Source organism: Chloroflexus sp. MS-G (genome assembly GCF_000735195.1).
In the GTDB taxonomy this organism is placed as follows: domain Bacteria; phylum Chloroflexota; class Chloroflexia; order Chloroflexales; family Chloroflexaceae; genus Chloroflexus.
In genome coordinates this window covers 1-46,793 of record NZ_JPIM01000025.1, presented here as the reverse complement: position 1 = coordinate 46,793, position 46,793 = coordinate 1, and the positions used below count along the sequence as shown (strand labels likewise).

At 53.0% G+C, this 46,793-nt stretch carries 41 protein-coding genes; 25 read left to right on the top strand and 16 right to left on the bottom strand.

Features of this window, described 5'->3' with window-relative positions; translation table 11 throughout:
* Positions 1–233 precede the first annotated feature (233 nt).
* Positions 234–2,168 (top strand): acetate--CoA ligase, encoded by a 1,935-nt coding sequence (gene acs, locus JE47_RS0106690; protein WP_031459014.1) that lies wholly within the window; start codon positions 234–236, stop codon positions 2,166–2,168.
* Between the two features lie 310 nt (positions 2,169–2,478).
* Here acs and JE47_RS0106685 read toward each other — a convergent pair whose 3' ends face one another.
* From JE47_RS0106685 to minC, 6 genes are all read right to left on the bottom strand, one after another.
* On the bottom strand, positions 2,479–3,924 hold the full coding sequence (locus JE47_RS0106685) for a serine/threonine-protein kinase (RefSeq protein ID WP_031459013.1): 1,446 nt from the start codon (positions 3,922–3,924) through the stop codon (positions 2,479–2,481).
* A gap of 243 nt (positions 3,925–4,167) precedes the next feature.
* Entirely contained in the window at positions 4,168–5,577 is a 1,410-nt protein-coding gene (gene era / locus JE47_RS0106680) for a GTPase Era (protein WP_031459012.1), read from the bottom strand.
* Between the two features lie 2 nt (positions 5,578–5,579).
* A complete protein-coding gene (locus tag JE47_RS0106675) occupies positions 5,580–6,740 on the bottom strand; it encodes an AI-2E family transporter (RefSeq protein WP_031459011.1) in 1,161 nt (386 codons plus the stop codon).
* Between the two features lie 101 nt (positions 6,741–6,841).
* Positions 6,842–7,117 (bottom strand): cell division topological specificity factor MinE, encoded by a 276-nt coding sequence (minE, locus tag JE47_RS0106670; protein WP_031459010.1) that lies wholly within the window; start codon positions 7,115–7,117, stop codon positions 6,842–6,844.
* Between the two features lie 15 nt (positions 7,118–7,132).
* Positions 7,133–7,933 (bottom strand): septum site-determining protein MinD, encoded by an 801-nt coding sequence (gene minD, locus JE47_RS0106665; protein WP_031459009.1) that lies wholly within the window; start codon positions 7,931–7,933, stop codon positions 7,133–7,135.
* Positions 7,934–7,943: 10 nt separating this feature from the next.
* Entirely contained in the window at positions 7,944–8,606 is a 663-nt protein-coding gene (minC, locus tag JE47_RS0106660) for a septum site-determining protein MinC (protein WP_031459008.1), read from the bottom strand.
* Between the two features lie 351 nt (positions 8,607–8,957).
* Between minC and JE47_RS0106655 the strand changes: the two genes are divergently transcribed.
* Positions 8,958–9,965, top strand: a complete 1,008-nt coding sequence (locus JE47_RS0106655) for an ArsJ-associated glyceraldehyde-3-phosphate dehydrogenase (RefSeq protein ID WP_031459007.1) — start codon at positions 8,958–8,960, stop codon at positions 9,963–9,965.
* Entirely contained in the window at positions 9,962–11,263 is a 1,302-nt protein-coding gene (arsJ, locus tag JE47_RS0106650) for an organoarsenical effux MFS transporter ArsJ (RefSeq protein ID WP_051871084.1), read from the top strand. The genes JE47_RS0106655 and arsJ overlap by 4 nt, the downstream gene beginning before the upstream one ends.
* A gap of 125 nt (positions 11,264–11,388) precedes the next feature.
* On the opposite strand, the gene JE47_RS0106645 is transcribed toward arsJ, so the two are convergent.
* Positions 11,389–11,802: a heavy metal-responsive transcriptional regulator gene (locus JE47_RS0106645; RefSeq protein WP_051871083.1), complete on the bottom strand. Its 414-nt coding sequence runs from the start codon at positions 11,800–11,802 to the stop codon at positions 11,389–11,391.
* Between the two features lie 212 nt (positions 11,803–12,014).
* Here JE47_RS0106645 and JE47_RS21275 point away from each other — a divergent pair, with 212 nt between their 5' ends.
* The 3 genes from JE47_RS21275 to JE47_RS0106635 all read left to right on the top strand — a co-directional run bounded on the left by JE47_RS21275 (position 12,015) and on the right by JE47_RS0106635 (position 13,764).
* A complete protein-coding gene (locus tag JE47_RS21275) occupies positions 12,015–12,431 on the top strand; it encodes an ArsR/SmtB family transcription factor (RefSeq protein WP_330216971.1) in 417 nt (138 codons plus the stop codon).
* Entirely contained in the window at positions 12,385–12,618 is a 234-nt protein-coding gene (locus JE47_RS0106640; protein WP_031459004.1) for a thioredoxin family protein, read from the top strand. Before JE47_RS21275 ends, JE47_RS0106640 begins: the two co-directional genes overlap by 47 nt.
* Before the next feature lie 90 nt (positions 12,619–12,708).
* On the top strand, positions 12,709–13,764 hold the full coding sequence (locus JE47_RS0106635) for a permease (protein ID WP_031459003.1): 1,056 nt from the start codon (positions 12,709–12,711) through the stop codon (positions 13,762–13,764).
* 327 nt (positions 13,765–14,091) lie between these two features.
* Here the strand turns inward: JE47_RS0106635 and JE47_RS0106630 are convergent, their stop codons facing one another.
* From JE47_RS0106630 to JE47_RS0106615, 4 genes are all read right to left on the bottom strand, one after another.
* The gene (locus JE47_RS0106630) at positions 14,092–15,855 is read right to left on the bottom strand and encodes a heme o synthase (protein WP_031459002.1); all 1,764 of its coding nucleotides are present in this window, start codon (positions 15,853–15,855) and stop codon (positions 14,092–14,094) included.
* A 27-nt stretch (positions 15,856–15,882) separates the two neighbouring features.
* Positions 15,883–16,095 (bottom strand): hypothetical protein, encoded by a 213-nt coding sequence (locus tag JE47_RS0106625; protein ID WP_031459001.1) that lies wholly within the window; start codon positions 16,093–16,095, stop codon positions 15,883–15,885.
* Positions 16,096–16,348: 253 nt separating this feature from the next.
* Complete coding sequence (locus JE47_RS0106620; protein ID WP_031459000.1) at positions 16,349–17,290, bottom strand: GGDEF domain-containing response regulator; 942 nt, start codon at positions 17,288–17,290, stop codon at positions 16,349–16,351.
* A complete protein-coding gene (locus tag JE47_RS0106615; RefSeq protein WP_031458999.1) occupies positions 17,283–18,227 on the bottom strand; it encodes an MDR/zinc-dependent alcohol dehydrogenase-like family protein in 945 nt (314 codons plus the stop codon). Before JE47_RS0106615 ends, JE47_RS0106620 begins: the two co-directional genes overlap by 8 nt.
* A 95-nt stretch (positions 18,228–18,322) precedes the next feature.
* On the opposite strand from JE47_RS0106615, the gene fmt reads away from it, so the two are divergent.
* From fmt to JE47_RS0106600, 3 genes are all read left to right on the top strand, one after another.
* On the top strand, positions 18,323–19,258 hold the full coding sequence (gene fmt, locus JE47_RS0106610; protein ID WP_031458998.1) for a methionyl-tRNA formyltransferase: 936 nt from the start codon (positions 18,323–18,325) through the stop codon (positions 19,256–19,258).
* A 137-nt stretch (positions 19,259–19,395) separates the two neighbouring features.
* Positions 19,396–19,830, top strand: a complete 435-nt coding sequence (locus JE47_RS0106605) for a hypothetical protein (RefSeq protein WP_031458997.1) — start codon at positions 19,396–19,398, stop codon at positions 19,828–19,830.
* Positions 19,831–19,852: 22 nt separating this feature from the next.
* Complete coding sequence (locus JE47_RS0106600; protein ID WP_236631151.1) at positions 19,853–20,449, top strand: SH3 domain-containing protein; 597 nt, start codon at positions 19,853–19,855, stop codon at positions 20,447–20,449.
* A 314-nt stretch (positions 20,450–20,763) separates the two neighbouring features.
* Here JE47_RS0106600 and JE47_RS0106595 read toward each other — a convergent pair whose 3' ends face one another.
* Genes JE47_RS0106595 through JE47_RS0106580 form a run of 4 tightly spaced genes read right to left on the bottom strand, consistent with a single transcriptional unit; the run spans position 20,764 to position 23,399 of the window.
* Positions 20,764–21,444, bottom strand: coding sequence for a lysophospholipid acyltransferase family protein (locus JE47_RS0106595; protein ID WP_031458995.1), 681 nt, complete (start codon positions 21,442–21,444; stop codon positions 20,764–20,766).
* Between the two features lie 10 nt (positions 21,445–21,454).
* Positions 21,455–21,892: a DUF2231 domain-containing protein gene (locus tag JE47_RS0106590; RefSeq protein ID WP_031458994.1), complete on the bottom strand. Its 438-nt coding sequence runs from the start codon at positions 21,890–21,892 to the stop codon at positions 21,455–21,457.
* 11 nt (positions 21,893–21,903) lie between these two features.
* Positions 21,904–22,527: a YigZ family protein gene (locus JE47_RS0106585; RefSeq protein WP_031458993.1), complete on the bottom strand. Its 624-nt coding sequence runs from the start codon at positions 22,525–22,527 to the stop codon at positions 21,904–21,906.
* Positions 22,524–23,399, bottom strand: a complete 876-nt coding sequence (locus JE47_RS0106580; protein ID WP_031458992.1) for a hypothetical protein — start codon at positions 23,397–23,399, stop codon at positions 22,524–22,526. Before JE47_RS0106580 ends, JE47_RS0106585 begins: the two co-directional genes overlap by 4 nt.
* A 135-nt stretch (positions 23,400–23,534) precedes the next feature.
* On the opposite strand from JE47_RS0106580, the gene JE47_RS0106575 reads away from it, so the two are divergent.
* Positions 23,535–27,008 carry a BTAD domain-containing putative transcriptional regulator gene (locus tag JE47_RS0106575; RefSeq protein WP_031458991.1) on the top strand — a complete coding sequence of 1,158 codons (3,474 nt, stop codon included), beginning with the start codon at positions 23,535–23,537 and terminating at the stop codon, positions 27,006–27,008.
* A 67-nt stretch (positions 27,009–27,075) separates the two neighbouring features.
* On the opposite strand, the gene JE47_RS20400 is transcribed toward JE47_RS0106575, so the two are convergent.
* Complete coding sequence (locus tag JE47_RS20400; RefSeq protein ID WP_035419126.1) at positions 27,076–27,315, bottom strand: hypothetical protein; 240 nt, start codon at positions 27,313–27,315, stop codon at positions 27,076–27,078.
* Between the two features lie 100 nt (positions 27,316–27,415).
* On the opposite strand from JE47_RS20400, the gene leuB reads away from it, so the two are divergent.
* The 15 genes from leuB (at position 27,416) to JE47_RS0106490 (ending at position 46,719) form a co-directional block, all read left to right on the top strand.
* Positions 27,416–28,492: a 3-isopropylmalate dehydrogenase gene (leuB, locus tag JE47_RS0106565; protein ID WP_031458990.1), complete on the top strand. Its 1,077-nt coding sequence runs from the start codon at positions 27,416–27,418 to the stop codon at positions 28,490–28,492.
* Positions 28,493–28,562: 70 nt separating this feature from the next.
* On the top strand, positions 28,563–28,970 hold the full coding sequence (locus tag JE47_RS0106560) for a cobalamin B12-binding domain-containing protein (RefSeq protein WP_012255952.1): 408 nt from the start codon (positions 28,563–28,565) through the stop codon (positions 28,968–28,970).
* Between the two features lie 4 nt (positions 28,971–28,974).
* Positions 28,975–29,925 carry a methylmalonyl Co-A mutase-associated GTPase MeaB gene (gene meaB / locus JE47_RS0106555; protein ID WP_031458989.1) on the top strand — a complete coding sequence of 317 codons (951 nt, stop codon included), beginning with the start codon at positions 28,975–28,977 and terminating at the stop codon, positions 29,923–29,925.
* 197 nt (positions 29,926–30,122) lie between these two features.
* Positions 30,123–31,466, top strand: a complete 1,344-nt coding sequence (locus JE47_RS0106545; protein ID WP_031458988.1) for a phosphomannomutase/phosphoglucomutase — start codon at positions 30,123–30,125, stop codon at positions 31,464–31,466.
* A gap of 98 nt (positions 31,467–31,564) precedes the next feature.
* The gene (locus tag JE47_RS0106540; RefSeq protein ID WP_031458987.1) at positions 31,565–32,632 is read left to right on the top strand and encodes an ATP-grasp domain-containing protein; all 1,068 of its coding nucleotides are present in this window, start codon (positions 31,565–31,567) and stop codon (positions 32,630–32,632) included.
* Between the two features lie 63 nt (positions 32,633–32,695).
* Positions 32,696–34,111 (top strand): circularly permuted type 2 ATP-grasp protein, encoded by a 1,416-nt coding sequence (locus tag JE47_RS0106535; protein ID WP_035419123.1) that lies wholly within the window; start codon positions 32,696–32,698, stop codon positions 34,109–34,111.
* Complete coding sequence (locus JE47_RS0106530) at positions 34,098–34,901, top strand: helical backbone metal receptor (RefSeq protein ID WP_051871082.1); 804 nt, start codon at positions 34,098–34,100, stop codon at positions 34,899–34,901. The genes JE47_RS0106535 and JE47_RS0106530 overlap by 14 nt, the downstream gene beginning before the upstream one ends.
* On the top strand, positions 34,876–35,748 hold the full coding sequence (locus JE47_RS0106525) for a DUF547 domain-containing protein (RefSeq protein ID WP_031458984.1): 873 nt from the start codon (positions 34,876–34,878) through the stop codon (positions 35,746–35,748). The genes JE47_RS0106530 and JE47_RS0106525 overlap by 26 nt, the downstream gene beginning before the upstream one ends.
* 10 nt (positions 35,749–35,758) lie before the next feature.
* Positions 35,759–36,289: a glycine/sarcosine/betaine reductase selenoprotein B family protein gene (locus JE47_RS20395; protein WP_035419120.1), complete on the top strand. Its 531-nt coding sequence runs from the start codon at positions 35,759–35,761 to the stop codon at positions 36,287–36,289.
* 18 nt (positions 36,290–36,307) lie between these two features.
* A complete protein-coding gene (locus JE47_RS0106515) occupies positions 36,308–36,583 on the top strand; it encodes a proline reductase (RefSeq protein WP_031458982.1) in 276 nt (91 codons plus the stop codon).
* Between the two features lie 114 nt (positions 36,584–36,697).
* Entirely contained in the window at positions 36,698–39,142 is a 2,445-nt protein-coding gene (locus JE47_RS0106510; protein ID WP_031458981.1) for a hypothetical protein, read from the top strand.
* Positions 39,139–40,536: a winged helix-turn-helix domain-containing protein gene (locus JE47_RS0106505; protein WP_236631150.1), complete on the top strand. Its 1,398-nt coding sequence runs from the start codon at positions 39,139–39,141 to the stop codon at positions 40,534–40,536. Before JE47_RS0106510 ends, JE47_RS0106505 begins: the two co-directional genes overlap by 4 nt.
* Positions 40,537–40,842: 306 nt before the next feature.
* A complete protein-coding gene (locus tag JE47_RS0106500) occupies positions 40,843–42,048 on the top strand; it encodes a hypothetical protein (RefSeq protein WP_031458979.1) in 1,206 nt (401 codons plus the stop codon).
* 58 nt (positions 42,049–42,106) lie between these two features.
* On the top strand, positions 42,107–43,573 hold the full coding sequence (locus tag JE47_RS0106495) for an ATP-binding protein (RefSeq protein ID WP_236631149.1): 1,467 nt from the start codon (positions 42,107–42,109) through the stop codon (positions 43,571–43,573).
* Positions 43,574–43,593: 20 nt separating this feature from the next.
* Complete coding sequence (locus JE47_RS0106490) at positions 43,594–46,719, top strand: tetratricopeptide repeat protein (RefSeq protein ID WP_031458977.1); 3,126 nt, start codon at positions 43,594–43,596, stop codon at positions 46,717–46,719.
* Positions 46,720–46,793 lie beyond the last annotated feature (74 nt).

Genomic DNA, 46,793 nt, shown 5'->3' with positions numbered 1-46,793 from the left:
CCCCCCCGTCCTCTCCCGCAGCGTGGGAGAGGACGGGGGCCAGGGGGGAAGGTGAGGGCATGAATGATTTGGCAAAACTTTACCGTATCTTTAATCTCCGATCACAATCATTCGCTATCGTGAAAATATCCACAGAAGACTGGTTGACATGAGTGCGCGGCACAGCCTATAATCGGCATATCCACAACGATATGTAGACTGCCGTGCAAACACGTAACAAGGAGGTTCGACTCATGACCGAGACTCGCGAAGTGGCGCTGCCCGACACAAGTGAAATGTATTACCCTGACCCGGCGCTGGTTGAGCAATCGAATGTAATGGCTTATGCCCGCAAAAAAGGCTTCAACTCCTACGACGAACTCTACCAATGGACGATCACCCACCGCGAAGAGTTTTGGGCCGATATGGCTGGTGAACTGGAGTGGTATCAACCCTGGGAAAAGGTGATTGACGACAGTAACAAACCTTTCTACAAATGGTTTGTCGGCGGTAAAACCAATATCGTCGCCAATGCCATTGACCGCCACCTCAAGACGTGGCGCAAGAACAAGCTGGCCCTGATTTGGGAGGGCGAAGACGGGAGTCAGCGCACCTACTCTTACTACCAGCTCAATTATGAAGTATCGCGGATTGCTAACGTCTTGAAGAGCATGGGGGTCAAGAAGGGTGATATTGTAACCATCTACATGCCCCGCATCCCAGAGTTGATGTTTAGCATGCTGGCCTGCGCCAAGATTGGCGCTGCTCACAGTGTGGTCTACGGTGGGTTCTCAGAAGCGGCGCTGGCCGACCGCCTGGCTGACGCTAAAAGCAAGGTCCTGATTACCGCCGACGGTGGCTACATGCGCGGCAAGATCGTTGAGCTGAAGAAGATCGTCAACGAGGCGTTGTCGCGTACCCCCACCGTACAAACCTGCCTTGTCTTCCGGCACACAAACCACGGCGTACCCATGGAGCAGGGGCGTGACTTCTGGATGCATGATCTACTCGGCTTGCCAATCGCGAACGGTCATTGCCCAACCGAGGAGATGGACGCTGAGGATATGCTCTTTATCCTCTATACGTCAGGAACGACGGGAAAGCCCAAAGGGGTCGTCCATACGCACGGCGGTTACATGGTCGGGACGTACACGACCCTGAAGTTTGTCTTTGACATCAAAGACGAAGATCGGTACTGGTGTGCTGCTGATCCGGGATGGATTACCGGTCACTCGTACATCGTGTATGCGCCATTGATTAACGGTGCAACCTCATTTATGTACGAGGGCGCGCCGAACTATCCCTATCCCGACCGCTGGTGGAGCATGGTTGATAAGCACGGTATTACTATTCTTTACACCGCACCCACTGCAATTCGTGGTCTGATGCGGTTTGGCGAACTCTGGCCGTCTCGCCACAACTTGAGTACGCTCCGCCTGCTCGGTTCGGTTGGTGAACCAATTAACCCCGAAGCGTGGAAGTGGTTCTACGAAAAGATCGGTCACAACCGTTGCCCGATCATGGATACCTGGTGGCAAACCGAAACCGGACATTTCATGATTACGCCAACACCAGTGGTACCGCTGAAACCAGGCTCGGCGACACGGCCATTCCTTGGGATTGAAGTGGATGTCGTGCACGAAGATGGCACACCATGCGCGCCAGATGAGGATGGTCTGCTCGTTATTAAGTCTCCATGGCCCGGCATGATGCGGACGATTCTCAACGATCCGCAGCGCTACGTCGAAGGGTACTGGCAGAAGGTGCCGCCGTATTACGCCGCAGGTGACAGCGCACGCAAAGATAAAGATGGCTATATCTGGGTCATCGGTCGGCTTGACGACGTCATTAAGGTATCGGGCTACCGGCTTGGTACTGCCGAAGTTGAGAGTGCATTGGTCAGCCATCCAGCAGTGGCCGAGGCTGCGGCCATTGGTCTGCCCCACGAGGTAAAGGGCAACGCGATACACGCATTCGTCATCCTGCGTGCCGGTTACGAGCCGAGCCACGATCTGGAAGAAAAGCTGCGTGCACACGTTGGCCATGAATTAGGCCCCATTGCCCGCCCTGACTCGATCACGTTTGTAACTTCACTACCGAAGACTCGGTCGGGTAAGATTATGCGTCGTGTCTTGCGGGCACGGGCTTTAGGTCTGCCCGAAGGTGATATTTCAACGCTTGAAGAGTAGTCCGTTCAACAACGAACACGAAGCAGGGGCGCACTGCGGTGCGCCCCTGTCATTTTTAGAGCGCGGTTAGCAGTACGGCTGACTACCTCCTCACTTCCCCCCGCCAGGTGAGGATGTGGCTAGCTCATCACCTTGTCCCCCTCCAACCCACATACGGAGAGAAAGGGCAAACAATTCATTCTGGCCGCTTCTCATTGCTGCTGAGTCGGCTGGGAACATTGACCAGTCTTCGCTGGCGACAGCATACCCAGTTCAGAATGAAGGGGGAAGTTAGCGCAGAAACAACCACAAGACACAGCCTCGCTAATCCTCACTTCCTGACCCAGATTGTACCGATCAAACGTGCTCGATAGGTAATCTGGTCATTACTCTCTTCTATCTGCTCTGGTTTTCCAAAGTAGCTAATGGGGATATTTTGGTTGATCTGCGCCCGTCCACTGTACTCTTGCTGAACTCGTGCACGAAAAGCCTCTCGGAAAGCGGCAAGAATTTCTTCGTCAGTAGCATCAGACGGAACGGTTATCTCTAGCTCATACGTAACTTGAAGGGGTTCACCGACGCCCGAATTGGCATTGTCACCTGATACCAGATCGATGATTGGTGTGAGCAAATCTGGCCGGGTCACCGTCGCAAATGTAGCCAACAGGATCAACCCAATCAACCCTAGCACGAAAAACCAACCGATAAACCGTGCCGGTGATCGACGCGGTGGTACCTTCGGCGATTGAATTGTCGTGCCGCTTGCCGATGCTGGTGGTGATTGAGGTATAGCAGGAGAGACTGTTGTCGCCGGTGCAGCTTGCGATGGAGAGACTGCCGGACGAGCGGCTGATGCAGCCGGTGCCGGTTTGGGGACAACGCGCACCTGTACCGGTTGTAGTTTCGTAGAGGGGATCAGTGCTGCTCGAAACTCATCCATCGTAGCAAAGCGATCGGTGGGCGCCTTCTGTAGTGCCCGTTCTAACGCAGCACTCGTTCGTTCCGAGATGGTTGGAACCAGTGTCCGGGCCGGTGGAAACGAAAACGGTAACTCTTGGGTTGGATCACGCCCTGTAAGCAGGTGGTGCAACGTGGCCGCTAACGCATAGACATCAGATTGTGGGGTGGCCAGACCCTGATACTGTTCGGGTGGAGCATAGCCCGGTGTCCCGATTTGCGTCCCGCGCTCGGTGGGCTTAAAGAGTTTTGCGATGCCAAAGTCGATTAACTTCACATCGCCGCTTGGCTCAATCATCACGTTAGAAGGCTTCATATCGCGATAGATAAAGCCCTTCCCGTGCAGATAACTGAGCACATCGCAAATCTCATCAGCCCAGCGCAAGACCCGCTGCTCGTCAATTCGCCCCTCTCGTTCGAGGATTTGTTCGAGGTCCTCACCACGAATAAAATCCATGGTCAGGTAATGCCGGCCTTCGTCGGTGAAGTGACTGTAAACACGTGGAATACGCGGGTGGCGCAATTGTTGTAACAGCTCGGCTTCGGCGTTAAAACGTGCAACCGCCTCGGCCCGCTCTTTCGGATCGGCGAAACGGTCAAGCATTTCTTTGATCGCATATACTCGACCGTGCTGATCGATCCCTTCATACACCGCACCCTGACCACCGCGTTTGATGATCCGCGTAATGACGTAACGACGATCATCACTCGGCTGATCGTTATTCAGCACAACGTCATGACCGCAATGCTGACAAAATTTCGCTCGCCGTAAATTCGGCCTATGACAAATCGGGCAGAGGATCTCGGTTACCTCAGCCATAGTGTTTCCTGTTGTAGAGATTGGCGAGCGTTGCACGTTTCCCTCAACCTTATGCAGAGCAACTGTATCATTTCGTTGGTCACCACACCACATTCGGCTAGAAAGGAAGATGAATACTCATCCTGCCCGATTATCGGTGGCAAGTCATGATACGTTCATCTGCCACCAATAGAGAGCCCTTTCTAGCCCTGGGCACGTGATGATCTATCGAATAATACGCAAGCAGCGGCGGGGAAGTTGCAACTAAAGAAAATTCTTTGCCCGATACCCCAACCAACTGAGCGCACTCGGATCATCTCGCCAATCAGGACGTACCTTCACCCACAGATCAAGATACACCGGACGGCCTAGCATCCGCTCAATTGAAGCGCGGGCCGCACTGCCGATCTTCTTCAGCATACTCCCACCGGCGCCGATCAAGATACCTTTTTGACTCTCTTTTTCGACATTGATCGTCATACGGATGTACGTAATCTTCTCTTTTTCCTGCCACTCTTCTACTTCAACGGCAATCGCGTGGGGTACCTCTTGTTGCAGGTAAAAGAGGGCTTTTTCGCGCACAAATTCGGCTGCCAGTTGTTGCTCGCTCTGATCGGTAATCTGATCGAGCGGATAGAGCGGTGGTCCCTCTGGTAAGCGCGCACTAATTTCGGTAAGTAACGCAGCCAAACCCAATTGGCGCTGAGCGGAGATCGCAATCTCCATCTCCCACGGTCCCAATTCGCGATAGGCAGCGAGGTAACTCTCGCCAGGACGCTTTGGTTTCTTGTCTACCTTGTTTAAGACCAACAACTTATGACCACGCGCACGCTGTACCTGTTGCGCAATCATGCGATCCAGGCGAGTAGGTGGCTGACTTATATCGACCATAAAGCAGATGACATCGGCGTTGGGCAGAGTACGTTCGGCCAGTTCAACCATCAACTGCCCCAACCGATGATTAGGCTGGTGAATACCGGGTGTGTCGATGAAAATGATCTGCTCACCCGGTCGCGAGAGGATTCCGCGCACCGGCACTCGAGTTGTCTGCGGCCGAGGCGATACGATCGCCACTTTTTCACCCAACAACGCATTGAGCAAAGTGCTCTTGCCAACATTCGGCTTTCCTACCAGCGCAACGAACCCCACACGCCACCGATCTAACGGGATGCTCTCCCCTGTGGTTGAATCAGATGCGGTCGATGGTTCAACAGCGATCGCATTCGGTGGTGGCGTCAACACCACCGGTCCTTCACCGGCAACCGGTTCATCGTCGAATGACACCATAAGCGGCATCAGACGCTGTAACCGTTCGGGAGTACGCCACTCTGGAGGTAGCGCTAGCTCGATCCCCAGTACCAGATCATCATCATCGAGATCGAGGATCGCCGTCTCGCTGAGTGGAACCACTTCAGTCGGGTCTTCATCAGCCAGGCGAATATAAAGATGACCGTATTCGCCGTCGAGCCAATTGTACGGCGCGTCGAGGATCAATTCCAGTTGACTGAGAATTACCTCATCATCAAGATCAACCCGACAACCGAAGATGGCCCCTTGCGCATCGAGGAGCAGGCTTACCGGATATTCCATTGTTGCCGTCGCCTGACCTTCCTCAAGATCGGTAAAGTAGAGGTAGAGCGTACCGGCATTCGTATCAAGCGAACAATATTTCATAACTATCCTTTTGAACCGAGCGCCATCTCACCGGTCACCGTCTCGGTAGTAGCATCGACTTGCGGTTGGTCGGTATCAGATGGCATTTCGGGCTGATCGGTCAACTTACGGTAGAGATAACTGAGTACAATCCGGATCACGGCTGCAATGGGGATTGAGATAAAGAGACCGAAAGCGCCTGCTAGTGCGCCACCGGCCAGAATTGCAAAGATGACCACACCCGGATGCAACCGTACCAGCGGCCCCATCACATTGGGAATAATAAAATGGTCTTCAATCTGGCGCAACACAAAGTAGATGATCCCCAGTAATATTGCCACCGCTACATTAGAGAGACCAAACGGCGTCACCGGCTGAAAAAGCGCTACCGTCATCGCAATGCCGGCAGCCGACCATGGACCAATAATTGGTAAAATTTCGAGCACGCCGGAGGCTACTGCAATAACCAGCGCATAAGGCACTTGTAGAATAGAAAGCGGGATGTAGAGCAACACCGACATAATCACGATCAGGATCAATTGACCGCGAATATACGCACTGAACACCTGATCAATCTGTGAACCGAGGTGACCAATCTCACGTCGGTACGGAGCCGGTATGAGATGACGGATCCATGCTTTCAACTGCGGCGCCTGTAATAGTAGATAAAAAGTGATAATCAAATAGACTAAGAGATAGATCACGCTTTCCAGGGCTGAGAATACGATCTTTGGAACATTACCACTGAGCCAACCGGCTCCATCTCGAATCAGCCCAATAACTTGCGCTTCGAGAGGGGCAAGACTAATTACAAACTCCCCAATCTCAATCGTCTGGTTTTGCTCAAAAAAGATGGTCAGCTCTCGGATAATGATTGGCGCATTCGCAGCTAAATCCCGACTTTGTTGGACAATTCGCGGCCAAAGAGCGGTAAAAAGACTGTATAGTACAATAAAGGCGACAATGTAGAGTATGACAATCCATACCGCCCGACCAACATGGGTACGACGGTGCAACCAACCGATCAAAGGGTTAAACAGGTAAGCGGTAATAATAGCCGCAATAAACGGTGGCAAAATATGCGTCACCGCAAACAAAAACCAGATCGTCAACACTATTACCAGACCACTAACGATCCACCTGGCCAGATATGAAAACCGAATAGGCCGATCACTACTCTCCATGGCTTTTTTCCTTACCACCACCAACGTTGAAACGGGCGCCGAATCACATGGGACCGTGATTCGGTCGCCCTTCATTATAGCGGCAACTGCGAATGGCGGAGCTACCGCTTCGACGGCGGTTCTGCTGCCCGTCGTAGTGGCACATCAGCTTTTAGCAAATCGTGTGCCTCACCCCGACTGAGCGTTACTTCGATTTGCTCGGCATCAATGGCCGGAAGGTAGCGCTGAAGCACCTCAGCCAGATCAGCCTTCAGCTGTGCCATCATTTCTGGCGTTAGTTTGTAACGGTCGTCGATCAGCACCGTTAACAGCCGTTGCTTGGCCAGTTCGGCACTTGAGTCGCGTTTCCGACCGAAGAGGCCATTGAAAAACGACACAGGCACTCCTTTCGTCTATGTCCGTCGCCGCCCAAACAGACTGAGCAAGCGGTCAAGCACGCCTTGCTGATCAGGGATTGCCATCACCGGTACATCTTCGCCTGCCAATCGCTGCGCAATATTGATATACGCACGACCGGCCAAGGAATTCGGATCATAGACAGCCGCTTCACCCCGATTGGTAGCAATCACAATCGTCTCGTCTTCGGGCACGATGCCGAGTAGCGAAATGGCCAGCAATTCAAGCACATCTTCTACCGACAGCATCTCCCCACGGCTCACTAGACGCGGCTTAATACGGTTGATAATCAGCGAGGCTGGCCCCTTCTCTGCCGCTTCGATTAAGCCAACGATCCGATCAGCATCACGCACCGCTGACACTTCCGGCGTCGTTACGATGATCACCTCATCAGCGCCGGCTATCGCATTGCGAAAACCAGCTTCGATACCGGCAGGACTGTCGATCAACACAAAATCAAACTCAGCCCGTAATTGTTGCGTGAGATCAATCATCTGCTGAGCATTGACCGCATCTTTATCACGTGTCTGGGCAGCCGGGAGCAAACACAGCTCTGGCAGGCGCTTATCCTTAATCAAAGCCTGCCGCAAGCGGGCACGGCCTTCCACGACATCCACCAGATCGTACACAATGCGGTTTTCAAGCCCCATGACCACATCGAGGTTGCGCAAGCCAATATCGGCATCAACCACAGCGACCCGTGCGCCACGCATCGCCAGCGCTGTTCCCAGGTTAGCGGTGGTTGTCGTCTTACCAACGCCCCCTTTCCCCGATGTAACGGTAATGACTCGCCCCATTATAACCCCACTAACGCTTAAACGTTTCCCATCCATCAACAATTATCTCACCGGCAACAACACGTGCAAACTCAGGTCGATTGATCGGATGCTGATCCGGTGCGCGTGCGATCAAATCGGCAATACGTAATTGCGTCGGACGTAACTCGAGCGCACAGATGATCGCACTGCTATCGCCTAATGCCCCGGCATGCACCAAACCGCGTAACCGCCCCCAAACGACAACGCTCCCACCAGCGATAATCTCGGCGCCAGGATTCACATCACCGATCAGCGTAATATGCCCGGTGTGACGCAAGACCTGCCCTGACCGCAATGTACGTATTACAAGAAGCGCCTCAGCTTCAGGCATCGGCATCGGTTCAGGGTAACGCACTATCGGACGGGTTGCTAATCCAACAGCTCGTGCTGCCATACGGGTAGCCCGCTCTGACGAGTCAATGGCTGTGGCCTGTACCCCATGCTGCCGAATCAGGGCTAGCATTTCGTCCAATTGGGCCGATGAAACTTCACGATCACCTAGATCGATCACAACACTAGCGCCGTGAAAGAAACTACGTCGTTCGCCCAAATGATGATCGAGTCGGCTCAACAGTTCCGACCATGCAGCGTTGGCATCTAAGCGAAGCCGTAGTCCATCGCGGCTACCCTTTATACTGATCAGATCGCTCATGGTCATACTACCATATAGAACGTATGATTGTCTGCAATTATAGCATAGTGAACCCTTTTTTGTGAGAATGACCGGCTCTAGCCCAGGTTTTCAACATTGTCGGTCTTGGATGATATTCAAACCCCCCGCTGCTTACCAACCGGTGTCGTTGCGCAGGAAACGTGAGTCTCCGGCCCGTGGTGGAGACGATGCTCAACCGGCTGGCAGCCGCCGGCGTACTCAGACATCAGCGGCGGTCGGTTGAGAACCCATCCGCTTTCCTTTTCTATTACCTTACACCAGCTTGTAGAATGCCCAACAATCGAGTACAATTATATCAATCTCGAATGATATAATTTGGGAGGCAAACTTATGGTCGCACGGGTAGGGATCAACGGCTTTGGACGGATCGGACGGCTCGCCCTCCGCGCGGCGTGGGGATGGCCAGAGCTAGAATTTGTACATATCAATGAGATTGGTGGCGATGCAGCAACGGCAGCGCACCTGCTCAGTTTTGACTCTACGCAAGGGCGCTGGTCGCACGACGTACAGGGTGAAGGTGATCGGTTATACATTGACGACAAAGCCATCAGTTACAGTCAAGAAAAAGACCTCGGCGCCGTTCCATGGGCGACGATGGGGGTTGACATCGTACTCGAAGCAACGGGCAAGTTCCGCACAGTCGCCCAACTGGCAAGCTACTTCACCGCTGGCGTGAAAAAAGTAATCGTTGCGGCGCCGGTGAAGGGTGACGCACTGAATATCGTGATGGGTGTCAACGATCACTGGTACGAACCGGCCCGACATCATCTGCTGACCGCAGCCTCGTGCACAACCAACTGTCTGGCCCCAATTGTGAAAGTCATTCACGAAGGAATCGGTATTTCCCATGGTATGATTACCACTATTCATAGCTCAACCAACACCCAGAGCGTGCATGATCGTCCGGCGAAGGATTTACGGCGGGCACGAGCCGCTAGTCTGTCGCTCATCCCCACGACGACCGGTTCAGCTACCGCGATTGGGATGATCTTCCCCGAATTGCAGGGGAAACTTGACGGCCAGGCAGTACGTGTTCCGCTGCTCAACGCCTCGCTGACCGACTGTGTTTTTGAGGTACGCCGACCAACGACGGTAACTGAAGTGAACGAACTGTTGCGAACGGCAGCCGAAAGCTCTCTGCGGGGGATACTTGCGTATGAAACACGTCCCCTCGTCTCAATTGATTTTCTCGGTAATCCCCATTCGGCGATTGTCGATTCGTTGTGCACGATGGTCACCAACGACACGCAGGTCAAGATATATGCGTGGTACGACAATGAATGGGGTTACGCGAACCGGTATGTCGAATTAGCGCGAAAGGTAGCACAACTCTTATGAATACAGCACCTTCAACGCATGAAACATCGGCTGCGCTGGCACAACGCCAGGCTGACCGCCGTAATTACACCCTGGTAACCCTGGCTTACTGGGCCGATACGCTCACCGATGGCGCGATCCGGATGCTGGTCTTGTTCTACTTTGCGCAACTTGGTTACTCGCCATTTGCCGTTGCCTCACTCTTTCTGTTTTACGAAGTTTTTGGGATTCTTACCAACCTGTTTGGCGGTTACCTCGGTGCCCGTTTTGGCCTCAAGACAACCCTCTTCGCCGGCTTGATCACACAACTCATTGCCCTCAGTATGCTTGCCTTTGCACCACCTTCTTTGCTGGTAGTTCCCTACGTCATGGCAGCACAGGCATTGTCAGGGATCGCCAAAGACCTGACGAAAATGTCGTCGAAGAGTGCGGTCAAGCTGGTGGCAGGGAGCAGCGAAGGTCAACTGTACCGTTGGGTCAGTATTCTCACCGGCTCGAAGAACGCGATTAAGGGATTGGGCTTCTTTGTAGGGGCTGTATTACTTAGTCTGTTTGGCTTCCAAACAGCACTGATCATCCTGGCCACACTGGTGCTTAGCGCATTGATCGGCGCCGTCAGCACCATCAGCGGCGATCTGGGTAAAGCCGACAAAAAGGCCAAATTCAAGCAAATCTTTTCGCCAAATCAGGCCGTTAACCTGCTCGCAGCGGCACGCATCTTTCTGTTTGGAGCACGCGATGTCTGGTTTGTCGTTGGCCTTCCCGTGTTCTTCATTACCGTTCTAGGGTGGGATTTCTGGCTGGCTGGCGGCTTTATGGCAGCGTGGACAATTGGCTATGGTTTTGTGCAGGCAGCAACACCAACATTGATCCGACGGCGGGTTGCCGAAGCACACGCCCCCGACGGTCGTACTGCGATGTGGCTTGCGTTCGCCCTGGCAGCGTTTCCAACAGCAATTGCGCTGGCGCTGCGCGCCGGTCTGGTACCAACGGTAGCGGTTGTCGGTGGATTACTGGCTTTTGGTGTGGTTTTTGCTCTCAACTCGGCCGTACATAGCTACCTGATTCTGGCTTATGCCGACGACGCTAAAGTAGCGATGAACGTCGGTTTCTACTATATGGCGAATGCTATGGGGCGATTGACCGGCACGGTCTTATCAGGTGCGTTGTACCAATGGGGCATGCAACAGGGCCTGTACGATGGATTGGTGGCCTGTCTGTGGGCTTCGACCGGATTTTTGTTGCTGGCCGGTTTGATCTCGCTGCGCCTGCCAAGACCAACCCGCATTGTCACCGGCACGTGGAAGGTTACAGAGTAGGTCATCAGGTCATCAGCAGAGAAGAGAACCGGTAGCACTATTACGGAGTAAGTTGAGATATAGTATCTATAATCGGGGAAACAGTCATCTTATGGTGCGTGATTACTGAAACACCGCGCTCGACGTCACGTTGTCTCTTGCGCAGTCCAATCACGTACTGCGGCACAGATACAGTCTGTCCACGGTATAGCTACATCCTGACCACGCCGACGAAGTTCGATAAGCTGTGCCCGCAAGGTCTGAAGTTCGGTGATACGATGCTCAACAGCAGCAATCTGGTGATCGAGGGTTGCCAGCATCTCACCACAAGGAACCTCGCCACGATCATTAAGCGCGAGGATTGCTGCAATTTCACGTAACGAGAGACCGAGGCGTCGGGCACTGACGACGAAACGTAGTCGATCAACGATCTCCGGTGTGTAGAGCCGATAATTGTTTTCCATTCGTTGCGGTGGTGGGAGCAAACCAACCTGTTCGTAGTAGCGAATGGTCTTTTCCGGTACACCGGTTTGACGAGCAAGCTCACCAATGCGCATCATGACACACCTCGCAAAGAGAGTTGTAGAGTAACTATAGCATACCAGAGCTTTGCAACGTTTTCCGGTACGCCTATGGGATCGCCTCACCACGCCGGAGGGGTGGTTCGCGAATCACCTGAATCTTCCTCTGCAGCAGGATAGTTCGGATAGATATGTAGAAGGAAAGATCAAGTTGTGATCTCTTAACTCACACATTCAAAAAATTGAATATAATGTCAGCTATGACAAACACAACTGTGACCAAACAGGCACGCCTTTTCAAGGCCCTCATGCACCCAATCAGAATCAAAATCCTCGATATTCTACGCGAGGGCGAGGCTTGTGTTTGTCATGTTGAAGCTGTATTAGGTCTCCGGCAGGCGTATGTCTCGCAACAACTGGCCGTACTCCGTAAGAGCGGGTTGATCGCCGATCGTCGTGATGGTCCGAATATCTACTACCGTATAACCCAACCGGAGATTCTGTCCATACTCGATCTGGCTCAGACGATAGTTGGAGGAGATACGCCAGCAGAGACTATTACCGCTTTATGCTCGTGTCCACGTTGTACAACTATCTCACGAACAAGAGGAGAAGCACGCTATGATCAATGTCAAAATCCTGGGACCGGGTTGTCCGAACTGTCGTAAGCTGGAAGAGCGTGTCCGTAACATTGTGCAGCGCTTTCAGGTGGAAGCCGAGATTGAAAAGGTTACTGACTACGCGCAAATCATGCGTTGGAATGTACTGCGAACACCAGGCCTGGTCGTAAACGATGTGCTGGTTGCTTCTGGCCGTATCCCCTCAGAAGAGGAAATTGCCGGCTGGTTGAGGTAACCGTATCCTGGCAACGAGAGCGGGCAAAAAGTAACCCGCTCTTCTTACCGGCAACACATTCAAAAAATTGCATATATAAGGAGGAGCATTATGGAACAAACTGTACCCTCAACCGGCCGCCAGCAACGAACGTGGCGTGTCTGGGCACTGGTTATTGGCGCCAGCATCATTTGGCTCATCGCGTACAACCTGGTGCAGCCGCTGGCGCAGGTGATAACGTTCCGTGTACTAGGTCTTCAGGAAGGTTCACATCTCGGCGAAGCGGTCGCATTCTTTCTCTACGATGTACCGAAAATTCTCCTCTTACTGAGTGGCATGATCTTTCTGATCAGTACCATTCGCTCATTCTTTAGCCCAGAGCGCACTCGTGAACTATTGGGTGGCAAACGAGAAGGTATCGGCAACATCCTGGCAGCCGGACTCGGTGTCCTGACCCCATTTTGCTCGTGCTCAGCGGTACCGCTCTTTATCGGCTTTGTTGAAGCAGGCATTCCGTTGGGTGTGACCTTCTCGTTTCTCATCGCGGCGCCGATGGTGAACGAAGTAGCATTGGTGATGCTCTTGGGAATGTTTGGCTGGCAGATAGCTTTACTCTACCTGATTGCTGGGATGAGTATCGCGATACTGGCGGGAATGATCATCGGACGTTTACACCTCGAACGTTACGTGGAAGACTTTGTCTGGCAGATTAAGGGAGGTGACGGTGCAACTGTATTGACCCGTCTCACCTGGAAACAACGCTTTACAATAGCCTGGGAAAACACGCGCGAGATCGTTGGGAAGGTATGGCTCTACGTTGTTATTGGGATTGCCGTCGGCGCTGGCATTCATGGCTACGTACCAGAAGATGCCCTGGCCGGTATATTGGGACGAGAAGCTTGGTGGTCAGTACCGGCAGCGGTCATCCTCGGCGTACCGCTCTATTCTAACGCTGCTGGGATCATCCCGGTAGTACAGGCCTTGATGGCAAAAGGAGCAGCTCTCGGAACGGTGCTGGCTTTCATGATGGCAGTGGTGGCACTCAGTCTACCCGAAATGATCATCCTGCGTCGTGTCCTCAAACCACGTTTAATCGCAATTTTTATCGGAACGGTGACGACCGGAATTGTCGTTGTTGGCTACCTGTTTAATTTGATAGTGAATTGAGAGCCTATCCGAAAGACTTGTTGTCACGTCACAACGGATGAAACCCTTTGATAACGTAATGTGACTCATGACCAGACTGATACCGACGTATCACATCGAGAGGAGTGGCGGCGCGCCACTCCTCTATGATTTGGTGACTGAACGTAATTTGTAGGGAAAACCTCCTTCCGCTCCCAATTGGAAGAGGAAGGGGCAACCAGATCAGCAAAGTTCGATCCGATGCGAGTCAAACGCGCCACATCTTTTAAAAGTCACTGTCGGCGATCAGGTACATCCGCATGCTACATCTCCTGTCGCAGCAAACAGTTTACCGGTCTTTCGCCAAATCTACCCAATGATCAACCGGTCGGCAACCATCACTGCGAAGAGAAGTGCCAGGTACAGCAAGGAATACTTGTACAGACCCCAAATTGCGGCCTGATCACCGACACGCCAGACCGCCCAGGCATCGCGCATAAAGCGGAGACCGAGCAGCACCGCCCCGAGCAAGTAGATCCAGCTCATCGCACCAATAGCCACCGGTAGCAGCGACACCGCCATCATAATCGCCGAATAGACCAGAATCTGCCAGCGTGTTTCTGCTTCACCGGCTACAACCGGCAACATCGGTACCCCAGCGCGGGCATAATCCTTCTGCTTCACGAGGGCTAACGCCCAAAAGTGTGGCGGTGTCCAGTAGAAAATAATCGCAAACAACACTACTGCCATCAGGCTCACCGAGCCGGTCACCGCTGTCCAACCAACGAGCGGCGGGATCGCACCGGCGCCACCACCGATGATAATGTTCTGCCAGGTGGTTCGCTTGAGCCAGCCGGTATAGAAGTAGGCGTAGTAGACAATACCCAGGAAAGCGAAGAAGGCGGCCAATGGCGTCGTGAAGACCCAGAGCACAATAATCGACAATATGCTCAGAACCGCCCCAAAGATAAATGCTGCTCGGGGTGAAATACGACCACTCGGCACCGGGCGACGGCTGGTACGGCCCATATTGACGTCAATGTCACTGTCAAACGCGCAGTTTATAGCGCCGGCGCCACCGGCGGCCAGATAACCACCGATCATTGTCCACAACACCAGCCACCACGAAGGTATTCCGGCTTCGGTGATAAACATCGTCGTCAGCGTGGTAACCAGCAGCAGAGAGATTACCTTCGGCTTCGTCAGGCTAATGTAATCGGCGATGACTGACCGCCAGGCAGGAGCTGGACGGGCAACCCCCTGGGTTGATACAACGTGAAACGGTATCCGTTGCAGAGCAACAGCTATCGCCAATGTACCGGCCCAAAGGATAGTTCCTGCGATCAAGCTTAGCAGATGACCAGTTGGCGTGATAAATAATCCCACCAGCGCCAGCAGTGCCAATCCCGGCAAGAGGAGGCTATAGCGTGGCACCGCTATCGCCAATGCCACCGGCTGCGCAACCGGTTGTAGACGACGGCGCAACTCGAACGCCATCCAGACTGACAGCAAAGCTACAAAACTCATGGCGCCAACACTATTTGCCGGTAGTGCAGTTGCCATTTCAAGCGTTGGTGCGGCACTACGTGCACCGATAGCCAGTGCAGCTACCCCGGCAGACGCCGCTAGCCACCACGCCATACGACGGAGACGACGTTGGGTCTGAGCGACACGCCCGGTAACGCGCTCTGATGGCGATTGAGCTGGAAGAGTAATCAACAAGAGTGTCAACGTCTGCGCACCAAAGGCCAACAGTGCTCCGCTCAAGTGCCAGACATCGGCAACCATTGCCGGTATACCCCAGACCAATAAGGCGCCGGCTAGCGCCTGTAAGATAAACAGGAACCCAGCCGCAAAGGCAAATATCCGCGGCAAACCGGTAGTTTCTGGCCGACGCCAGACAGCAACCATTCCAGCAACCACAGCCAACAGCGCCAGGGCAACCAGTGCCCGGTGAGTTAATGAAATCCAGATCAACGGATTCTGACCGTTACGCAGTTCTTCCAGACACAGCGGCCACGATAGACACGTCGTTGAACTGCCCGAAACACTCACTAATCCACCGGAAATGATCGTTGCCAGTGTTAAAAGCCATCCAATCAATAATACTCGAACAACAGTACGCGCCGCCATAACAACCCTCTCTGCTCAACTCAGCGGCTATGGCAATGCCAGATACGCAGCAACGAACAGCGCCAGCGTGGCCAGCGCAGTCAGGATCGTCCAACCCAGATCAGCCCGGCCATCACTGCGTGGTACGTTAGCCGGTGCAAGATGCGGTTGACGATACAGACGCCACGCGGCAATAATCAATGGAATCTGCCCGCCGATTGCTACAAAAGCTGTAACCCAAAAGATAAACCAGGCCATCATAAAGTCACCTGATATTTTGTGGATTCTTTCACGATAATAACACCGCCCGCATTATACCATGTGCTTCGTAGTCCTAACAATGGATATTTCGATACAGATTGTCTGTTCCCGCATCAGAATGCGCACAATCTGGTTGAGATCCGTTAACTCTTGATGTGAGGATTGATAAGCAATGAAGAAGGGGCAGTGCGGTAGTGTGGGTGCAGCGCTGCCGTGCCTCAACCAATCTTCGTTCTGCGGCAAGATATTGCAATTAGCGCAATCGCACGTGATCGATAATCACCGCGCTAGTAGCAAAGGCTTTTGCCTCGTGCTTCATCGCTGCCGCTTCGCGCGATAATTCATCAACCGTCACGTCAGGGCGGCTTGAAACGCCACCGATTGCCATAGCGCCAATCGGAATCTGATGCAAATTACCGGCCCGATCATAGCCGATCAGATAACCACGTTGACGATCTGCTTCATCGTACAGCGGTAACACTTCCTGCTCGTATTGCGTAACCAGCCATAGCGATAGATTAGCAGCAAGAGCCGTTGGACAGAGGATCACGAAATCATCGCCGCCCACATGACCGACAAAGATAGATTGAGGGGCAAACAGTTGTTGTGCCCGTTCGCAAAGCTGAGCGATGAGACGGATAACCTGATCCCCACGGGCGAAGCCATACGCATCGTTAAAGGCTTTAAACTCGTTGACATCAAGGTAGAGCAAGGTAAACGCATCACCTTTCTGGAGGCGATAGCGAATCTCTTCCGCGATAAGCACATTGCCGGGGAGACCGGTTAGCGGATTGCGTACTGAACGTTTCGTCGTGCGCCGCAGCAATGACCGAATGCGTGCAATCAACTCGGCATCGTTGTATGGTTTCGTCACATAATCATCGGCGCCCGTATCAAAACCGATCACTACATCGGCAGGATTGGTCCGTGCTGTAACAATCATAATCGGCAGATGGGCCGTGCGCGTATCATTACGTAGTTGCCGAATTGCTTCATAGCCATCAATGCCAGGCAACATCAGATCGACCAGAATAATATCCGGCAACTGATCTTGCGCGATTTGGATCAACGAGTGGCCGTTATCGGCAGTTAGCACTGCAAAACCGGCTCTCGTCAACGTATCACTGAGCAAAAAGTGAATATTTGGATCGTCGTCGGCAATCAGTACTGTTGGGAGGTGATCTTCTTCAGACACAGAGCAAAACCTTGAGTTGACCGGGTGCAGCCGAAAAAGCTTGTAAACTATCGGCAAGTGCATAGCGCGCACTGATGAGCGGTGTAGTAGCAATAAGCTGGCGCTCGAGCAAGCGTAATGCTGGAGCGAAGGGGCCACAACGAGATCCGATCAGTTGCACTTCATCAACGACCACCATACTCAGATTAAGCTGCGTTTCAGCGGCAAATGTACTTTTCAGAATCAATCGCCCCCGTGGACGCACCAACTGACGAGCAGTCGCCAAACCGGACGGATGACCGGTGCAATCGATCACTACATCAAACTGATCTTGCTTGAGTTCAATACTGCTGATACATTGCACCCCTTGCTGACGATACAGTTCCCACCTTTCTGGATGGCGACCAACGAGTGTCAGTTCACAGCCGGTAAGGCGTAAGACCTGAACAATCATAGCGCCGAGCTTCCCATCACCGATAACGGCTACCCGTTCGGTTGGACGGATATGACTCTGCTCGACAATTTCCAGTGCTGCGGCCAGCGGTTCGGTAAATACTGCCGCTTCATCACTGACAGTCGCCGGAACTTCGTGCAGACAGGATTCGGGTAACGTGAACAAATCAGCCATTGCGCCATCACGCCGATAGATACCGAGCGTGGTACGATGCGGACAATGGCTGACATCACCGCGCAGACATGTTGGGCAGCGCCGACAGGCCGCATTAATTTCGCCAACAACCCGTCGTCCTTGCCAATAAGGGTTATCACTCTCAACAACGGTACCAACGAATTCATGACCGAGAACGCCATGAAAATTCATGTATCCGCGAGTGATTTCAAGATCGGTATTACATATTCCAACTAGATGAGGACGGATAAGAGCCTCCCCTGGCTGCCGTTGAGGTTCAGGATAATCGGTGCTATATTGGAGGTTGCCGTTGAAAAAAACCGCTCGCATAGCAGAATCTTTTTGTCGATGATAATGACAAATTCTATTATACTATATTCCGCTGCCTGCCGTGTCGCACGGTAAGCGAGGAGAGAGGTGTGGAAATGCGTGTCTTGTTCCTAGGAAGTCCATCGTTTGCCGTGCATGCGTTAGAGGCCTTGATCGCAGCCGGCCATGAGATCGTTGGTGTGGTCACCCAACCTGATCGACCAGCCGGTCGCGAGCGATGGCTTACACCACCGCCGGTAAAAGTCGCAGCTCAGGCTCATAATCTGCCCGTTCTGCAACCTGAAACACTACGCGACCCAGTGGTCATTGACGCCCTGAGTGCTCTCCAACCGGAAGTTGGCGTTGTCGCCGCTTATGGTGAGATTCTGCGGCGAGCTGTGTTACAAATTCCGCCACTGGGGTATCTCAATATCCATCCTTCATTGTTACCGCTCTACCGTGGACCAACGCCGGTTGCTGGTGCAATTCTGGCAGGTGAAACGGTTACCGGTGTGACCATTATGCTCCTCGATCCGGGGATGGATAGCGGACCAATTCTAGCCCAGGCAGTGGTCGATCTCCCACCAACGGCGCGTACCGGCCCACTAACCGATGAGTTATTCCGTATTGGCGCCCAACTACTGGTAGAGACCCTGCCACGTTATGCAAGGGGAGAAATTGAACCGCGTCCGCAAGATCACAGCCGAGCGACTGTGACCAAAATGCTGAAGAAAGAGGATGGTTGTATCGACTGGTCGTTACCGGCGATTGTCATTGAGCGGATGACACGAGCGTATGACCCGTGGCCGAGTGCGTATACCTTCTGGCGTGGTCAATCACTACGGATCATCAGTGCAGCCGTCGTAGCGAACGAATCAACGGCATCACCAGGTACAGTTATCGGGCGAAGTGAACGGGGGCATCCGCTCGTACAGACTGGCAGCGATGCCCTTGAACTCGTGGAAGTACAGCCTGCCAGCCGACGGGCAATGAGCGGCTCGGCATGGTTGGCCGGTATCCACGCCGATACCATTCAGTTGGGGAATGGGTAGTAGAGGGCGATGAGAGTAAAAAGATAACGCAATGCGTTATTCAATCTTGCATTCTACTGCCGAACCTCGTATAATCACAGCTACAGGATCGAGTCAAAACAGTATCGTTTGTACTGAACGGTGGGGAGAGCAAAACAATGCCATTCTTCAAAGATGAAGCAGAGCTACGTCAAATCTTAGGCGCACTCTATGATCAGGTGAAATGCGACCCCCAGATCGCGCCACGCATTCGTGAAGGTCGGATCGTCATTCAGTTTCGCTACGAAGAACCCCATGGAATCGCCACGATTGATGCAGCCCATCCCCCTACCCAACCCGGCGCGTATTGCGATGTGTTCTGGGGAGAAGTAGATCTGAAGCCAGATGTTGAGATGAGCATGAAAGCAGATATTGCGCATCAATTCTGGCATGGCAAGATCAATCTGATGACTGCTCTAGCCCGCCGCCAGATTATCGCGAAAGGTCCCATCCCCAAGATTCTAAAACTCTTGCCGGCTGTCGAACCGATGTACACATTATACCCACGAATGCTGCGTGAGATGGGGCGCGAAGACCTGGTGTTGACCAAGTAGTTTGGGTTCAGCTCCTTCGCCTATGCCAACCACCAGCGAGATGTACGAACTTGGTGCTGCTGATGCTGAACGTGGTGAATTTAACCCCTTCTACTATCAACACTACTATTACTATCGGCTGGGGTATGATTCAGTACGCCGCCGGAATCGGCCAAGATCGGTGATAATTGGTTCAATACTCCTGATTGGCAGCATCGGGGTACTGCTCATCGGAGCACTGGTATGGTTAAGTAGTCAACTCGGCCCGGCTGTTGTTACCCAGACCGGTATTACTCCGACGGGAATAACGGCTGGAGAGACACTATCACCAATTCCGCCAACGCCAACCATACAGCCCTCACCAACCCCTTCTCCAACACCCACACCACCGACGTTGCAAATTGGCGCTCGTGCAGTCGTGGTCAACATTGGCGAATCAACACTGCGTCTGCGCGCTTCGCCAGGCTTAACAGCACGAGTGATTGCGCGCATTCCTGCCGGGCGTGAAGTTGTTTTGCTCGAAGGTCCGGTTGTGGCCGACGGGTATACCTGGTGGCGGGTTGCGGTTGGATCTCAGAGCGGTTGGTGTGCGGTAACAACGCCTGATGGGACGAATTTTTTGGAACCACTCGCACCATAAGGGCGAGAGACACCTGATGGCTATTATGGGCAAGATTATCGAATGGTCAACACTGCTTCCATGTAGTCTCAAATCGTGGGATATGACGATTTCCAAAACAGGATGTTTCGGATAAGCTCTTGTATCTACTCCCTTTTTCCCGATTAGAGAAGAAAAAGCTATGTGTCTGGCTACCTGTTGCCCGGAAGTGCCGACCTGTAAGGTGCGAGGAGAAGTCACCACACCACGTCAGTGACGGATAGAACTGTGCCCAGTCTAGAACTCCTCATCTTCCCCTAGGCCGTGAGATTAGGTTGAGAATGAGGCTTCCTGCTCTACCTTCTCACAGTTGTGGGAGATTCGAGCAAGGCCGCGTAAGGGCCACGTTGTGCCGGTGGCAGCATTGCCGCAATCTTCAACATCATCTCATTCGTCAACTGTTCCATAACATCGGCAGGAATCTTGTTGTCAGGAAGCGGCTCGACGTGGTACGGTTCACCTATCGTTATATGCACCGGCTTGCGCAATAACGTCCCCCGAAAACCGTGTTCGGTACCGGTGATCGCCATTGGAACAATCGGCACACCAGCTTGCATTGCCAGCCGAATTGCCCCACCTCGACCGGGTTGCAGTATACCATTACGACTACGATGACCTTCCGGAAAAATCAGCAACACTGCGCCTCTGCGCAGGGCTTCAGTAGCGGCTTCAAGGGCTGCCAGATCGCGTTTGCCACGGCGAATAGGGATCACGTCCATCTTCCGAAAGAACCAACCGGCCAGTGGATGCGAAAATATCTCGATCTTGGCCAGCCACGAGAGGCGATACCGGAAAGGAAGCATTGCACCCACGGCAGGAATGTCCACCCAGTTGATGTGGTTCATCACCAAGATCATCCCGCCCTGTTCACGTGGCGGTAAACGCTCAACACCCTCGATAGACCAGCGCCACCAGCCGATCAAACGAAAGAAGTTGATGAGAAGATAGAGAAAACCATAGACAGTGTAAGCAAACATGCTGTCCTCACTATCGGCCCAGATCAAATCCAAAGACGAGGCGACCACCTAACCAACCGCCCAATACCAGGAATATCAGGCCAGCAATGTGCCAACCGAGGTAGGCATTTCGCTGTACCACATCATTCAGAATGGTGTGCTGCCGCCGTCGCATCAGCCACACACGCCCGTAGCACAGTGTAGCGACCAGACTCGCCGCAGCATGGCCGTTCACCCACAGAATGACCGGATCATCGGGCGCAATGTGCGGGCCGGTCAGTTGTCGGGCAGCATCAATTAAGCCACTCACCATTGCCAGCACAGCTCCTAGTAGGCCGAAGATCAGGCAGTGAAAAGAACTCTGTTCCCATTGCATACGACCGGTACGCAGGGCAATAAATGTGAACAGAGTGCTGGCTAACAGCAACCCGATAGGAATGTGAACTGTCGCAGGATGCAGTGCGTACATATTCACCAAAATTATATCACAGACGTTACCGGTTCAAGATGAGCACGACCGCCGGTCATCTCCTCGATCTGCTGGCGCACCGCGTGGAGACGATCAACCGGCACATTGACCGTCATCATCACATCAGCAGCAAACGACTCCTCAACAATGATGGCAGCATGAGCTTCGAGCAACCGACGGATCATGGTGTAGTCGGCATAATGTATGTGCATCGTCACCCGTTGATACAGCACCCGTTGAGTACGGGGCACAATTGCCAACACAGCACGGGTTGCATCACTATAAGCGCGTACCAACCCCCCAACACCCAACAGGGTACCACCGAAGTAACGGGTTACAATAACCGTGATGTCACCCAAATCGGCACCGCGCAGCACAGACAGCATTGGTCGACCGGCACTCCCCGCTGGTTCACCATCATCACTCATGCCGGCAATTGTGCTTGAACCGTAACCTATCAGGTACGCATAGCAATGGTGGGTCGCATCGGGCATTGCTGCCCGTGTTGCCGCAATCGCTGCTCGCGCTGCCTCTACGGTTGGGGTAGGTATGGCCTGAGCGATAAAACGAGAACCACGAACGACAATTTCGGTCTGTGCTGGACTTGCAGGGATCGGATAGTGTGCTTTGGTCATAGCGTATGTTCCTGCCACAATGGATGAGCGATCTCGGCAATTGCTGCCTCTATTGCCGCAATTTCGGTAGTAAGTGCATAGTAACGGGCACGATCCTCAGTATGCCGGGCCACCCAGAAGGGCTGAAACGGTTCAGGGATCGGGTTCCGCAGGGCACGTGCAACCTCGACCAACAGATCACGAAACTCTAATTCCCACCAGCGTTCGAGCGCCGGGCTTAGCTTACTACCCGGTGGACCGAAATCGGCAAGCAGTCGGCGAGCAAATTCTCGGGCTAGCGTTTGGCGTTCATGGGCTATCGTCACTGCCTGAGCGGCCAGCTCGGCCAGACGTCCTGCCAACGCAGTCGGTACCGAAGGAAGTGCGATCGCATCCTGAGCATGCCGGAGTGCTCGCCTGCCACCCTCGGTTGCCAGAAGCGCCAGCGTGAGATGATCGGCAGGTGCAAGGATACGGATCGGCGCAAGAACAACGGTATTGCCGGTATCCCAGGCAAGAGGTGGGTGATCACCAGTACCGATCAATATGCGCGGTGTAGCAGTCATCAACGCCGCACTGGCTGCCGGCGGCATTTCCCACCAGTATGGTTCTGATATATCGGCATAGTGATTTAGCCGCAGCCGAAGTCCAGGATATTGCTGGATAAGGTCGGTAAACGTTGCAATGTTCGCACGCTGGCTATAGCCGTGGGGAATAGCCAGCAACCAGCGCTCCCCGACAGGTGTATACCATGGTTGCAGGGTATCGACATCAACGACAGGCCGCAAAAGCGGTGCGCAGGCAGGATCGAAGATCACCGCCTGGTTTCGTTCAGCGCGGTGAAAGAACAGCGCCGATCTGGGTGTTGGAATACCTGAAATAAGTATGGGCATTGCTGTCTGGTCATGCTACAATAAAAAAGACTATAATACAGTATACAACTGTCCTATACATGTGTCAGCAACAGATATTGATCGATTGCAGTTCATGGTCTTTCAACTTTTTCTGATCATTACAAGGAGCTATCCATGACCGAACTGGCCGAACATGCGCCATCGGTTGCGGTAAGTTTCCCCTTACTCCCTCTGAAAATTACGCCGCCACCGGTGCGGCCCGACGAGATTTTGCGTCCTGATCTGCAAGCCTTGCTCGCGGAGGTTCGCCTGTTACCGGTGACACTGGTCATCGCACCGGCAGGCTACGGCAAGACAACTCTGCTGGCGCAATGGGCCGATCAGCTTATTCAGACCGGAGCACAGGTCGTCTGGCTTGGTCTGGAGGCCAGCGATCAAGAGCCGGCGTTACTGTTAGCATATCTGATCGGAGCAATCCGCCGCGTGATGCCCTTTATCGGTGAACAGGCGCTGCGGATATTGCAAAGTATCTCGGGTCTTGATCGCAACTGGCCGCTGGTTGCGGGGGCGCTGCTCGGTGATATTCAGCGCGATCTTCAATCGCCAACCGTTCTGATACTCGATGATGTGCATACCATCGCTGATGGACCGATTACTACCGATCTCCTTGGCTACCTGCTGCGGGCAGCACCGCCTCATCTGCATATTGTTATGGCATCGCGCCGCCCACTCACTTTTGCGCCACTCCCGCGCTTACGCGCCGAAGGTGCGCTCCTCGAGGTAGGTGCTCACGACCTGTTGCTGCGTCGCCATGAGGTGATTGAACTGTTGACACGCGCCGACGTTACCCTGTCTGATGAAGAAATCGATCTCCTCCTTGATCGTACCGGCGGCTGGATGTTAAGTGTGCAGCTTGCAGTGCGCACACTTGCCCGTCTGACACCAGCTCAGCGCTATCCGTACTTGCAGGGGCTGGCGACCAATCAGTACGATCTGTTTGGGTATCTGGCATCTGAAGTGCTGTCTGAGCTACCCGAACGGTTGGTTGACCGCCTGATTTGTGCCGCCTTGTTAGGACAGGTGAATCCGGCCTGGCTCGATGAGGCGCTACAAGTAAAGGATAGTGCCCAGTTGATCGAGCAGGCAATATCACTTGGCCTGCCCATAACCGTCGAGACCGGCAATAATACCAATGGTGAGCGTATCTTTCGCTTCCACCCACTCTGGCAGCGTTTACTGGCTGACCGGGCGTTGACACGCTTTGATCGCACCTTTGTCCGTGAGCTGCACCAACGATTCGGAGAAGTGTTGGCGCGTCATGACCAGATTGAGGCTGCACTGCGTCATCTGGCGGCGGCAGAAAATCCGGCTGCGATTGCCCGTGCCCTCCGCGAGCATGCCTGGCCGCTCATCGATACATTGCAACGCGAGAGTCTACGGAGCTGGATCGAACGTCTACCTCCTGAAGTGCGCGAACATGATCCCGAATTGCTCCATATGTACGGCTGGAGCCTCTTCACAACCGATCGTGAACGCGCATTGGAACTGATCAGTGAGGCGGCTGAAGCTTATCGCCAGAACGGATTACCAACGCAAGAATTACGAGCGTTGCGCGATATGACGATCCTGTTGTTTTGGGCTGACACCCCATCGAAATTTGACCAGGTCTGTCGGCAAGTGATTGCTGCCGCGCAACGAGCCACCGATCCGTGGTCACGTGGTGCAGCACTGGTCGGCTTAATGGCCCTCCTCTACAATCGGGGCCGGTTTCGGGCGGCATTACGGGTTGCCCGCTGGGCTGATCAGCGCCCCCTCAGCGTGCTATGGCAGTGGTTGCTGGCCGTCTTACGTGCTTCCATCTATATTCAGCAGGGCTATCCAGCCGATGCCTTAACGGCAATTCGCGCCGCGCTCGAATTGCCGCGCATTGACCGCAACGACATGTTGCGCCAGTCGCTCTTGCTCTTGCAGGCGATGGCCCTGTACCAGCAAGGCAAGCGGGACGATGCATTTATTCAGGCGCAAGAGAGTTACCAACGCTTGAATGACTATGCCCCCGGTAGCGTCCTGACAGGTAATGCCGCTTTGATTCTAGCGATTCTGCTCGTTGAACACGATCAAAGTGAGGTAGCAGAGACCTATCTGCAACGGGTACGTCAGATCGCTGCTCATCTTGACGACCGGTTGCTCGCGATGCGGGCCAGAATTATTGAGATTTATGTACTGTTCCGCAATGCACAACCGACGGCTACCGCGCAAGCCTTGCAATGCTGGCGGCAAATATCAACGCAGCGTGAAGAGGGTGTCTTCGCGACCCTGTATGCACAAGAGCTTTGGATGCAGAGTCTGTTACTGATTGTCCTTGGTGAAGGTGGCGACCATGGGCAGGCCCTTGATCTGGCGCAAGATCTGATCAGAGCAATGGGCCAGCGCAACGATGGGCTGTTTCGCGCTCTCGTCCATATCTATCGTGCCTACCTCGTTGCGCAAAACCGACCAGACGATCCATCAATTACCAGCGATCTTACCACTGCCTGCGCAATCTGTGATCGGGCTGGTGTTCAGTCGCTACCTTTCATCCCGCAGCCGGCAATAAAGTGGGCGATTGCCACTGCACTTCGGCTTGGTTTGTCGAGTCAGGCGATGCTGGCTGCACTTCGCCAACTCGATGCCGCAACGTTGAGTACAACGCTCATTTCGCTCCTCGATGAATCAGTACCACTGAAGATTCGACTGCGGAGTGCTTCCCTGATCGGCGAATTAGGGTTGGTCAGTGCGTATAGTGCTCTGCGCAGTTTGTTGAAAGATCGCTCGTTACAGATGCGAACGGCGGCGAGTGAAGCGTTGGAACGTCTGGTTTACCGTCCACCGTACCGTCTTGTCATTCGTGCGCTGGGTAGCTTTCAAGTGCTACGCGGCGATCAAGAAATCCGTGATCGCGACTGGCGCAGTGTGAAAGCACGTCACCTCTTGCAGTTGCTGCTGATCGAGCGTGGTCGAATGTTACCCCGTGAGCAGATTATGGATATGCTCTGGCCGGGATTAGACGGTGAATCGGCATCAAATAATCTACGGGTGACAGTGAGCAGATTGATCCGGGCGTTAGAACCGGATCGACCTGAAGGTGCCCCTACCTACTACCTGCTGCAACAAGGTGACACGTATGGCTTCAATGTCGAGAGCGATCACTGGTACGATGTAGCCGAATTTGTTCGGGCAGTGGAACGTGGCCGGCACGCATTGCAACGCAACCAGCTTAACGAGGCGCGCAAAGCCTTTCAAGAGGCAGTAGCATTGTATAGTGGCCCATTTTTGCCTGACAGCCTCTACGAGGATTGGTCGGTTGTCGAACGGGAGCGATTAGGGTTACTGTTTACCGAAGCTGCCCTCAATTTGGGGCGAATCCTGTTCGATGAAAAGCAGTTCCACGACGCCATCAAGCTAGGCTGGCGTGTGGTGGAATATGACAAAGCGCAGGAAGAGGCGTATCAGTTATTGATTCGATCCTACAGTATGATTGGTGAGCGCAGTACGGCTATTCGTCTCTATCACCGTTGTGTTACCGCACTGCGCGAAGAATTGGGGGTTGATCCATTACCGGAAACAGTTGCTCTGTTTGAGCAGGTGCGTGGCAAAAGAGCTTCGTAACGTTCCACCGCATTATTCGGTCGATTACGTGGCCGCAATCAGATTCAGATACCCATTTCCGGGAAGATTAACCGCTACCACCGATTATTGGTTGGTCAGCACCATTCGCTGTACCACTGTTCACACCAGAAGAAGCTGCGCTGCGCAGGTGGTTGGCAATAAATACCAGGAGTTCATCAAGCTGATCAATGCGGCTCTCGAAACCGGTACCGATATGCTGGATTCGTCCGTGCCACTGCGGGGTGGCCTCATCGTTTTCAGCTACCACAATCCGCACCAGAAACGATTCGACTCGTCGAGTCGCCATAGAGCTTTCCTTATGCTACCATCTGTGACATACTGTCGCACATTTGAAAGTATCATACAGTGGCATTCTTACCATTTCATAACCATTTGAGAGGTATGTCGTGCAAGCAGTAATTGCAGTACTAGCCGGTGATGGTATCGGGCCAGAAGTTGTTGCCGAGGGATTGAAGGTGCTCCGTGCGGTTGCAAGCCGTTTTGGGCATCAGTTTTCGTTTCACGAGGCACTGATCGGCGGTTGCGCCATTGACGTAACCGGCAGTCCATTGCCAGCCGAAACTGTTGCCGTATGTCGTGCTGCCGATGCTATTCTGCTCGGTGCAGTAGGTGGGCCAAAATGGGACGATCCCCAGGCCCGGGTACGTCCTGAACAAGGCTTGTTGGGCATTCGTAAGGAATTAGGGCTGTTTGCCAATCTGCGTCCGGTCCGTATATATCCGCAATTGATCGATGCCTCACCGCTTCGGCCTGAACGATTGCAGGGGGTCGATCTGATCGTCGTGCGCGAGCTGACCGGAGGCATCTATTTCGGCGAGAAGCGCCGTGAACAGGGTGCCCATGGCGAATGGGCTAGTGACCTCTGCCTCTACCATGAAGAGGAGATTATCCGTGTCGTGCGGGTGGCAGCGCACCTGGCCCGTCAACGGCGGAAGAAGCTAACGCTGGTCGATAAAGCAAATGTGCTCGAAACCAGTCGTCTATGGCGCAGTATTACCACTCGTTTGATCAAAACGGAATTCCCCGATTTGCACTTCGAGACCATGCTGGTCGATGCCTGCGCGATGCACCTGATCCGCCGACCAGCCGACTTTGACGTGATTGTGACCGAGAACATGTTTGGCGATATTTTGACCGACGAAGCCTCAATGCTGGCTGGTTCAATGGGGATGCTGCCATCGGCCTCGCTCGGTGATGGCCGACTGGGGTTGTACGAACCGATCCACGGTTCGGCGCCTGACATTGCTGGACAAGGTAAAGCTAATCCGCTGGCAACCATCTTGAGTGTGGCAATGCTTCTTCGTCATTCGTTGAATCTGCCCACTGAAGCCGACTGCGTTGAAGCTGCGGTTGCGTCGGTGATCGAACGAGGGATTGTAACGGCTGACATTGCCGTTCCTGGCCAGCACACGTACAGCACGACTGCAGTCGGCGACGCAGTTGCCGCTACCATTGCTGCCTGACGGTGTGGCTATGCTATACTGAGGATCACGCTACCGAACCACAAGTCGCGAACAGCGGAAGGAGCGCTTGATGGAGCGAAAGATTCGTGTACTGGTTGCCAAACCTGGTCTGGATGGTCATGATCGTGGCGCAAAGGTCATTGCACGAGCATTACGCGACGCCGGCATGGAAGTCATCTACACCGGTCTTCAGCAGACCCCCCAGATGATCGTTGAGGCTGCATTGCAAGAAGACGTTGATGTTATCGGTCTCTCGATTCTCTCTGGCGCCCACATGACGCTACTGCCGAAGGTCATGCAGTTACTACGCGAACAGGGTATGACTGACGTGTTGGTCGTTGCCGGCGGCATTATTTCAGATGAAGACGCCGAGATTCTCAAGCGCGAGCATGGCATTGCAGAGGTATTCGGCCCCGGTTCGTCAACACAGGCCATCATTGATTTTATTCGTTCTCACGTCGAGCTGACGCGGGGTTAAGCTTATGAATGAGCACGAATTGGTAACGCGCCTGCGCAACGGTGAGCGGCGGGCGTTGGCGCGTGCCATTTCACTGGTTGAACAGGGTGGTCCAGTTGCCCGTGCGCTGATGGCCGCGGTGTACCCGTATGGCGACGCACACCGGGTAGGAATTACTGGACCACCTGGGGCCGGGAAATCAACGTTGGTGACTGCCCTGGCCCAGGAATGGCGCAAACGTGGGGTTCCAATTGGAATTGTCGCTGTCGATCCCTCATCGCCCTTCAGTGGCGGCGCCGTACTCGGTGATCGCATACGTATGCAGGCACTCGGTGGTGATCCCGGTGTTTTCATTCGGAGCATGGCCAGTCGTGGCCGAATGGGTGGATTGGCACGAGCTACGGCTGATGCGGTTACCCTCATTGCCGCAGCCGGTTTTCCGGTTATCTTGATCGAAACCGTTGGCGCCGGTCAAGATGAAGTTGATATTGCGCAAACTGCCGACACGACGATTGTCGTTGAAGTACCCGGTATGGGAGATGATGTGCAGAGCATCAAAGCCGGGATGCTTGAGATTGCCGATGTCTTTGTGGTAAATAAAGCTGATCGTCCTGGTACCGATCAAACAGTACGCCAACTGCGCACAATGTTGCAATTGGGCGCACCATCACCTGATGGTTGGTCACCACCGGTACTTACGGCCATCGCAACTACTGGCGAAGGTTGCGCACAAATTGTCGATGCAATAGAACAGCATCGCCAGCACTTAATTGCTGCTAACATCAAAACCCAACGAGCATTAACGGCTGCCGAACGCGAGCTAACGGCAGCCGTTCAGGAGCTGATCCTCGAACGGCTGCGGGGCGAGCGCTGGAATGAACTGGTACAACAGATCGCTACTCGCCAGCGCGATCCATACGCTGCTGCAAGTGAGTTGTTACCTGCCGACCTCACTATCCGCAGTGGGTTAGCATAATCATACATGCACGCCGGATATGGTACGATAGCGGTGTAAAATCATCTGCTGAAAGGGACTATCGCCAGGCACAATCACAATTGGAGCTCCGTCAAACATCGCGAGAGCCTGCAATAACGCCCGGTACGCTTCACCACTCGACGACACACCGTTTTGCAGCAAGCAGTCGGGGATTATCCGGCGGAAGGAGGAAGACTGTGCAAGTTAATCCGGCTATTTTCAAGGCCTACGATATTCGTGGCATTTATCCAACTGAACTGAACGAAGAAATTGCCTATCTCATTGGACGCGCCTTCGTCACCTTTCTCGGCGCAGAGACGGTCATTGTCGGGCGCGACATGCGTACTTCGGGGCCGGTGCTGTTCGATGCGGTGACGCGGGGGATTATGGATCAGGGTGCTGACGTGGTAGACATCGGCATGGTCAGTACCGATCAATACTATTTTGCATGTACCCAACTGGGATTTCCCGGTATGATGGTAACGGCCTCGCACAACCCCAAACAGTACAATGGATTCAAGATGGTACGGCGCATGCCATACCTCTTGTCGGGCGATGAGGGTATTCAAGACTTACGCCGTCTGGTCGAGAGCGAAGCCTTCCCAACACCAACCCGCCGCGGGCAACGTCGCGAATACGATTTCAAAGCGCAATTCGTCCAGAAAGTGCTCTCACTGATTGATGTCGAAGCGATCAAACCGCTCAAGGTCATTGTCGATACCGGCAACGGCATGGTAGGGCCGATTTTGCAGGAGGTGTATGCCCATCTGCCCATCCAGTTAACCGGGATGTATCTCGACCCCGACGGCACCCTCCCTAATCACGGTCTCGATCCGTTGATGCCGGAAAATCGGGCTGAATTGCAGCAACGGGTCAAAGATGAAGGGGCCGACATCGGCTTTGCTTTTGACGGTGATGGTGACCGCTTCTTTGCGATTGATGACCGCGGGGAGTTTATCTCAGGCGATTTCCTGACCGCTATTCTAGGTCGTTACCTCCTGGAGAAAGAGCCGGGAGCGAAAATCATCTACGATGTACGCGCTTCGTGGGCCGTACCTGACGAAGTACGAGCTGCTGGTGGGATTCCATTGATCGAGCGGGTTGGTCATGCGTTTATCAAGCGCCGGATGGCAAACGAAGATGCCATCTTTGCCGGCGAAGTTTCTGGACATTACTACTTCAAAGCCTTCGCGTTTGCCGATTCGGGGATCATTCCCTCGCTCTACCTGCTAGAGATGCTCTCAAAGCGCGGCGTAAAGATGAGCGAACTGCTTAGCCGACTCGAATCGCGTTACTTCATTTCTGGCGAAATCAATTCACGGGTCAGCGATGTCGCTGCCAAACTCAACGAAATCGCCGAACGCTACAGCGATGGCAAGATTGAACGCATTGATGGCATCTCGGTGAGCTACGACACCTGGCATTTCAATGTACGCGGCTCGAATACCGAACCACTCATCAGGTTGAATCTGGAATCGATTGCCTCACGGGCCGAGATGGAAGCCAGGCGTGATGAAGTGCTGGCGATTATTCGTTCATAAACCGTTCAGCACGAGCGTAACTGCACTTCTGTTGCCTTGTGCTACAATCAGCCTTGCCAGCTCGCCAATCATGCCATTGCCATATAAGGAGGTTTATTGTGAGTGTAAAAAAGATCGGTATTCTGGTGGGTCGTGAGTGGTCGTGGCCACCTGCATTTATTGAAGAGGTCAATCGTCGCAATGCTGGGGTGCATGCCGAGTTTATCAAGTTGGGCGGTACACGTATGGCCGAGCTGTGCGATTACGACGTAATCGTTGATCGCATCAGTCACGAAATACCATACTATCGCACGTTCCTGAAAACTGCTGCGCTCAGCGGTACCCGAATCGTGAATAACCCCTTCTGGTGGAGCGCCGATGATAAGTTCTTCGGCGCTTCGCTGGCAACTGCGCTCGGTATCCCGCACCCGCGCACCGTTGCACTACCATCTCACTCGTACATCGAAGGGGTGGTTGAAGAGTCACTGCGCAATCTGCAATATCCAATTCCCTGGAAAGATCATGTTGATTACGTCGGTGGCTTTCCGGTGATTCTCAAACCGGCCTGGGGTGGTGGTTTCAAGAAGGTTTACAAGGTTCATTCGTATGAGGAACTGTGGCGAGCGTACAACGAGACCGGTATTGAGTGCATGATGCTGCAAGAGTACATCCCATGGGAAAAGTATGTGCGCTGTATCGTGATCGGTCGTCGCCACATTATGACCATTAAATTCGATGCGAATGCACCCTGGCCACACCGCTATTTTCGCGATGACAACTACCTTACCCCCGAAGAAGGGCGTCAGGTCGTAGACGCTGCGCTCAAACTCAATCAAGCGCTCGGCTATGACATGAACACCGTTGAGTTCGCCATTCGAAACGGCGTGGCTTACGCGATTGATTTTACCAATCCAGCACCCGATTTTGATGTCAATTCGCTGACCCCCTACTACTTCGACTGGGTAGTGCGCACGATGGCCGATTTCACCATCGAACTGGCCCGGCAAGGGCGGGCCAAACCGGAAGAACTGGTATGGCATCGCTTCCTGGATGGGCCAATGGCGCCGGTAAACAGTGCGGTAACACCGACAAACGACAATCCGAAAGACAATTCATCACCTGGTGAAACACCTGCCGCTCCCAAGCGACGACGAACTACGAAGAAGAAAGCCGCTGAAGAGGCCTGATGATTGTGTTGAGCAGTAAATGGCTCGGTACCGGTCATTTACTGCTCACAAAGGTACGATACTATGACACTTGCTCAGGCAATTGCCGATTACCACGCTTTACTTGAACCGGCGTTGGCCATTGATTCGTGGCAACGGTTAACCGAAGAGATGCGTGCCCGCCAGCTCTACTTCGGTGAGCGGCCACTAGCAACTGTACTGCGACCACGACTCATCACCGCATCGCAATACGATCTCCTCCGCCGTGGTACGCAGCAGGTCGCCGAGGCAGCACGAGCCATTGTAGCGGCGGCACTCGAATCTTCAGAGCTAGGGCAGGAAGTGCGCGATGTTCTCATGCTCACCCCTCTCGAAGAGCGCCTGATTGCGATGCATCCCGGTTATCTTGAACCAAGTGCCCATTCACGAATGGACACATTCCTGACAGTCGATGGTACCTCATTACAATTTGTCGAATACAATGCTGAGAGTCCGGCGGCAATTGCCTATGAAGATTTGTTGACGCAAGCGTTTTTGGCGATGCCGGTAATGACCGAGTTTATGAAGCGGTACGCGCTCACAACCCTACCGGCCCGCCAATACATGCTGCGCACCTTGCTCGATTGCTGGCAAGCGGCAGGAAGTCCTGGTCACGAACCGCGTGTCGCAATCGTTGACTGGCATGGTTTGCCAACGGCGACCGAGTTCGAGATGTTCCGGCGTTATTTTACCGAACACGGTCTCCCAACTGTGATCTGCGCCCCGCAAGACCTTTCCTTCCGCGATGGTCAGTTACTGGCGCCGACTCCCGAAGGTAGTGACATGCCGGTCACCATCGTGTTCAAGCGCGTCCTGACCAGTGAGTTCCTCTCGCACTATGGCGAAGAAGCGCTGACGCACCCGCTGGTGCAGGCCTATGCTACCGGCGCATGTGTGATAGTGAACTCATTTCGCGCCAAACTGTTGCACAAGAAATCGCTCTTCGCCCTTCTCTCTGATGAGCGCTTCCATGACCCGCTAACTGCTGCGCAACGTGCGGCGGTGGCAGCTCACGTACCTTGGACAAGAGTAGTACGACCCGGCATTACAACGTATCAGCACGAATTGATCGATCTGCTGCCCTTCGTCCGTAAGAATCGTGAACGTTTCCTGTTGAAACCCAACGACGAATACGGCGGTAAAGGTATCACGATTGGCTGGGAAGTCAGTGCTGACGAGTGGGATGCCGCACTGCAAGCAGCACTTACTTCACCGTTTGTGGTTCAAGAGCGCGTCACCATTGCCTACGAACCGTATCCTGCTCTGATTGACGGTCAGGTAGTGATTAGTGAACGTCTGGTCGATAGCGATCCGTTCTTATTCGGCACTGAAGTCAACGGATGTTTGTGTCGACTCTCGACGGTGACCCTCTTGAACGTCACTGCCGGCGGAGGGAGTACCGTTCCAGTCTTTATTATCGAGGATTCACCTGCGTCGGGAGCAGGCAATGATAGTCTATGATGCGCTTGGACGACGCATAGAACTGACAGCGCCGCCACAGCGTATTGTCTCGCTGGTGCCGAGTATGACTGAGTGGTTGTTCAGCGTTGGCGCCGGAGATCGGGTAATCGGCATTACCGACTATTGCATTGAACCGGCGGCGGCGCTGCAACACCTGCCACGACTACGGGGGACGAAGAATCCGGATCGCGCTGCCATTCTTGCCCTCAAGCCTGACCTGATCATTGCCGAGCAAGAAGAGAACCGGGAACGCGATGTGAACGCCCTGAGTGCTGCCGGGCTGCAAGTGTATGTGACGGCTATTCGGAGTGTCGCCGATGCCGCCGCTCAACTGGCGGCGTTGGCGGAAGTTTTAGATGTCGTTGCGGCAGCAACACCCCTTACTGATGCCTTGCAGCAAGTGCTTCTTGATCCTCCATTACCAACGTATCGTGTGCTTGCCATGATCTGGCGTGACCCCTGGATGGCTATCGGGCGTGACACGTATGCTGGTGATCTGCTCCGGCTAAGTGGTTGCAGGAACGTCGCGGAGGTACTTCCTGGTCGCTACCCACGGGCAGCACTGGCCGATTTCCTCGCTCTCGAACCAGAAGTGATCTTACTACCAAGCGAGCCGTATCCTTTCGGTGAACGCGACAAGCTGGCATTGCTCGAAGCCGGTGCTCGTTGTCGGATCGAGTTCTGCGATGGAATGGCACTGACCTGGCCCGGTCCACGCACACCAGCAGCAATTGCCGCGTTTCGTCGAATGTTCTGGGGAGTTTATGAACCCACTCATCCGCTTACGTGAAGTAGCGCTCAATACCATCTTGGGAACCCGTGAGGACGAGGTGCTGAACGATCCCCCACCACCACCCGTTGCTGTCGATGGAGTCGCTCTGGCGGCTGAACTTAAACAAGCCGTGAACCGCTTTAAGGCAATGGCAATGGATGAAGAAGGCAGGCAGGTCGCGTACCAGCAACTGCGTGACGATCCGGCTTATATCACCTATCGCACCAAACTAACCCCTCTCCTCCAACGGTTTGATCCGGCCTCACTTCCGGATCGTCCGACCCGGTTGGCTTTCTGGATCAATCTCTACAACGCGCTGGTTATTGATGCCGTTATTACCTTCGGAGTCACAACCAGCGTTGCTGAGCAGTGGGCTGGCCTTAGCTTTTTTCGAGCGGCAGCGTATCGGATCGGAGGTCAACGCTGTTCACTCGATGACATTGAGCATGGCATTCTCCGCGCCAATCGTGGTCATCCGTTCATTCCCGGCCCCCAGTTTGCCGACAATGACCCACGGCTCGCCTGGATTATCGATCCACCCGATCACCGCATTCACTTTGCGCTCAACTGCGCCAGTAGCTCGTGTCCACCAATCGGGGTATACAGCGCCGAACAGATCGAACAACAGCTCGATCTGGCACTCCGCAATTTTGTAGCCGCCGACGTTACCATCGATCCCGACCGCGCTGAAATTCATCTGTCGCGCATTTTTGACTGGTACCGCGACGATTTTGGCGGGCCGAACGGGATTATTCAACTCCTGCGCCAAGCCCTACCAGATGACGAACGGCGGGCATGGCTGATGCAAGCGCGGCGTGGTCGGCTGGTCTATCGTCCTTACGACTGGACATTGAACATTATCTGATGGAACACCTATGACTGACGACTGGCGTAAACGATCACTGAAAGAACTCTACCGCTTAACCGGTCAAATCTTCTCGCAGATTCCAGAGCTAGCGCGTCTTTGGGGAGGTGCTTATCAGGCACTCAACTTCGCCGATGTTCCTTTCACTCCTCTACGTAAACCGCTGTACGAGTGTCGCCTGGCACTTATCACGACTGGCGGTGTCCATCGGCGCGATCAGGAGCCGTTTGACATGAGCGATCCACACGGTGATGCGACGTATCGTCGTATTCCTGCCTCAACTACCTTACATGAATTGACCATCACCCACGACTACTACGACCACAGTGACGCGGATCGCGACCTGAACATTCTCTTCCCTCTCGAACTCGTGCGGCATCTGGTCAACCGTGGTATTATCGGCAGCCTGGCCGACAGCTACGGCTTCATGGGCCACATCGAACCACCTCACCTCAACACACTAATCCAACAAACGGCACCAGAAGTTGCCACCTTCCTCAAACAAGACCGGGTTGATGCAGTCTTGCTGACGCCTGGCTGAGGGCTCTGTAATCAGTCCGTGGGACTGATCGCACGTATTATCGAGAACGCTGGCATCAGCACCATCTGCATCGTGAGTCTGAAGCCAATAGCCGAGCAGATACGTCCGCCGCGCACCCTGCATCTGGCGTGGCCGTTCGGGCATCCTCTCGGCGAACCAGGGAACCGGATTCAGCAGCTTGCTGTGCTGCACGCAGCATTGCAGGCCCTCGCCACGGCCCAACCAGGGCAAATCCTAGAACCGGGCTGGCGCTGGCGACGCGAACAGTATACGCTGCCGGAGGGGTGGGGGTAGAGCCTTACCGCGAAACTATCTCAGCATTACGGCGAAACTGAGTCATGCTTACCATCTTCTATGTGTTAGAATAGAGATCAGGATACACAAAAATGTCTGCATAAGGGCGCAGTCATGTCGCTGATATGGTGGATACTCCCAACGCTCATCATATTTTTCGTTGGTCTGATCTACTTCTACATCAGCCTGGATACGGCAGGACAAGCAGCGGTAGCACAACGATGGCGTGATTTCATACCGTGGATATTCTTTGGCATTGCAATCTCGCTCGTATACTACTCGATCCTTGCTCGTACTGAAGAGGGTATTTCTCCATCTCAAGAGAATGATACATTATCTATAACTACAAACAAAGATGAGTATACGTTGTTCATTTTGTATTCGCGCACGACTCACGTCGACACCATTACCAATTCTTCACACGAATTTGTTCTTTGGCTGAAAAATAACGGTAGCGCCACTCCGTTGAAAGTCACAGTTGAATTCTCCAGTACCATCCCTTTCACGTTCACTGATGATACCGGTACACCAGTCGCGTTACCGTTAACATTAACAACCGATAATACTCCACGCCAGCAGCGTCTGGTGATGCAATCCCTGCCCGTAAGTGATATGATGGAAATCGAGATCAAGGTCAGTGATGAAAATGGGCAGAGCGAGACAAAAAAGATCGGTATCACGTATGAAACACAGACTGCGTTCTTTTGGCGAACGTTCAGAAACTTCGTTAGTGATGCGGGTCTAGGGTTGGCGGCTGCTTCGGCTGTATTCGGTATCGGCTGGCAAATATTTAACGAGCGACGACAGGAACGATTGAACCAACAATCTGAAAGCATTCGTGAAATACGAGATCTTTTTGAACGTGACCTTGTTGAATGGCATCTCACTGCTGAGACGCTTTTGTGGGAAGAGAGCCGACACTGGGAAGATCAGACGCGCAGCGAACTGGAGAAAACCATTAAAGACCAACGTCAAAAATTGACCAGTATTGCTATGAAAGAGCGGGTTATCCATCTCTTGCAGGATGCCGCAGGGTACTATCGTGCGGGAGATGACAGAAGATTGAAAGGCGTTTTCGAGTTGCTCAAGTTGGCGCAGCCAGAGTTTCGTCCTAAAACTTTCAGCGAGCCTGGATCGCGGCAGCAAGCCAGTGATGATAAGCTTAAGTTGGCGCAGCAAGAGTCTCGTTCTAAAACTGACTTATTGCTACTGCCGCCAGTGTATGATCAACAGAGTGCAAAAACCACACTTGATATTTGTGCGAACATTTTGCATCATTTTCAGATGAATGGCTACGAACTTGTCATCGCAATGCTTGAGAGGCTGGCTTCCCATGCTGAAGGGAGACAATACCTCTTGCAGTTCATTTCTGAGAATGTCACCTCATCTAATGCGAACGTCTCCGACATGCGCGAAGTCATCAAACTTGCATCAAACGATCCGCGCATCCGTCAGCATCTAGTCGATGAACTACCTCCAACTTACGCATGGCCGTTGTTTACTCCTCCACATCCAAAGAATATTGTCCGGCCTAAACCAATCACTGATTGGCTGGAAGTGAATGAATTATCGATCAATCCTTTCGATCTGGAAGAATTGCAAGGTTTTGGCAAGTTCTGGGAAAGTATCGAATTAACTCGCAATCAGCAACATGCTACAATTGTTGCTAGTAGCAAGTTCGACTGTTACATCGCTGCATTTGCGCTGTACAACGAACTCCGCAAACCGAATACACAGTGTCTCCCTTTCCTGGTTTTTCTATCCGATTTTGATCCGATTACCTGCGGGAGTCTGATACATTTTATCGGACGTAAAGCTGGAGAATATTGGTGTACTGCGCTGGCCCGTCAGCCAGAGACGATACTCTGGCTGTTAGAAGATGAACAGATATTACTGGCCGAGTGGATGATCTGGGTCAGCGGATCGTTGCCAGCACTGCGGAGAACCTTACGCAATCAGAGTTTACAAAACCAGAGTTCGCAAAGCCAAGGTTCACAAGACAGGGGTTCAAAGAGCGATGTGGTCAGACAAATCGTGCTCCATCTTCTTGATAGGTTGTTATCCAATGCTACACCGAAGATACCGGATGCCAGAACCGTGCTGGATTGGTTGACTATCTGCCCACTCGGTATCAAACAGATGCACCTAATTGTCATTGACGATACCGGAGACGATCGAGCTAGGCAACTCACCACATTGATGCATGATCTGCAACGAGCTGGTCTTACATGCACCTTATTTACAACATCCATGCATACTGGCAAACACGGACATTCCGAAAGTATCCGGTTGCGCTGGACAGAAAAGGATTTGCTGTCGCTGCTGGATAGTACAGTTGTTATTGTCAGTGAACAAAAGCAGTCTCTACTTGGACTGATCGAATTAGGAAACTCTGCAACAAATAAAGAGGAATTCGTAACAGAAATACTCAAGCGTGCCCATGGCTCATTCGCACTAAGTCTGATCATATTTCAGCATGCATTGGAACAACACTTGGTGTTATATCGCGATCAGAACGATCCAGCGTATAGTCTTCTTCAAGAAAACGACTTCAGATGATAGACCATATAGACAATTACAACACGATTCTTTCCACTGAAGCGCTCGATACACTGGCTGCAGAGCGCGAATCCCATCTGCAACCGCTAGTGTTCGTCGAGCCGGACCGGTATGCCGCCTATACCGGTATGCGCTCGCTAGTCATCGTCGGTGACAGTGGTTCGGGAAAGACGGCGCTGCGTTTGGCGCTGACTCGCCAAGTCGCCCCGGAAAATACTCCGCCAACATACCTGGTGGTGAACTGGCAGCCGGAACCGTTCGAAGATGTGCATGGCAGTCCAGCAGTGCGGGTCTTTGTGCGCCAGGCACTGCATGCCTGCGCAACTACACTACTCACGATTCTAGTCAAACACCCTGACCTGTTTCGCCGTGCACCACCAACTGTTCAGATGACGTTCCACTGGTTTATTCAGGCACACATCAGCGCCGACCGGCAACATCTATGGGCGTCTATGGCAGAACAAGCGGTTAATGACGAAGGTAAAGCACTCGGTCAGCATCTGATATTTGAGCCGGCGACAGCAATCCTATACCCTGATACAACCGAACAACGTATCATTGCTCACCTGACCGCAACTCTCCAGCGGATTGGGATACGTGGTGTATGGGTAACGATTGATGGGTTCGATCCCTGGCTACGAGGATCAACCGCTCTCATGTCAGAACTCATGATTGCCATCCTCTCAACGCTCGAACTTCTCGATCTGAATGGTTTTGCAATCAAAATGTTTGCGCCACGTGCTCTCGAATCAGATATTACCAGAAGTTGGGGTATCGTTAAAGGTCGCATTGAGCTAGACACTCTCACGTGGACGCCAGAACAATTGACGACAATCACCGAACGCCACATTGCAGCGAAGATAGGAAAACCATCACTGCACTTGAGCGACCTCTGTGTGGCCGATCGGGATATTCGTGACTGGTTGCAACGCTACGGCGGAAGCACGCCACGCGGCTGGCTCAGATTGATTCGCCCGTTGGTTGATGCTTTTGCCGCTGCTGGTGCATCGCATTCGCTTCCTCATAGCGTATGGAATTCGCTCAAGCGCACTCATCCGCCCCGCCTCTCCATTGACCTTAAAGCCGACCGTGTCTTCATCGGTGAGGCCGAGATTGTCGGGCTGCAACCACGTTCCTACCGGCTGCTTCGCTATCTATACGAGAACCGCTCGCGGCGCGTCCCGCGCAGCGAACTCTACTACCGCGCCTATCTGGGTCTTGCCGAAGAGCCGCGCACCCGCGACGATCACGGTTGGGAGGATCCCGCCAACTGGACAAACGTTCTCGATAACGCCATCCTGCGCCTGCGTCGGATCATCGAACCCGATCCCCGCCATCCGATTTATATCATTACTAATCGTGGTTGGGGTGTTAAATTGGAACATGCTATTTGAAATGATTCATGCCGGTTCTCGTCTTGCCGATTGTAAAGTATCTGTTCACCAGCAGTCTCTGCAGGAAACACCTGATGAGGTTTTGGTGAGATGATATTCAGTATTCTATCAGCATACCGTTAGCAGCTTGAGGGATAAGTGTAAATGTGGAGTAGTATGATTCGATATAGCGTTTTATGAGTAAAGAAATGAACATTCGTTCTAATTTATCCTAATGCGAAAAATCTCTTTCTCAAGAGTGAAGTACTACATTCTCAATGGCTAAACGCGCCAATAAAGAAACGGTTAACACATGGGTAAGATAGTATGACTACTCGGGACAAGAACGAATATCCCGATGAGCATTCTCTCACATCTACCGACTGGTTTCGCCGCATCGGTCTGCGGTTCGATCCGTATGTTCATCTGGAAGCATCAAGCGATCCCCATCTATCCGAATACACTGTCAACCTCGACATATTCCGTGTCGCACTGGACAATAAACCAACCATCATTGTCGCTCCGCCGGGCGGTGGTAAAACCGCTATGCGTGTCGCAGTTACGCGGACATGCTGGTTCGATATTGGCGGAACATACCCGTTCCCATTACCCTATAATTTGGGTACAGCCCCCCTCACCGGTACCCCACCAACTACTAGGGAGCACCTGCGTCTGTTGCTTGAAGCCGGTACCTGCGCGCTACTCACCGGTCTGGCCTTTCGTCCAGAGCGGTTGTTTAGAGCATCAAGTACCGAGATTCGGGCAGTAACCGCTATTCTACGCGCTGGCTTGCCTGGACCACTCGATTACTATCTCGACATTCTACGTGAAACCGGTACTCCGGCCGGATTGACCCCACTCCTAGAACGAACATACGCTCTCACTGCACCGCCGCCACCTGATGTTCTCGATCGGTTTTGCAATACGTTAGCAACGTCTGGAACCGACGCTATGCGTGGGCGGATGGAGGAGGTCTTTCAGACATTTGTCGAGGTCGTGACCGACGCGCTCGGCTTCAGCCATGTTCTGCTTCTAATTGATGGTCTCGATGCAATGTATGAAAATCAGGAAGACTCTCAACACGCAGCACCATGGGCTTTCGAGCTATTTGATCGCTCTGAAACGTGGGCTAAATCGAAAACCTTTATCAAACTATTCATCCCCGATTCGCTAGAATCCGCTATAACTGAATACCTTCACCACCATGCTATTCCCACGCAGATAGCTCGTATCATTTGGAACCACGACTTACTGGTGAGTATGCTACGGAAACGCATTTCCGTTGCTTCCGAAGAACGCTTCGAGTCGCTCGACGCTATTAGCACGCCGGCACTAACCAATGTCGAACAACAGATTGTGAAAAATCTGCCGCCTTTGCCGCGCATTGCACTCCAGGTAACTCGGAAGGCAATCTTACACTACGCGGCGCGTTTGAACGACGGATGGCAACTTGATGAGGAGGACATTCGCTATGCTATCGCCTGGTATCACCATTACGCAACCCAGCGCAGTCTATCGCTGCCATCGCGTTGATAAGAACCAACACAGTCTAGCCTGGCAGGGCACCGGCTCCATGTCCAGGATTTCAAAAATGTTCGGCGATCAACGAAACGGGAGGATAAACATGACACAAACCGATCCACCAGTGTACCAAGCGGTGTACAAAGCCGATCTCTTTGTCAATCGCGAGAAAGAGATCGAAACGGTAACTAAGGCTCTTGAGAACATTGCACGCGGTGATGCTGAGCAGGTGCGGACAATAGTGTTTCAAGGCGAACGTGGATTAGGCAAAAGCTGGCTGGCGCTTCATCTCCATCGCTCTGTCTTAAAGCAAACATCCTCCGATCCACCACCGGCTTATCGCATTTTATCGCTGTTGATCTGTCTTACACCGCCCCCTAAAGATAAAGAATTCCAAGTAGGTGAACGAGAATGGTATATCACCAGCAATGATATATCTCAGATCGAAAGCGGGGATGAGCGGCACTACGAACACTTGCTTCAGGAGCTTCTTGCCTGGATCGCAGAACAACTTGACATTGTTCGCACACCTTACGCTTCATTGCGCGATCTCTCCGCGTGGCTGGCACAGGATGTCAGAAAGAAGCTGGAGTCAGAACGAGACCTGATAATCTGCCTGATTCTAGACTCGGTGTTCGAAGCAAACAGGGGCTTCCTCGATTATTTAGAACGCTACCTGCTCGCCGCGTTTGCAGCGTTACCACGTGTTTTAATCATTATGACAGGCCGTGGCCGTCCATATCTCTGGAAATCTCCTTATCTGCGCCTCGAACGTGAAGACCAATCGCTCACCCCTTTCTCGCTTGAACAGGTTGCCGAGCAGATAAGAAAATCACTTCAAAAATCATCTCAAGGATCACCTCAAGAATCACCACAAGATACACTCATAGCTGCCAATCTTTCCGACGAAGAGTTCAGACAACTGGCAGAGAAACTGGCAAAGAAGGTGATCAACCTCGGTGGTGGGTATCCGCTGACGAATGAGTTGCTTGCCAGAGCATTCGTGGATCAGGTGCGCGACAGATTATCGAAGGGTGATGATCTCGAACAAACAATCAATGACGTGACCATTGATGACAAAGTGCTAGAGGGTGTAGCAAGCCGCTTGTTAGAAGTGATACCCGAGAAATGGCGCGACGAGTTGCGAGAAGTACTCAATGCGCTGTGTGTGCTAAAGGATGGGTTTCGCGAACATGAGATGCCTTACTTTCTAGCGGAACTACGTAATACGGAACTGAAAGGACCAGAATACACGATTGCAGCTATGCGTGGCTTGCGAGATCTTCTGCTTGAAACGAACCTAGGACGCTGGCAAGATGCAAGGTACGTCCTCGACGAAGCAGTACGTACTGTTCTTGAACAGCTTCTGAAATCGCAAAAGCGAGAAGTCTGGCGACGCTTGCACGAACGGGCTGTAAATCTGTACGAAGACTGGGCGAAAAGGTATCCGAACAGTAGGCAGTACTTCGAACAGCGCGCCGAATACCATCGTGGGGTGCTAGCGGAAGATGTCGGTCATTCTGTCTCATTCGCCTGAACGACAAAGAGGACTTTGCTATGAGTGAGCATGAACTTGAGCGTTATACTGGAGCATGGGCAACTCCTGACCTGGTTGGACGGGAGGCGATACTTAAACAGATTGATACAGCGATCTCTAGTACTTCGGGAGCATCTATTATTGCCCTGTACGGTAAGGGTGGTATCGGCAAAACGCGCATTTTGAACGACACGTTCAAGCGACGCAAACCCGGACTTTTCCTGGCACAGCAGGTAGTTGATCTGTACGACATGCAGTATCACAGTAGTCTAGCGCTTGCCAGTGCGATCTACGCCTCACTGAACGTTGCCAATAGTGGTCACTTCCGCACCTTTGAGGAAAAACGTGCGCAGCAGTACAAAGCGCAGATCTCGGGGGATGTGCGTGCGATTGCCGAAGCAACCCAGGAGACATTGCAAGCATTCATCACCGACTTCAACCGTTTCTCGCAGTCGCAGCACGTCATGATTGCGCTTGATACGGTTGAACGCATTGCTTACGGCGCAACTGAGCAACGTCCGCCGTTTCAGGTAGCCGAAGCCTGGCAATGGCTGGTCGAGACCTTACCCCACTGGGGCAACGTTACTGTTCTGGTTGCCGGTCGCAACCAGATTCGCCATCTCTTCCCAGACCTTGAGAACCATCCGGCAATTCGTCTAACACGTATCGAAGTAGGACCGTTCACCCTAGAGGAAACAAACGAATATTTGAACGCAGTGGCGCGAGCCGCCGAACAAGCGGGTGAGCAAGCGGTTGCGAATACACTGCGCGATCTGAAGCCGCAGTATAGGGAGCAGGTGTACCGCTACTCCGGCGGTGCGCCGATTATGCTTGCACTTTTGGCCGATTACATCAGCATTTCCGGATTCGGGCAAATACAAGACATCCTCGATGTCGATACCGATCCTGCGCGTGCACAAGAGGAACTCGAGCGGCAGATCGTCAAGCGTATGATGGACACTAAAGGCATCCGGGATATGCTCCCTATGCTGGGGCGAGTACCAAAAGGTGTTGATGGAGAATTGCTGGCGCATCTGCTCGAGATTTCAGTTGAGGAAGCACGTGATCGACTCGAGCCTGTTAAGCGCCTGTCGTTTGTTAAGGTGCGCGATGGTCGTTACTTCCTGCACGACGAGATGTATGCCATCCTGGCGCGGCAGATTTATAGTGCACCAGACGACGCACATGGAGCTGCGGACGTTAACAAAACAATCATTAAGTGGTACGAGAATCAGATTGAAAAGTACAACAAACAACTCGACGACCTGTACGCGCCAATTGAACAGGAGTACCACTCAGTCGAGGAGACACCAAGCCTCGATCACGTGCGCATCACTAGTGTTCAACAAGAGAGGCATCGTTTACTGGTCGAGCGCATGTACTACATCCTGCGACTTGATGTGCTCGAAGGGTTTAAAGAGTACTGCCGCATGAGCTTCTACACGGCCTTCACTGGCAACACCATGCTCGATACTCAAACCCAAGCAGAGCTACTGGTATTCCTCGACGAACGCGATCCATCAGGACAGCAATCGTCCATTGATGGTCTGGAACGCGAGATGGTGCAAGGTATTGTTACAATTCGTCCGGTAGTGCACCGCCGGTATGGGGACTATAATTACACCAGCGCTATTCAGGAAGCGCTGCGGCTGCGGCGTGAAGAGCCGCATACCCTGAAAGCCGGCGGTGGAATAACCGAAGCAGCGCTCAATGTCTGGGAAGCATTAGCACGGGTTACCCGCGCAAGCAGAGAGGAGCAAGACCTTGAACACACCGAAAAACTGCTATACGACGCTGAACAAATCTTGAGCGCAGTTGCACGTGATGTATCAACAAACGTTCCTAAGGCAAGGAGTTGGTATGCCGGAAGTATGCTGGCGCTGGCATACTATGCCCGCGGATTAGGGTCACGGTTACGCGGGCAGATACGTCAGGCGATCACAGAATATCGTCGCGCCGCTGCTAGTTGGCGAAAGTTGGATATACCCGTCTGTCTGGCCTTGACATTAAATAACCTTGGTTTTGCTGAGAGTGAGGAGGGAAGCTTTACCGACGGCCAGAGGCTGGTTGAGGAAAGCCTTGCGATCCGCAAGAAACTGGGTGCACGGGCATTGATCGGCCTAAGTTACGCTACCCTCTCGCTCGTTCTCATCAATGCTGGCAATTCCACGTTGGCACAGGCCAATGCCGAGCGTGCACTGCGATTATTCCAGGCGGTCGAGTACCGATTTGGACAGGGACTAGCGCTGCGTAACCTTGCTGAAATACTGAATCGATCGGTTAAGCACGATGACGACCCTGATCAACGCATTCAGCTCTTACGGCAAGCACACCAATATGCGAAAGAGGCCCGTAAACTTTTCGAAGCGATGGATGATCGTTCACGCCTGATCGAGTCGTTGATTGAAGAAGGAGATGCGCTGCGCCGTCTTTTCGCAGTAAAGCGCGATCATCCGTCGTTGCTGGAAGAAGACCTCGACACACTGTTGGATCAGTGTGTGAAGACACTAGACTGCGCCATCGACTTTGCACGTAAACAAAGCAATTCATTCCGTCAAGTTGTTGCCGGAGTCAATATGGCCTATGCAGGCTTTCATGGAGAACGACCGGACATCATCGAGAAGGGTCTGCGTGAAGCACGTGAAGCAATCCCCTCTAACTACCTGATCACTGGTGAAAGGCTACCGAATTCCCAAGACCCGAACATCTATCATCCCCAGGTATTCAACGAACTTGCACGCATCCATATGTTGATCGGGCACCACCTCTTCGCTCATTATCGTCGCAACCGGTCGGAGGATAACTTGAAGCGTATTGAAGATGAACATCTCAGACTTGCCAAGTTGTTCGTTGAAGACAGCAAGGTAGATTTTCGGACGGTCGATGATTGCTTGCGCTATGCGATCCGTTATTATGCGCTGGCATTTGAGTATGATCGGGTATTCATGGGCTGCGACCTCCATTACACACTCAGCGATCCCGGTGGGTTGCGTGGACAAAACAGTGTGTATAACCGGTTGAAGGATTTGAACGCCGAAGAATTAGACATCGTTGCGCAGGCAGTACGCACTTTTGAGCATGATTATCCGGTAGGCAAGTCGGCGATGCGCGATCTCCTCGAACGTTGTGCATTGCTAATCGAGTAGCATCCCTGCTGATTGTTGGCCAGATGTCTATCTAACCGCAGCGGACGTAGCGAGTGCTTGGTATAAAGCGTTGC

Excerpts from the sequence above, each read along its gene's own strand:
- JE47_RS0106535 (WP_035419123.1), top strand. The coding sequence starts at position 32,696 with ATGACACTTGCTCAGGCAATTGCCGATTACCACGCTTTACTTGAACCG.
- JE47_RS0106640 (WP_031459004.1), top strand. The coding sequence starts at position 12,385 with ATGATCAATGTCAAAATCCTGGGACCGGGTTGTCCGAACTGTCGTAAG.
- JE47_RS0106655 (WP_031459007.1), top strand. The coding sequence starts at position 8,958 with ATGGTCGCACGGGTAGGGATCAACGGCTTTGGACGGATCGGACGGCTC.
- JE47_RS0106645 (WP_051871083.1), bottom strand. The coding sequence starts at position 11,802 with ATGATGCGCATTGGTGAGCTTGCTCGTCAAACCGGTGTACCGGAAAAG.
- JE47_RS0106685 (WP_031459013.1), bottom strand. The coding sequence starts at position 3,924 with ATGGCTGAGGTAACCGAGATCCTCTGCCCGATTTGTCATAGGCCGAAT.
- JE47_RS0106635 (WP_031459003.1), top strand. The coding sequence starts at position 12,709 with ATGGAACAAACTGTACCCTCAACCGGCCGCCAGCAACGAACGTGGCGT.
- JE47_RS0106595 (WP_031458995.1), bottom strand. The coding sequence starts at position 21,444 with ATGTTTGCTTACACTGTCTATGGTTTTCTCTATCTTCTCATCAACTTC.
- minC (WP_031459008.1), bottom strand. The coding sequence starts at position 8,606 with ATGAGCGATCTGATCAGTATAAAGGGTAGCCGCGATGGACTACGGCTT.
- JE47_RS0106490 (WP_031458977.1), top strand. The coding sequence starts at position 43,594 with ATGAGTGAGCATGAACTTGAGCGTTATACTGGAGCATGGGCAACTCCT.
- JE47_RS0106580 (WP_031458992.1), bottom strand. The coding sequence starts at position 23,399 with ATGCCCATACTTATTTCAGGTATTCCAACACCCAGATCGGCGCTGTTC.
- JE47_RS0106530 (WP_051871082.1), top strand. The coding sequence starts at position 34,098 with ATGATAGTCTATGATGCGCTTGGACGACGCATAGAACTGACAGCGCCG.
- minD (WP_031459009.1), bottom strand. The coding sequence starts at position 7,933 with ATGGGGCGAGTCATTACCGTTACATCGGGGAAAGGGGGCGTTGGTAAG.
- meaB (WP_031458989.1), top strand. The coding sequence starts at position 28,975 with ATGAATGAGCACGAATTGGTAACGCGCCTGCGCAACGGTGAGCGGCGG.
- JE47_RS0106560 (WP_012255952.1), top strand. The coding sequence starts at position 28,563 with ATGGAGCGAAAGATTCGTGTACTGGTTGCCAAACCTGGTCTGGATGGT.
- JE47_RS21275 (WP_330216971.1), top strand. The coding sequence starts at position 12,015 with ATGTCAGCTATGACAAACACAACTGTGACCAAACAGGCACGCCTTTTC.
- JE47_RS0106605 (WP_031458997.1), top strand. The coding sequence starts at position 19,396 with ATGCCATTCTTCAAAGATGAAGCAGAGCTACGTCAAATCTTAGGCGCA.
- JE47_RS0106505 (WP_236631150.1), top strand. The coding sequence starts at position 39,139 with ATGATAGACCATATAGACAATTACAACACGATTCTTTCCACTGAAGCG.
- JE47_RS0106630 (WP_031459002.1), bottom strand. The coding sequence starts at position 15,855 with ATGGCGGCGCGTACTGTTGTTCGAGTATTATTGATTGGATGGCTTTTA.
- JE47_RS0106585 (WP_031458993.1), bottom strand. The coding sequence starts at position 22,527 with ATGACCAAAGCACACTATCCGATCCCTGCAAGTCCAGCACAGACCGAA.
- JE47_RS0106600 (WP_236631151.1), top strand. The coding sequence starts at position 19,853 with ATGCCAACCACCAGCGAGATGTACGAACTTGGTGCTGCTGATGCTGAA.
- JE47_RS20395 (WP_035419120.1), top strand. The coding sequence starts at position 35,759 with ATGACTGACGACTGGCGTAAACGATCACTGAAAGAACTCTACCGCTTA.
- JE47_RS0106510 (WP_031458981.1), top strand. The coding sequence starts at position 36,698 with ATGTCGCTGATATGGTGGATACTCCCAACGCTCATCATATTTTTCGTT.
- arsJ (WP_051871084.1), top strand. The coding sequence starts at position 9,962 with ATGAATACAGCACCTTCAACGCATGAAACATCGGCTGCGCTGGCACAA.
- JE47_RS0106615 (WP_031458999.1), bottom strand. The coding sequence starts at position 18,227 with ATGCGAGCGGTTTTTTTCAACGGCAACCTCCAATATAGCACCGATTAT.
- JE47_RS0106575 (WP_031458991.1), top strand. The coding sequence starts at position 23,535 with ATGACCGAACTGGCCGAACATGCGCCATCGGTTGCGGTAAGTTTCCCC.
- acs (WP_031459014.1), top strand. The coding sequence starts at position 234 with ATGACCGAGACTCGCGAAGTGGCGCTGCCCGACACAAGTGAAATGTAT.
- JE47_RS20400 (WP_035419126.1), bottom strand. The coding sequence starts at position 27,315 with ATGGCGACTCGACGAGTCGAATCGTTTCTGGTGCGGATTGTGGTAGCT.
- JE47_RS0106590 (WP_031458994.1), bottom strand. The coding sequence starts at position 21,892 with ATGTACGCACTGCATCCTGCGACAGTTCACATTCCTATCGGGTTGCTG.
- JE47_RS0106625 (WP_031459001.1), bottom strand. The coding sequence starts at position 16,095 with ATGATGGCCTGGTTTATCTTTTGGGTTACAGCTTTTGTAGCAATCGGC.
- JE47_RS0106525 (WP_031458984.1), top strand. The coding sequence starts at position 34,876 with ATGAACCCACTCATCCGCTTACGTGAAGTAGCGCTCAATACCATCTTG.
- JE47_RS0106675 (WP_031459011.1), bottom strand. The coding sequence starts at position 6,740 with ATGGAGAGTAGTGATCGGCCTATTCGGTTTTCATATCTGGCCAGGTGG.
- era (WP_031459012.1), bottom strand. The coding sequence starts at position 5,577 with ATGAAATATTGTTCGCTTGATACGAATGCCGGTACGCTCTACCTCTAC.
- JE47_RS0106500 (WP_031458979.1), top strand. The coding sequence starts at position 40,843 with ATGACTACTCGGGACAAGAACGAATATCCCGATGAGCATTCTCTCACA.
- fmt (WP_031458998.1), top strand. The coding sequence starts at position 18,323 with ATGCGTGTCTTGTTCCTAGGAAGTCCATCGTTTGCCGTGCATGCGTTA.
- JE47_RS0106495 (WP_236631149.1), top strand. The coding sequence starts at position 42,107 with ATGTTCGGCGATCAACGAAACGGGAGGATAAACATGACACAAACCGAT.